This window comes from Leucobacter sp. 7(1), from assembly GCF_900163635.1.
Taxonomy (GTDB): domain Bacteria; phylum Actinomycetota; class Actinomycetes; order Actinomycetales; family Microbacteriaceae; genus Leucobacter.
Genome location: NZ_FUID01000067.1, coordinates 1 through 57177, shown reverse-complemented (window position 1 = coordinate 57177; position 57177 = coordinate 1). Strand labels below are relative to the sequence as shown.

At 65.2% G+C, this 57177-nt stretch carries 52 protein-coding genes (1 of these 52 only partly in view); 34 read left to right on the top strand and 18 right to left on the bottom strand.

What is annotated here, in order from left to right:
* Positions 1-1157, bottom strand: the 5' portion of a protein-coding gene (locus tag FM113_RS13055; RefSeq protein ID WP_087015251.1) for a methyltransferase. Its footprint begins 10 nt before the window's first position; only the first 1157 of its 1167 coding nucleotides appear in the window; its start codon is at positions 1155-1157; its stop codon lies off the left edge, out of view.
* A 200-nt stretch (positions 1158-1357) separates the two neighbouring features.
* On the opposite strand from FM113_RS13055, the gene FM113_RS13050 reads away from it, so the two are divergent.
* The 12 genes from FM113_RS13050 (at position 1358) to FM113_RS12995 (ending at position 13881) form a co-directional block, all read left to right on the top strand.
* A complete protein-coding gene (locus FM113_RS13050; RefSeq protein ID WP_140393365.1) occupies positions 1358-1714 on the top strand; it encodes a hypothetical protein in 357 nt (118 codons plus the stop codon).
* 305 nt (positions 1715-2019) lie between these two features.
* Complete coding sequence (gene nrdH, locus FM113_RS13045) at positions 2020-2256, top strand: glutaredoxin-like protein NrdH (protein ID WP_087015249.1); 237 nt, start codon at positions 2020-2022, stop codon at positions 2254-2256.
* Between the two features lie 115 nt (positions 2257-2371).
* On the top strand, positions 2372-2773 hold the full coding sequence (gene nrdI / locus FM113_RS13040) for a class Ib ribonucleoside-diphosphate reductase assembly flavoprotein NrdI (protein ID WP_087015258.1): 402 nt from the start codon (positions 2372-2374) through the stop codon (positions 2771-2773).
* Positions 2773-4914, top strand: a complete 2142-nt coding sequence (gene nrdE / locus FM113_RS13035; RefSeq protein ID WP_176387226.1) for a class 1b ribonucleoside-diphosphate reductase subunit alpha — start codon at positions 2773-2775, stop codon at positions 4912-4914. Before nrdI ends, nrdE begins: the two co-directional genes overlap by 1 nt.
* Positions 4915-5229: 315 nt before the next feature.
* Entirely contained in the window at positions 5230-6198 is a 969-nt protein-coding gene (gene nrdF, locus FM113_RS13030; RefSeq protein ID WP_087015248.1) for a class 1b ribonucleoside-diphosphate reductase subunit beta, read from the top strand.
* A gap of 274 nt (positions 6199-6472) precedes the next feature.
* The gene (locus FM113_RS13025) at positions 6473-7972 is read left to right on the top strand and encodes a sugar ABC transporter ATP-binding protein (protein WP_087015247.1); all 1500 of its coding nucleotides are present in this window, start codon (positions 6473-6475) and stop codon (positions 7970-7972) included.
* A complete protein-coding gene (locus FM113_RS13020; protein ID WP_087015246.1) occupies positions 7969-9006 on the top strand; it encodes an ABC transporter permease in 1038 nt (345 codons plus the stop codon). Before FM113_RS13025 ends, FM113_RS13020 begins: the two co-directional genes overlap by 4 nt.
* 62 nt (positions 9007-9068) lie before the next feature.
* On the top strand, positions 9069-10199 hold the full coding sequence (locus tag FM113_RS13015) for a sugar ABC transporter substrate-binding protein (protein ID WP_087015245.1): 1131 nt from the start codon (positions 9069-9071) through the stop codon (positions 10197-10199).
* A gap of 69 nt (positions 10200-10268) precedes the next feature.
* Complete coding sequence (locus FM113_RS13010) at positions 10269-11258, top strand: phosphotriesterase (protein WP_087015244.1); 990 nt, start codon at positions 10269-10271, stop codon at positions 11256-11258.
* Complete coding sequence (locus FM113_RS13005; protein WP_087015243.1) at positions 11255-12070, top strand: IclR family transcriptional regulator; 816 nt, start codon at positions 11255-11257, stop codon at positions 12068-12070. Before FM113_RS13010 ends, FM113_RS13005 begins: the two co-directional genes overlap by 4 nt.
* Entirely contained in the window at positions 12060-12956 is an 897-nt protein-coding gene (locus tag FM113_RS13000) for an acetamidase/formamidase family protein (protein WP_087015242.1), read from the top strand. Before FM113_RS13005 ends, FM113_RS13000 begins: the two co-directional genes overlap by 11 nt.
* Before the next feature lies 1 nt (position 12957).
* Entirely contained in the window at positions 12958-13881 is a 924-nt protein-coding gene (locus tag FM113_RS12995; protein WP_087015241.1) for a phosphotriesterase, read from the top strand.
* A gap of 122 nt (positions 13882-14003) precedes the next feature.
* Here the strand turns inward: FM113_RS12995 and glpK are convergent, their stop codons facing one another.
* The 3 genes from glpK to FM113_RS12980 form a co-directional block, all read right to left on the bottom strand.
* A complete protein-coding gene (gene glpK / locus FM113_RS12990; RefSeq protein ID WP_087015240.1) occupies positions 14004-15518 on the bottom strand; it encodes a glycerol kinase GlpK in 1515 nt (504 codons plus the stop codon).
* 45 nt (positions 15519-15563) lie between these two features.
* Positions 15564-16319, bottom strand: coding sequence for an MIP/aquaporin family protein (locus FM113_RS12985; RefSeq protein WP_087015239.1), 756 nt, complete (start codon positions 16317-16319; stop codon positions 15564-15566).
* Positions 16320-16496: 177 nt separating this feature from the next.
* Entirely contained in the window at positions 16497-18206 is a 1710-nt protein-coding gene (locus FM113_RS12980; protein ID WP_087015238.1) for a glycerol-3-phosphate dehydrogenase/oxidase, read from the bottom strand.
* A gap of 139 nt (positions 18207-18345) precedes the next feature.
* On the opposite strand from FM113_RS12980, the gene FM113_RS12975 reads away from it, so the two are divergent.
* On the top strand, positions 18346-19284 hold the full coding sequence (locus FM113_RS12975) for a sugar-binding transcriptional regulator (protein ID WP_254909006.1): 939 nt from the start codon (positions 18346-18348) through the stop codon (positions 19282-19284).
* A gap of 44 nt (positions 19285-19328) precedes the next feature.
* On the top strand, positions 19329-21047 hold the full coding sequence (locus FM113_RS12970) for an AMP-binding protein (protein WP_087015255.1): 1719 nt from the start codon (positions 19329-19331) through the stop codon (positions 21045-21047).
* Between the two features lie 22 nt (positions 21048-21069).
* Here FM113_RS12970 and FM113_RS12965 read toward each other — a convergent pair whose 3' ends face one another.
* On the bottom strand, positions 21070-21798 hold the full coding sequence (locus FM113_RS12965) for a Pr6Pr family membrane protein (RefSeq protein WP_254909005.1): 729 nt from the start codon (positions 21796-21798) through the stop codon (positions 21070-21072).
* 156 nt (positions 21799-21954) lie between these two features.
* Between FM113_RS12965 and FM113_RS12960 the strand changes: the two genes are divergently transcribed.
* Positions 21955-22617 carry a TetR/AcrR family transcriptional regulator gene (locus FM113_RS12960; protein WP_087015236.1) on the top strand — a complete coding sequence of 221 codons (663 nt, stop codon included), beginning with the start codon at positions 21955-21957 and terminating at the stop codon, positions 22615-22617.
* 77 nt (positions 22618-22694) lie between these two features.
* Here the strand turns inward: FM113_RS12960 and FM113_RS12955 are convergent, their stop codons facing one another.
* Positions 22695-23060, bottom strand: coding sequence for a zf-TFIIB domain-containing protein (locus FM113_RS12955; RefSeq protein ID WP_087015235.1), 366 nt, complete (start codon positions 23058-23060; stop codon positions 22695-22697).
* 130 nt (positions 23061-23190) lie between these two features.
* The gene (locus FM113_RS12950) at positions 23191-24825 is read right to left on the bottom strand and encodes a thiamine pyrophosphate-dependent enzyme (protein ID WP_087015234.1); all 1635 of its coding nucleotides are present in this window, start codon (positions 24823-24825) and stop codon (positions 23191-23193) included.
* 168 nt (positions 24826-24993) lie between these two features.
* Between FM113_RS12950 and FM113_RS12945 the strand changes: the two genes are divergently transcribed.
* Entirely contained in the window at positions 24994-26154 is a 1161-nt protein-coding gene (locus FM113_RS12945; protein ID WP_176387225.1) for a helix-turn-helix domain-containing protein, read from the top strand.
* Between the two features lie 58 nt (positions 26155-26212).
* On the opposite strand, the gene FM113_RS12940 is transcribed toward FM113_RS12945, so the two are convergent.
* The gene (locus FM113_RS12940; RefSeq protein ID WP_176387224.1) at positions 26213-27163 is read right to left on the bottom strand and encodes a C-terminal binding protein; all 951 of its coding nucleotides are present in this window, start codon (positions 27161-27163) and stop codon (positions 26213-26215) included.
* Positions 27164-27389: 226 nt separating this feature from the next.
* Here FM113_RS12940 and FM113_RS12935 point away from each other — a divergent pair, with 226 nt between their 5' ends.
* The 3 genes from FM113_RS12935 to FM113_RS12925 all read left to right on the top strand — a co-directional run bounded on the left by FM113_RS12935 (position 27390) and on the right by FM113_RS12925 (position 31844).
* Entirely contained in the window at positions 27390-28727 is a 1338-nt protein-coding gene (locus tag FM113_RS12935; protein ID WP_087015231.1) for an MFS transporter, read from the top strand.
* A 117-nt stretch (positions 28728-28844) separates the two neighbouring features.
* Complete coding sequence (locus tag FM113_RS12930) at positions 28845-30494, top strand: amidohydrolase (protein ID WP_087015230.1); 1650 nt, start codon at positions 28845-28847, stop codon at positions 30492-30494.
* A gap of 72 nt (positions 30495-30566) precedes the next feature.
* Positions 30567-31844: a M20 family metallo-hydrolase gene (locus FM113_RS12925; protein WP_087015229.1), complete on the top strand. Its 1278-nt coding sequence runs from the start codon at positions 30567-30569 to the stop codon at positions 31842-31844.
* On the opposite strand, the gene FM113_RS12920 is transcribed toward FM113_RS12925, so the two are convergent.
* Positions 31834-33132: a D-alanyl-D-alanine carboxypeptidase family protein gene (locus FM113_RS12920; RefSeq protein ID WP_087015228.1), complete on the bottom strand. Its 1299-nt coding sequence runs from the start codon at positions 33130-33132 to the stop codon at positions 31834-31836. The two genes, FM113_RS12925 and FM113_RS12920, sit on opposite strands and share 11 nt — an antisense overlap.
* Positions 33133-33370: 238 nt before the next feature.
* Between FM113_RS12920 and FM113_RS12915 the strand changes: the two genes are divergently transcribed.
* Positions 33371-34543, top strand: a complete 1173-nt coding sequence (locus FM113_RS12915) for an acetyl-CoA C-acyltransferase (protein ID WP_254909004.1) — start codon at positions 33371-33373, stop codon at positions 34541-34543.
* A gap of 50 nt (positions 34544-34593) precedes the next feature.
* Here the strand turns inward: FM113_RS12915 and FM113_RS12910 are convergent, their stop codons facing one another.
* A complete protein-coding gene (locus tag FM113_RS12910) occupies positions 34594-35733 on the bottom strand; it encodes an NADP-dependent malic enzyme (protein WP_254909007.1) in 1140 nt (379 codons plus the stop codon).
* 438 nt (positions 35734-36171) lie between these two features.
* A complete protein-coding gene (locus FM113_RS12905; RefSeq protein ID WP_254909003.1) occupies positions 36172-37470 on the bottom strand; it encodes an MFS transporter in 1299 nt (432 codons plus the stop codon).
* A 114-nt stretch (positions 37471-37584) separates the two neighbouring features.
* Between FM113_RS12905 and FM113_RS12900 the strand changes: the two genes are divergently transcribed.
* From FM113_RS12900 to FM113_RS12880, 5 genes are read left to right on the top strand one after another with little or no spacing between them, the layout of a single operon-like run.
* Positions 37585-38352, top strand: coding sequence for a 3-oxoacid CoA-transferase subunit A (locus FM113_RS12900; protein WP_087015226.1), 768 nt, complete (start codon positions 37585-37587; stop codon positions 38350-38352).
* The gene (locus FM113_RS12895; protein WP_087015225.1) at positions 38349-39005 is read left to right on the top strand and encodes a 3-oxoacid CoA-transferase subunit B; all 657 of its coding nucleotides are present in this window, start codon (positions 38349-38351) and stop codon (positions 39003-39005) included. The genes FM113_RS12900 and FM113_RS12895 overlap by 4 nt, the downstream gene beginning before the upstream one ends.
* On the top strand, positions 39002-40171 hold the full coding sequence (locus FM113_RS12890; RefSeq protein ID WP_087015224.1) for a thiolase family protein: 1170 nt from the start codon (positions 39002-39004) through the stop codon (positions 40169-40171). Before FM113_RS12895 ends, FM113_RS12890 begins: the two co-directional genes overlap by 4 nt.
* A gap of 36 nt (positions 40172-40207) precedes the next feature.
* Complete coding sequence (locus FM113_RS12885; protein ID WP_087015223.1) at positions 40208-40999, top strand: IclR family transcriptional regulator C-terminal domain-containing protein; 792 nt, start codon at positions 40208-40210, stop codon at positions 40997-40999.
* Positions 40996-42120, top strand: a complete 1125-nt coding sequence (locus FM113_RS12880) for an FUSC family protein (RefSeq protein WP_254909002.1) — start codon at positions 40996-40998, stop codon at positions 42118-42120. The genes FM113_RS12885 and FM113_RS12880 overlap by 4 nt, the downstream gene beginning before the upstream one ends.
* Before the next feature lie 30 nt (positions 42121-42150).
* Here FM113_RS12880 and FM113_RS12875 read toward each other — a convergent pair whose 3' ends face one another.
* Positions 42151-42738 (bottom strand): PadR family transcriptional regulator, encoded by a 588-nt coding sequence (locus FM113_RS12875; protein WP_087015222.1) that lies wholly within the window; start codon positions 42736-42738, stop codon positions 42151-42153.
* A 137-nt stretch (positions 42739-42875) separates the two neighbouring features.
* Between FM113_RS12875 and FM113_RS12870 the strand changes: the two genes are divergently transcribed.
* The gene (locus tag FM113_RS12870; protein ID WP_087015221.1) at positions 42876-44075 is read left to right on the top strand and encodes an aromatic ring-hydroxylating dioxygenase subunit alpha; all 1200 of its coding nucleotides are present in this window, start codon (positions 42876-42878) and stop codon (positions 44073-44075) included.
* Complete coding sequence (locus FM113_RS12865; protein WP_087015220.1) at positions 44065-45102, top strand: PDR/VanB family oxidoreductase; 1038 nt, start codon at positions 44065-44067, stop codon at positions 45100-45102. The genes FM113_RS12870 and FM113_RS12865 overlap by 11 nt, the downstream gene beginning before the upstream one ends.
* Before the next feature lie 174 nt (positions 45103-45276).
* Here FM113_RS12865 and FM113_RS12860 read toward each other — a convergent pair whose 3' ends face one another.
* From FM113_RS12860 to FM113_RS12840, 5 genes are all read right to left on the bottom strand, one after another.
* Positions 45277-46854: a long-chain fatty acid--CoA ligase gene (locus FM113_RS12860; RefSeq protein WP_087015219.1), complete on the bottom strand. Its 1578-nt coding sequence runs from the start codon at positions 46852-46854 to the stop codon at positions 45277-45279.
* A 75-nt stretch (positions 46855-46929) separates the two neighbouring features.
* The gene (locus tag FM113_RS12855; RefSeq protein ID WP_087015218.1) at positions 46930-47382 is read right to left on the bottom strand and encodes a MaoC family dehydratase; all 453 of its coding nucleotides are present in this window, start codon (positions 47380-47382) and stop codon (positions 46930-46932) included.
* Positions 47383-47390: 8 nt separating this feature from the next.
* A complete protein-coding gene (locus tag FM113_RS12850; protein ID WP_087015217.1) occupies positions 47391-48614 on the bottom strand; it encodes an acyl-CoA dehydrogenase family protein in 1224 nt (407 codons plus the stop codon).
* Positions 48611-49504, bottom strand: coding sequence for an amidohydrolase family protein (locus FM113_RS12845; RefSeq protein ID WP_087015216.1), 894 nt, complete (start codon positions 49502-49504; stop codon positions 48611-48613). The genes FM113_RS12850 and FM113_RS12845 overlap by 4 nt, the downstream gene beginning before the upstream one ends.
* Before the next feature lie 17 nt (positions 49505-49521).
* A complete protein-coding gene (locus FM113_RS12840; RefSeq protein WP_087015215.1) occupies positions 49522-50448 on the bottom strand; it encodes an SDR family NAD(P)-dependent oxidoreductase in 927 nt (308 codons plus the stop codon).
* A gap of 90 nt (positions 50449-50538) precedes the next feature.
* On the opposite strand from FM113_RS12840, the gene FM113_RS12835 reads away from it, so the two are divergent.
* The 6 genes from FM113_RS12835 to FM113_RS12810 all read left to right on the top strand — a co-directional run bounded on the left by FM113_RS12835 (position 50539) and on the right by FM113_RS12810 (position 55615).
* Complete coding sequence (locus tag FM113_RS12835) at positions 50539-51009, top strand: MarR family winged helix-turn-helix transcriptional regulator (RefSeq protein ID WP_087015214.1); 471 nt, start codon at positions 50539-50541, stop codon at positions 51007-51009.
* 200 nt (positions 51010-51209) lie between these two features.
* Positions 51210-52196 carry an ABC transporter substrate-binding protein gene (locus tag FM113_RS12830; RefSeq protein ID WP_087015213.1) on the top strand — a complete coding sequence of 329 codons (987 nt, stop codon included), beginning with the start codon at positions 51210-51212 and terminating at the stop codon, positions 52194-52196.
* 105 nt (positions 52197-52301) lie between these two features.
* Positions 52302-53126, top strand: a complete 825-nt coding sequence (locus FM113_RS12825) for an ABC transporter permease (RefSeq protein ID WP_087015212.1) — start codon at positions 52302-52304, stop codon at positions 53124-53126.
* Positions 53123-53947 carry an ABC transporter permease gene (locus FM113_RS12820; protein WP_087015211.1) on the top strand — a complete coding sequence of 275 codons (825 nt, stop codon included), beginning with the start codon at positions 53123-53125 and terminating at the stop codon, positions 53945-53947. Before FM113_RS12825 ends, FM113_RS12820 begins: the two co-directional genes overlap by 4 nt.
* Positions 53940-54740 (top strand): ABC transporter ATP-binding protein, encoded by an 801-nt coding sequence (locus FM113_RS12815; RefSeq protein WP_087015210.1) that lies wholly within the window; start codon positions 53940-53942, stop codon positions 54738-54740. The genes FM113_RS12820 and FM113_RS12815 overlap by 8 nt, the downstream gene beginning before the upstream one ends.
* 14 nt (positions 54741-54754) lie before the next feature.
* The gene (locus FM113_RS12810) at positions 54755-55615 is read left to right on the top strand and encodes a PaaX family transcriptional regulator C-terminal domain-containing protein (protein WP_087015209.1); all 861 of its coding nucleotides are present in this window, start codon (positions 54755-54757) and stop codon (positions 55613-55615) included.
* Between the two features lie 37 nt (positions 55616-55652).
* Here the strand turns inward: FM113_RS12810 and FM113_RS12805 are convergent, their stop codons facing one another.
* The gene (locus FM113_RS12805; protein ID WP_087015208.1) at positions 55653-56483 is read right to left on the bottom strand and encodes an aldo/keto reductase; all 831 of its coding nucleotides are present in this window, start codon (positions 56481-56483) and stop codon (positions 55653-55655) included.
* An 87-nt stretch (positions 56484-56570) separates the two neighbouring features.
* Between FM113_RS12805 and FM113_RS12800 the strand changes: the two genes are divergently transcribed.
* Entirely contained in the window at positions 56571-57110 is a 540-nt protein-coding gene (locus FM113_RS12800) for an HPP family protein (RefSeq protein WP_176387223.1), read from the top strand.
* Positions 57111-57177: the final 67 nt, after the last annotated feature.

Here is a 57177-nt window from a genome sequence, read left to right as displayed (position 1 = left end):
GAGCGCGGGGCAAGCCGCCACAGCAGGGTGCGCTCGCGTGACCGGGCCGCATGGAGCGGGTCGCTCGTGTCGCTCGCCCGTGAGTGGCGCGGCGCGGTTTCGTGAGTGCCGACGACCTCGAGGCCGGCCTCCGCGATGCGGCTCAAGAACTCCTCGCGGCTGCGCAGACCGAGGATCTCGGCGAGATCGGACAGGATCAGCCAGCCCTCGCCGCCCGGGGTGAGGCGATTGGCGAGCCCGTCGAGGAAGCGGTGCAGCACCTCGGACGCCGGATCGTAGATCCCCAGCTCCAAGTCAGAGGTGGGGGTACCGGGCAACCAGGGCGGGTTGCACACGACGACGTCGGCGCGCAGCTTCGGATCCGTCGGCCAGAGATCGGCCTCAACGACGGAGACGAGTTCCGCGACGCCGAGCTTGCGCATGTTCTCGGCTGCGCAGTGCACCGCGCGCGGGTTGATGTCGGTCGCGAGCACCGCGCGGGCCCCGCGGCGGCCGATCAGAGCGGCGAGCACCCCGGTTCCCGTGCCGATGTCGAACACGACCGGGTGCGGGGCCGAGTCCGGGAAGGGGGCCTCCATGACGAGGTCCAGGTACTCGTCGCGCGTCGGTGTGAAGACGCCGTAGGCCGGGGTGATCCGCGCCCCGAGTGCCTCGACATGGATTCCCGTGCGGTGCCACTGGTAGGCACCGATCACGCCGATGAGCTCGGAGAGTGACACGAGGGTGGTGCCGGGGGAGTCGCCGGTGAGCGCCGGTCCGTAGGCGTGGGCGCACGCGTCGCGGACATCGGGTGCGCGGCGCAGCCGGATCGTGTAATCGCTCTCGAGTGCGATGACGATCTTGCCGAGGAGCTCGGCGCGGGCCGCGCGCTCGGCGCGGTGGGTGTGGAAGAGTGCTCCCAGTTCGGTGTCGCGGGCCGAGGCCGTGCGGGACTCGCGCTTCTGGAGGCGGCGATCCATCGCCTTGAGCAGGTGCTTCGCGTTCTCGAAATCGCCACGCCAGAGCAGTACGGTGTCGGGCTGTGCCAGTCGCAGGGCGGTGTTCGCGCCCGTTGCGTCGTCGATGACGATAACGCGAGCGGGGGCGGGGGTGCCGTTCTCCGAGTGCCAGCGTGCGGTCTGGCGCACGCCGTCTTCGGCCCAACGAACCTGTGCCATGTGGTGCTCCCCTGATCGACGGTGCGGCGGGCGGCCGCGGAACGCCGGATCGGTCGACCCTGTGCCGCGGGGCACCAGGAGGTGATTTCCGTACGCGGCTCCGAAAGTACCACAGGCATGGAAATGGAATGCGGGTGGCTCGGCACGGGGGCTGCGCCGGTGCCGCTGAGAATGTCTGACGTCCCCGGTACCCTCGCCGCATGAACCCGTTTCGATTGGCCACGCGCCGCCGTCCGCCATCGCGGGCGGGGCCGGTGGCCCCTGCGCGCGGTGCCAGCGCGGTGCCCGTGCCCTGGCAGGTGACGCTGCGCTCGCCCAGCGGAGTCATCGAGGTTGAGTATCGCGGGGTCGCCCCCGCGAAGCACGTGCGGTTCGCACTGGCGGGCCAAGGCTTGCTCGGGTTGTCGCTGCCACAGACTGTGGTGCCGGGAGAGCGGGTGCGGGTCACGCTCCGCGGGAGCCATGCCGAGGCCACAACCTGTGCCGCGGACGCGATGCTCGTACTGCGGTGGTTTGAGTCCGACGGCACCGAATTGCTCTGGCCGATCGCGCTCTGAGAGTGCAGCGAACTTCAAAATTGTCAAGCGGAAACGGGTGAAAAATGTGGCTCGTGGGTGCGGGCGAGGCGACACGCCGAGCCGGGGGTGTGGATCAATTCTCTTTCTCCCCACCCGGCCTGTGGATAACCCTCCCGGAGGGGCGGAACCGCGCCGAAAGTTGTCCCCAAGCGGCGATCAAATCGGTGGAAAGTCCGTGGAAAACTACATTGGTGTAACTACATCATGTTGTGGTTGAGGAAGGTGTGGTTCACTAGATGTAGTGCCTCGGCGTGAGGTGCGAGGTTGTGAGAGAAGGGCGTGACATGGCCATCACGGTATACACCAAGCCGTCGTGCGTGCAGTGCACCGCGACGTACCGGGCGCTCGACAGCAAGGGCATTGAGTACAACGTGCTCGACCTGTCGCAGGACGAAGCCGCACTGGAAACAGTGAAGGAGCTCGGCTACCTGCAGGCACCCGTGGTGGTGACCGACGAGGATCACTGGTCGGGCTTCCGTCCCGACAAGATCTCGGAGCTTGCTGGCCGTCTCGCCGAATAGCGACGCAGTGGAAACGCCCACGGCCGCCGTCGACTGAGGTTGCGAGCGTCGGGGCGTTTTCTCAAGGGTCGAGCATTTCGTGGTGAACGGATTTGTGGTGAACGGAGGGGATCCCGTGGTGGATCTGGTCTATTTCTCGAGCATCTCGGGCAACACAGCCCGATTTGTGGAGAAACTCGGCCGCCCGGCCCTGCGGATCCCGCTCTACTCGCGAGATGAGCCGCTCCTGGTCACTGAACCATTTGTGCTGCTGGTCCCCACATATGGTGGTGGCCCCGATACCAAGGCGGTCCCGAAGCAGGTCATCCGGTTCCTCAATGACGAGCGCAACCGGAAACACCTGCGCGGGGTGATGTCCGCCGGCAACACCAACTTTGGTGATGCATACGGCCTGGCAGGCAAGCTGATCGCGAAGAAATGCCACGTGCCGTTTCTCTACCGATTCGAACTTTTTGGAACCCCGGACGACGTGAGCGCCGTCCACGATGGATTGGAACAGTTTTGGAAGCAGCAGTGATGGAGCCCGGGCTCGAGTCCTCGAAGATCAGCGAGATGGATTATCACTCGCTGAACGCGATGCTCAACCTGTACGACGCGGACGGCAAGATCCAGTTTGAAAAGGATCGTGAAGCTGCCCGCCAGTACTTCCTGCAGCATGTCAACCAGAACATGGTGTTCTTCCATAACTTTGAAGAGCGTGTCCGGTACCTGATCGACAACGACTACTACGAGAAGGAACTTCTCGATCAGTACTCGGTGAAGTTCGTCGAGCAGCTCACGGACGAGGCCTACGCGCTGAAGTTCCGCTTCCCGGCATTCCTGGGCGCGTTCAAGTTCTTCACGTCCTACGCACTGAAGACGTTCGATGGCAAGCGCTACCTGGAGCGCTTCGAGGACCGTGTGGTCATGGTTTCTCTGGGGCTCGCCCGCGGCGACGAGGAGCTGGCTCGTGGCTTCATGCAGGAAATGATCTCGGGCCGGTTCCAGCCGGCCACACCGACCTTCCTCAACCTCGGCAAGGCGCAGCGCGGCGAGCTCGTCTCCTGCTTCCTGCTCCGCGTTGAGGACAACATGGAGTCGATCTCGCGCGGGATCAACTCGTCGCTGCAGCTGTCCAAGCGCGGCGGCGGCGTGGCGCTCTCGCTCTCGAACATCCGCGAGGCGGGTGCCCCGATCAAGAAGATCGAGAACCAGTCATCGGGCATCATCCCCGTGATGAAGCTGCTTGAAGACAGCTTCAGCTACGCGAACCAGCTCGGCGCACGTCAGGGCGCGGGTGCGGTGTACCTCTCGGCACACCACCCCGACATCATGAAGTTCCTCGACACCAAGCGGGAGAACGCGGACGAGAAGATCCGCATCAAGACGCTCTCGCTCGGTGTGGTTGTGCCGGACATCACGTTTGAACTCGCGAAGAAGAACGAGGATATGTACCTCTTCTCGCCGTACGACGTGGAGCGCGTCTACGGAGTGCCCTTCGGTGACATCTCGGTGACCGAGAAATACGCGGAGATGGTTGCGGACGCGCGCATCAAGAAGACGAAGATCAGCGCGCGCCACTTCTTCCAGACTGTTGCAGAGCTGCAGTTCGAGTCGGGCTACCCCTACATCGTGTTCGAGGACACGGTGAACCGGGAGAACCCGATCAAGGGCCGGATCAACATGTCGAACCTGTGCTCCGAGATCCTCCAGGTCAACACCCCGACCACGTACAACGAGGATCTCAGCTACGACAACATCGGCAAGGATATTTCCTGCAACCTGGGCTCGATGAACATCGCGATGGCGATGGACGGCGGCGACCTGGGCGGCACCGTGGATCTCGCGATCCGCTCGCTCACCGCGGTGAGCGACATGAGCGCGATCACCTCGGTGCGCTCGATCGAGGACGGCAACGCCCAGTCCCACGCGATCGGCCTCGGCCAGATGAACCTGCACGGCTACCTCGCTCGCGAGCACGTGCACTACGGCTCCGAAGAGGGCATCGACTTCACGAACATCTACTTCTACACGGTCCTGTTCCACGCGCTCCAGGCGTCGAATAAGATCGCGATCGAGCGGAAGTCCGTGTTTGGAGGCTTCGAGGACTCGAAGTACGCAACGGGTGAGTTCTTCGACAAGTACACCGATGGTGTGTGGTTGCCCGAGACCGAGCGTGTGCGTGAGATGTTTGCGAACTCCGGCATCGAGATCCCGACGCAGGACGACTGGCGCGAGCTGAAGGCCAGCGTCATGGAGCACGGCATCTACAACCAGAACCTGCAGGCCGTGCCGCCAACAGGCTCGATCTCCTACATCAACAACTCGACGAGCTCGATTCACCCGATCGCGTCGAAGGTGGAGATCCGCAAGGAAGGCAAGCTCGGCCGCGTCTACTATCCGGCGCCGTTTATGACAAACGACAACCTCGAGTACTACACCGACGCGTACGAGATTGGCCCGGAGAAGATCATCGACACGTACGCCGCGGCAACGCAGCACGTGGATCAGGGGCTGTCGCTGACGCTGTTCTTCAAGGACACCGCCACCACCCGCGACATCAACAAGGCGCAGATCTACGCATGGCGCAAGGGGATCAAGACGATCTACTACATTCGCCTGCGTCAGCTGGCACTGGAGGGCACCGATATGACCGAGTGCGTCTCCTGCATGCTGTAAGCGGTTGAACTCAGTCAGGCCGAGCGGTAATCCGCTCGGCCTGACGTGTATGCAGAACCGGTTCCTCGGGTCGAAAAATACACGATGTAGTGGTTGGTGGCCGCGCGTGACACAACATGTAGATCGCAAAGATGGGTGTGGCGGGTAGTTCCTGCCCGCCCAAGAAGGTAGAATCTGGGGAGTGCTTAGTGCTCCTCTCGCACATCAAAAGAGTGGGGCCGGGGGCACTTCCCGGTGTGCGCTGCTTCTGTGGTGCGGGGCGATTGCGTCTCCGACCAGGAAGTGCACCCACAGAAAACAAGACAGAGGGAGCCGATGAACTTCAAGCTGGGACACCCGGTGCAGGCGATCAACTGGAACCGGATCGAGGACGAGAAAGACCTCGAAGTCTGGAACCGCCTGGTGAACAACTTCTGGCTGCCGGAGAAGGTGCCGCTGTCCAACGACGTCCAGTCGTGGGCGACGCTCACCCCGGAAGAGCAGCTCCTCACCATGCGCGTGTTCACGGGCCTCACCCTGCTCGACACAATCCAGGGCACGGTTGGCGCGGTGTCGCTGATTCCCGACGCGATCACCCCGCACGAGGAAGCCGTCTACACGAACATTGCGTTCATGGAGTCGGTGCACGCGAAGAGCTACTCCTCGATCTTCTCGACGCTGGCCTCCACGCAGGAGATCGATGACGCGTTCCGGTGGTCGACCGAGAACCAGGCGCTGCAGAAGAAGGCGCAGATCATCGTCGATTACTACGAGGGCGACGATCCACTGAAGCGGAAGGTCGCCTCGACGCTGCTCGAGTCGTTCCTGTTCTACTCGGGCTTCTACCTCCCGATCTACTGGTCCTCGAAGGCGAAGCTGACGAACACGGCGGACCTGATCCGCCTCATCATCCGCGACGAGGCCGTGCACGGCTACTACATCGGGTACAAGTACCAGCAGAGCGTGCAGAAGGAGACGCCGGAGCGTCAGGAAGAGCTCAAGGAGTACACGTTCTCGCTCATGTACGAGCTGTACGAGAACGAGGTGAAGTACACGCAGGATCTCTATGATCCCGTGGGTCTGACCGAGGATGTCAAGAAGTTCCTGCACTACAACGCGAACAAGGCGCTGATGAACCTCGGCTACGAACCGATGTTCCCGAAGGAAATGACCGACGTGAACCCGGCGATCCTGTCGTCGCTCTCGCCGAACGCGGATGAGAACCACGACTTCTTCTCGGGCTCCGGCTCCTCCTACGTCATCGGCAAGGCCGAGGCCACCGAGGACGAGGACTGGGACTTCTAGTCGCTGCCGCGGCACCCTCTTAGCTGCGCCAAGAACACCCCTGATCCGCGAAAATTCGCAGATCAGGGGTGTTTTGGCGTTCATGGCTCGCACTGCCTGAGTGGCGCAAAAGTGATATCTGGGTGCGGGCGTGCGCGGGGCGGCGCGCCCGAGCCAGCTTCTTTCGACGTTACCAAGGCGTGATTTTCTCCCGCTTGACGCGAAGCGGCGCGGGTCATAAAGTCATGCCTAGTTAACGTATAGAGAAACCCACTTACGCTATAAGGAAGTAGCTATGGAGAACATTCTCGAAGTCTCCGGACTGAGTAAGTCGTTCGGGCGACAGCAGATCCTGCGCAAGATCGATTTCGCAGTTGCTCCGGGAACGTGCGTCTCGTTCATCGGAGAGAACGGGGCTGGGAAGTCTACGCTCGGGAAATGCCTGGTGGGAGTACACCAGCCGGAGGCCGGAGAGATGCGGTTCAAAGGCCACGCGGTGCAGCCTGGGTCGCCGAGGGCGGCGATGCAGCTCGGGATCGGTCTACTGCCGCAAGAGCTTGCCTATGTGCCAGCGATGACGGCGTACGAGAACATCGTGCTCGGGGCATGGCCCGCCCGCGCAGGATTCACGTCGCCGGCGCGGATGAAGCGCTGGGTCAATGCAGAACTTGACCGCTTAGGCCTGCAACTTGATACCGCGCAGTACATGTCCGATCTGAGCCTTGCGGACCGTCAGCTCGTAGAGATAGCGAAGGCGCTTGTGCGGCGCGCGGATTTGTTGGTACTCGACGAACCGACAGCGGCGCTCAGCTCGAAGGAGAGTAACGACCTTATCGAGTTGCTCCTGCGACTGAAAGCCGATGGGCTCTCCGCGATCTATATCTCGCACCGTATGGACGAGGTCAGTCGGTTTTCTGACGTCGTGAACGTTTTACGGAACGGGGAAATCGTGCTGAGCGCCGCGCCGCGCGACACGACCGACAGCGAACTCATCACGGCCATGCTCGGGCAGGAACCTGGCACGTTGAAATCTACGAACACAGCACCCAACACTACCGTCGTGTGTCGGGCAGATCGTCTGAACTCCACCACGGTACCGCCGCTACGCGATGTCTCCTTTGACGTACGGCAGGGTGAAGTGCTCGGTATATTTGGGGTGCGCGGCTCAGGCCAGGACGTCGTTGGCGAGGCGTTCGGCGGACTCCGTCCTGAGGTAAGTGGAAAGATCTGTATCGCCGAGGCAGAGTATGCGCCGTTCGCGACTCCCTATTCGTCGCAGGATGCCGGCGTATCGTATGTCCCTGCCGAGCGGAAACGAAACGGTCTCGTGCTCGGGATGTCGATCCGGGCAAATATTGCGCTCCCCATTGCACGCCGCGTGGCTCAGCTCTTCGGCGTGATTAACGCACAGGCCGAACGCGAAATCGCGCGTCAGTACACCTCTGAGCTCGACGTTCGATACGCATCGATGTCGCAGTCCGTTGGCGAGTTGAGCGGTGGCAATCAGCAGAAAGTGCTGCTTGGTGGCAGACTCGCCCAGCGCCCCCGAGTGCTCGTGTTGCACGAGCCTTCGCGGGGAGTCGATATCGGGGCCCGACTACAAATCCATGAACATCTCCGCGAACTCGCCCAGAACGGAACCGCGTGTCTCCTGATCACGAGCGACGTCGAAGAGGTCGTCGCAGTGAGTGACCGCATCCTCGTGATGCGCGATGGGGAGATCGCCGCGGAACTGTGCGGAAACGAGCGGAGCCAACAGAACACGATCGCCTTCGCGACAGGAGCAGAACAGTGACCACCACCAACCCCTCGGCAGCGCAGCCGATGACTTCGTCGGCTGCCGCCGCAGCTGGCACCGCTCCGGCTGTGCGTGCGGGCAGCGCTTTCACCGTCTGGCTCCGCAACTCAGCGACCATGGTAACGCTCGCCTTTTTCATCATCGCGCTGAGCGTTTACTTCGGGATTAGTACGCCGGGTTTCTTCACCATCGATAACGGCCTGGTCATTCTTTCTAGCGTCGCGGTCATTGGGATCGTATCGCTTGGCCAGACTGGCGCGATCATTACTGGCGGGTTCGACCTGTCGATCAGCGGCATGATCCCCCTGGGGGCGATTGTGTTCGCAACCGCCCTGAACTCAGGAAGTGGCTTCGCGCTCGGGCTGCTATGGGTGCTGCTGGCAGGGTTGGTGGTTGGCGTACTCAACGGGCTTCTCATCACGCGACTGCGCATCAACCCCCTGATCACCACGCTGGGCACGATGTCGATCTCCATCGGTGTTGCGCAGCTGATCGCTGGCGGGATCACGGTGCCGTTCGCGGATCCGGTCGTAAACATTCTTGCGGCGCGCAGTGTGGCAGGGATCTCGAACGGCGTCTGGATTCTGTTGGTCCTCGCTGTCCTGTTCGCCCTGATGCTCCGCTTCACGACGTTTGGCCGCTCACTGTATGCGATCGGGGGCAACTCCGAGGCGAGTTGGCTCGCGGGAATCCGCGTCGAGCGCTCAGTCACGCTGGTGTACGTCATCTCAGGCATGCTCTCGGCGTTCGCCGGTGCGCTGCTCGCAAGCCAGTTGCTCGCGGGAACCACAAATCTTGGCGCGACCGCGGCCCTCACCGCAGTCACCGCGGTGGTTCTTGGTGGAGGCTCACTATCGGGCGGCTCGGGCAGCGTAATCGGCACAATTCTCGGTGTCTTGATTCTCGGAATCTTCCAGAATGGGCTCACGATTACTCAGGTCGATCCCTTCTGGCAGCAGATTGCAACGGGCACGGTGCTGCTTGTTGCGGTCGGTGTGAGCCAGATCCGGCAACGACGCAAGCGCTCGTAGCTTTTTCCCATCGGTCGTCGCAACGACGCGCGACCATTACCCACAACACAAAGGAAACGCGTATGTTTACGAAGAAGAGACTGGCAGCCGGTGCGATGCTCGGAGTAGCGGTGCTGGCACTTGTGGGCTGCGCCTCTGCGGCTCCCGAAGCCGGCGGTGCAGCTGGTGGTGAATTTGGCGATGTGTCGGTCGCGTACGGCAGCCCCGGAGAGGCTGCGGAGTTCGAAGTCACGATTAGCGACGGTGTCGAGGAGGTCGCGAAGGAAGTCGGCGTCGGTTTCAAGCTGTACAACAACAAAGACGATGGTGAGATTGCGCTCACCAATGCCCAGCTGATGGTGCAGGGGGCACCCGACGTGATCGTAGAGTATTCGCTCACGTCAGGTGTCAATCAGGCACTCGGAAACACTTTCACCGCGAGCGGGATCCCGTGTATAGCGGTCAACGTCGAGACGCCTGGGTGCTCATTGATCAACCTCAGCAACAGAAAGGCTGGCGAAGACGCGGCAAAAATCATGGCCGCTGAAGCGCTCTCACGCGGCTGGACGGCCGCTGATACGTCCGTGCTCGCCGTGCAGTGCGCCACGTGTGGTACCGAGGTCAACGATTCGCCGCGCTACTTCTATACCCAGGCCGCGGCAGATATGGGACTTGAGCAGGTGAAACCGGAAGAGATCAACGAGAAGACAACTGTTCTCGGGGCGAATCTGAACCAGGTTGATGGCGGCACAGCACGCGACACTGCCTACGACTCAGTCAAGGCTGCGCTGCAGGCGATCCCGAAGGACCGCCACCTGATGGTGTTTAGCCCGAATGACGATCTGACCCTCGGCGCCTGGCGCGCGCTCGACGAGGCGGGTCGCAACGACAACACGCTGATCGGAGGCAATAATGGCTCATCCGAGGGACTTGACCAACTGCGGAGCAACCCGTCATGGGTCGTCGAAGGCACCATGTTCCTTCCCCAGTGGGGTCAGTATGTGATTGCGATGGCCGTTGCCGTGGCGAACGGTGCGACGCCGCCCGATCTCACGCCGCTGCCGCAGTACGCAATGGATAAGAAGACTGTCGAAGAGTATTACCCGGGTGACGCGACGGTGGCGGTGAAACTCCCGCCGCTCGAGCCGGAGGCCGAGTATCTTGCAGAATCCGGGGTCCTGCAGAAGTTGGGCTTTGTAGAAGGGCTGGACTAACCGTTCGGGGTGGCTGATTCGCTCCGTGGATCGGCCACCCACACCGTTGTTGTACATAAGGAACGCTACATGACTGCATCCCGTACCGTCACCACGATGCGCGGCCCCATCGATGCCGAGGGCCTGGGTTTCACGCTGATGCACGAGCACCTTTTCGTGCGATCACTGGAAACGGCGCAGAACTACTCAACCACCTGGGACAGCGATGACGTGAGAGTCGCGGACGCAGTCCGCCAACTCGAAGCCGTGCGTGCGGACGGTGTATCAGCGATTGTCGATCTCACCGTCCTAGGTATTGGGCGCGATATTCGACTCATGGATCGCGTGGCGCAAGAGGTTGGACTACACATCATCGCAGCGACCGGTGCGTACGTGCTTGATCGCTTGCCGTATCACTTCCGGTTTCACCCGCCGACCCGCAACGGTGACTTGGCTGCAGGGCTTGCGGAATGGTTCGTGCGAGACATAGAAGAAGGGATCGCCGGCACACGAATTCGAGCTGGAGTGATTAAGTGCGCGACTGACACTGCCGGGATGACTGAGGACGTAGTTGCGAGTGTTCGGGCAGCTGCGATCACCGCAAACCACACGGGTGCGCTCATCATGACCCACGCCGACGCAGCGCTGCGCAACGGCCACGATCAGCAACGGATCTTTGTGCAGGAGGGTGTCGACCTTAGCCGAGTGGTCATCGGCCACGTCGGCGATTCAACTGATCTGAACTACCACCGTTCTTTGATGGACTCCGGGATGACGATCGGCCTCGACCGCTTTGGCCTCGGACTGTCGACCAGCGAACGAGTTGCTGCCATCGTTACGCTGTGTCGTGAAGGGTATTCAGACCGAATGGTGCTGTCTCATGATGCGGCGTGCCACTCGGAATGGATTGACACTGCCACTCCAGGGCTCGAGAACTGGAACTTTCAGTACGTGCCCCGCGTGGTCGTGCCGCTACTCCACGAGAAAGGCGTCGCCGAATCCGACGTGCAGAATCTCGTGGTCAACAACCCACAACGATTGCTGGGCATGGCCCGGACGAGTGAGGAGCGAGAGCGATGAGCGAAACCGCGAAGGGAAACATTCTTTCGTCAGCCACACGGGTGCTGTCGGGGCTGGAGATCATTTGTCGGGCGGACTCCCCAGTCTCGCTCGCGCAGCTTGCCACGGAGTTGGACTGTTCGCAGGTGAGTGCGTATCGCATCGCCCAGACCCTGATCGCGACCGGGTATGTGCATGCAGCCGGAAATGGCAAGGGTGGCTACGAGCCGGGGTGGCGGATCGTTGAACTCGCCTCACCGATGCTCGCGAGGAACCAGCTGCGTTCATTCGCACAACCGATCCTGCGTGAGCTTGCGGTTCGATATGACGAATCGATTACCTTGGCGATTCCTGACGGGAGCAGCGTATTGTTCGTCGATCGGGTCAGCGGTCCGCGCACGATCGAGTTCTTCTGTGATGTGGGCCGGCGGCTGCCGTTGCACATCGGTGCCGCTTCGCGGGCCGTTCTCGCGCACTATCCGGATGAGCTATTTGAACAGTACGTGGCTGGCCCACTGTCACGGATGACCCAGGAAACCAACGTGACTGAGGCGCGACTGCGGCAGGACCGTGACGCGATCCTTGAACGCGGCTACGCCGTGAGCAGGGAAGACGTGGAGGTGGGAATTACCGGCGTCGCTGCAGTGATCAAGAACCGGTCGGGCGACGTACTCGGTGCTGCTGCGATCGCGAACATCAGTGCCCGTTGGGATCAGACAGAAATCGAGACGCGTGGTGCAGTGATGGTCGAAGCGTGCGCGCAAATCGGTGAACGGGCTGCTCTCGTAACGCAGCGACTCACCCTGGACGGAGCGTCGACCGATGACAACTGAGTGCGCTGAACTTTTCTACGAGCTGGAACCGGATCTCCCGATGAGCCGATGGGTTGAGGACGGTGCGAGCGCGCGCCTACGCATGCTCGATGCGTCGGGCGGACAGTTTGTTGAAGGCTTCGATTATGAGGGCGTTGACCGGTCACAGCTCTTCCCCGTTACCGGACCGATCGGGCTGGTGGGAGCGCGGGCGGGCGACACGATCGCCATCCACGTGCGAGAACTTCTCGCAGACCCACTCGGGCACACATGGACCCGTCGGGGCCTGGGATTTGCGGCACCGACCGACTTTCGGGTGCGGGCGCTTTCCACAGCTGACCCGGTCATCAACTGGGCCACTGGCCGCGCAATTCCAGTGGTACCGAGACCGCATCTCGGGACCCTGGGTGTGCTTCCGGGGGAGTCGTTTGAGCCCCGGTCACTGGGTATCCACGGGGGCAATATTGATACGGTGCATTTGGGGGCGGGAGCAACGCTGTGGGTGATCGCACAGGTCGATGGTGGAGGTGTCTTCGCCGGCGACACACACGCAGCGATCGGCGATGCGGAGATCTGCGGCACGGGGATTGAAGCAGCAGCCGTTTGCACCCTCAATCTCTCGGTGGAACGTGATTGGGAGCCTCTGCTCCCGACGCTCTATGCCGACGGCAAGTACCGCTTGATCGCAGATGGAGACTCGACAGATGAGGCGCTGGAACGTGGAGTACGCGCCTGCACCGAACTCTTCGCACGCGCGTCAGGCATGTCGGTGGGAGACGCCTATCTCGCGATCGGACTACTCCTTGAAGTTGAGCTGTGCCAGGTCGTGAATCCCCGGCGGAGCGTGAGCGTTTCGCTCGGGTCCGGTGCCGATTTGGTACTAGGTCCGCGGTGGCGGGAGTGGTAAATTGAACCAGTTGCGCACGGTGCTCGGCGACATGACGCTCGCGCCAGACGCGCGGATCCTGCCGCATGAGCACCTGCTCTGCGACTTTTCACCCGTTACCGGGCAGCTCGATCACATCCTGAACGAATGGGAACTCGCGCGAGATGAGCTCGCGACCGTCAACGCCGCGGGCGTCGGAGCGCTCATCGAGGTGACCCCGCCGGATCTCGGACGAGACCCTGCGGGCCTGGTCCGTGTCGCGGGCGCGACAGGGATCGGCGTGGTGATGGCGACGGGCTGGTACCGGGAGTCGTTCTATCCGGCTGAGATTGATCAGCGCTCGGTCGGTGACCTAGCGGCCGAGATGGTTAGGGAACTCACGGAGGGAGTGCCTCTCAGTGATGGCAGCATGGTACGAGCTGGCGTGATCGGTGAGCTTGGCACCGAACACCGCTATATCACCGCCCGCGAGGAGCGTGTGTTCCGAGCTGCAGCGCGAGCTGCGAGCGAAACAGGCGCTCCGCTCACAACGCACACCGGTGTATATCCGAGCGGCACCGCACAGCTGGAGGTGCTGTTTGACGCTGGACTTGCAGCGGAACAAATCATTATCGGTCACGCGGATATGCACCTTGATCAGGAATATCATCTGCGTCTGTTGCGTGCCGGAGTGATGATCCAGTTCGACACGACGGGGCGTACACACCTCAATTCCGACGTGCGGCGCGCAGATCACCTTGTCGCTTTGATTCGGGACGGCTGGCTCGAACAGCTCATGATCTCGAGTGATCGATGTTTCAAGAGCGACTTGCTCGCATTCGGGGGAGTGGGGTACGAACACTCAGTGGTGGCCTTTGCCCAGCTCCTCACGGAGCGGGGCGTATCCGCAGAGGAGCTTTGGGTATTGACCGCGGCCAACCCGAGACGCGTGTTCGCCTGGGCATAGCGGTGGGGAGCTCCACGCTCGGACGCGTACGTCGTAACTGCAGGAGACAGAGCACACGCCAGAAACACTGAGGGGGCACCGCGTGCTCAGCACGCGATGCCCCCTCAGTGATCTGCGAAGACTTAGTTCACGTCTTCGTCAACCCAGTTGCTCGACTTCTCGACAGCCTTGCGCCAGTTGCGGAGCAGACGCTGCCGCTCGGCGTCGTCCATCGACGGCTCCCAGCGGCGATCTTCCTGCCAGTTCGCGGAGAGATCGTCGAGGCCCGACCAGAACCCGACCGCGAGGCCGGCGGCGTAGGCCGCCCCGAGCGCGGTGGTCTCGGCGACGACCGGGCGCACCACGGGCACGCCGAGCACGTCGGCCTGGAACTGCATGAGCGCGTTGTTCGCGACCATGCCGCCATCGACCTTGAGCTCCGTGAGGTCTACGCCAGCGTCCGCGTTGACCGCGTCGAGCACGTCGCGCGTCTGGTACGCGACTGCCTCGAGTGCGGCGCGAGCGATGTGGCCCTTGTTCGCGTAGCGGGTGAGGCCGAGGATCGCGCCGCGGGCGTCGGGGCGCCAGTACGGGGCGAACAGCCCGGAGAACGCGGGCACAATGTAGACGCCACCGTTGTCGGGGACGCTGTCGGCGAGCTCCTCGACCTCGGGTGCGCTGCTGATGATCCCCAGCTGATCCCGCAGCCACTGGATGAGGGAGCCTGTCACGGCGATCGAGCCCTCAAGGGCGTAGTGTGCGGGGCCGTCGCCGAGCTTGTAGCCAACGGTGGTGAGCAGCCCGTTCTTCGAGTGGACGATGTCCTCGCCCGTATTGAAGATCAGGAAGCAGCCGGTGCCGTAGGTGTTCTTCGACTCGCCCGCGGTGAACGCAGCCTGCCCGAAGGTCGCGGCCTGCTGGTCGCCGAGGATGCCCGAGATTGGGGTTTCGCGCAGCAGCGAGGAATCCTCGGCAACGCCGTAGACCTCGGAGGAGGACTTGATCTCGGGGAGCATGGAACGCGGCACCCCGAAGGCCTCAAGAATGTCGTCGCGCCACTGAAGCGTCTTGAGATCCATGAACATTGTGCGGGATGCGTTGGTGACGTCGGTGACGTGTACGCCACCATCGGCACCGCCGGTGAGGTTCCACAGCACCCAGGCGTCGGTGGTGCCGAAAATCAGATCCCCCGCCTCGGCAGCCGCGCGGGCCCCGTCGACGTTCTCGAGGATCCAGGCAACCTTGGTGCCCGAGAAGTAGGTCGCGAGCGGTAGCCCGACGATCTCCTTGAACCGGTCCGTGCCGCCGTCGGCCGCGAGGCGGTCCACGATGTCCTGCGTGCGCGTGTCCTGCCACACGATCGCGTTGTAGACCGGCTTGCCCGTCTTGCGGTTCCACACCACGGTGGTCTCGCGCTGGTTCGTGATGCCGATCGCGGCGATGTCGTGCCGGGTGAGGTCGGCGCGGCCGAGGGCGATGCCGATGACCTCCTGCACGTTGCCCCAGATCTCGGTGGCGTTGTGTTCGACCCAGCCTGCCTGCGGCATGATCTGCTCATGCTCCTTCTGGCCGACGGAGATGATGGTGCCACTGCGGTCGAAGATGATCGCGCGGCTGGAGGTCGTGCCCTGGTCGATGGCGATGACGTACTGAGACATTGTCTTCCCTTCTTACCGGTAAATTCGTGTGCGGTGCGCGCGAGACTACGCGATGAAGCCGAGCAGTGCGGGAGCCGCGAGGGCTGCGATCGCGCCGCCGACGAGCGGGCCGACAACGGGCACCCAGGCGTACGACCAGTCACTCGAACCCTTGCCCTTGATCGGGAGGATCGCGTGCGCGATGCGCGGGCCGAGGTCACGGGCCGGGTTGATCGCGTAGCCGGTCGGGCCACCGAGGGAGGCGCCGATGCCGACAACGACGAGCGCGACGGGCAGGGCCGAGAGCGCGCCCAGGCCGCCGGGGACGCCGATGTTGATGTCGCCGTAGTCAGCGAACGCGAATACTGCAAAGACGAGCACAAAGGTCGCGATGACCTCGGTCATGAAGTTCGTGCCGTAGGAACGGATCTGCGGCCCGGTAGCGAAGACGCCGAGCTTCGTGGTGGCCTCCGGCTCCTCGTCGAAGTGCTGGCGGTAGGCGACCCAGCACAGGATCGCGCCGACGATTGCACCGAGCAGTTCAGCCGCGGTGGCGAGCAGGAACTGGGCCACGGTGATCTTGCCGGCGATCAGGAGGCCGAAGCCGACGGCAGGGTTCAGGATCGCGCCGGAGTAGGCGGAGGCGAGCACACCGATGAACACCGCGAGGCCCCAGCCCCAGTTGATCATCAGGAAGCCGCCGCCGTTGCCCTTTGTCTTCGTGAGAATGACGTTGGCGACGACGCCGCAGCCGAGGAGTACGAGCAGGCCCGTACCGACGGCCTCGGAGAGGAAGTACAGCCCGAGGTTGATGTCTTGCATGTCTTCGTTGACCTTTCGGTTTCGCCCGTCGCGCAGGTGCTGCGGGCGGAGCGGAGGGAGGGGCGGGCCCGAAGCATGGTCGTCCGGGCCCGATACTGCGGTACTGCAATTTCGGTGGTGCTATTCAGTTGTTGAGATCTGTGGAAAATCTGCGGCGGATCGGCTGACCCGGGTGCGCTAGTCGTTCAAGAGCGCGGCACCGGTGGTGACATCGATGCGGTGTGCAACACGTAGCAGCTCGCTCATGCGCTCAACCTCTTCGGTGACCCGAGACTCGTCCCACTCGAGCGCCGGCGCGATCGCGTCGGCTGCAGCGCGCAGCCGCTCCGGGGTGAGGCCGCCGATGAACGCGAGTGAGGTGCGGCGCAGCAGGAGGTCGTCGAGGTGCACAACCTGTTCGGTCTGGGCAAGGTGAGCAAGCTCCGCGGAGGTGTAGCCGGGGAGCGCGTCGAGGGAGGTTGCCGTCTCCGGTTCAGCGCGCAGGATTTCCTCGGCGCGTGTGCCGTAGCGGGACAGGAGCTGGGCAACCCGGTCTGAGCTGCGTCCGTCGGCGTGCGAGGTGAGCCACTTTGTGCGCTCGGCGTCGCTGCGTGGGAAGCCCGCGCCGCCACCGATGGACAGCGTCTCGGTGCTGCGCGTGCGGCTCGATCCGAGCACCGCGAGGGTGTCGTTGGTGAGGTGTTCTGCGAGGGCGCGGAACGTGGTCCACTTGCCACCGACGAGGCTGAGCAGTGGGACGCCCTGGACCTCGGACTCGACGATCCGGTAGTCGCGGGACACGAAGCCCGGCGTGGTGTCATCGTGCCGGGGGAGCGGACGGATGCCGGAGAACGTGTACACGATCTGCGAGCGGTCGACGGCAATCTTCGGGAACACATGCGAGATCAGGTCGAAGAAGTAGTCGACCTCGTCGCTTGTGCACACGGGGGCTTCGCGGGGGTCGGCGTCGATGTCGGTCGTGCCGACGAGGACGCGATCCTTGAGCGGGTAGATCAGCACGATTCGGCCGTCGGAGTGCTCGAAGAAGATCTCGCGGCCGGCGGTCGCGGCGAGCAGCTCGGGGTTGTCGAGCACGATGTGGGAGCCCTTGGTGCCGCCCATGTACTCGGTGGGAGTGCCGAGGGCCTCGTTCGTGAGGTCAGTCCAAGGCCCGCTGGTGTTGAGCACCACGCGCGCCGTAAAGGTGAACTCGTCGCCGGTTGCCGCATCGCGCAGGCGGACTCCGCCGTCGGTGAAGCCCACGGCAGGGAGGTAGTTCGCGGCCCGGGCCCGGCCGCCGCCGGCGACCTCACCGTCGTGCATCACGTCGAGCGCGAGCCGCTCGGGATCGTGCATCGACGCATCGTAGTAGGTCGCCGTGTAGGACAGCTCGGGGTTGATGTGCGGCAGCTCGGCGAGTGAGCGCTTGCGCCCCAGGAAGCGGTGACGCGGTACCTGGCCGCCGTCGCGCGAGAACGTGTCGTACATCGTCAGGCCCATCTTGATGAGCGCGGCCCCGCGCTCGCGCGGCTTGCCGCGGCCGTGGGTGACGAGGAGGCGGAAGGGGGCCGAGAGGATCCCCGAGAACGTCGAGAAGATCGGGATCGTGGTCTCGAGCGGCTTCACGTAGTGCGGCGCGGAGCGAAGCAGGCGGTTGCGCTCGGTCACCGATTCCTTGACGAGCCGGAACTCACCGTTCTCGAGGTAGCGGATTCCGCCGTGAATCATGTGGCTCGACGCGGAAGATGCGCCGGAAACGAAGTCGCCCTGCTCAACGAGGGCCACGTCGACACCCTGGAGCGCGAGATCACGGAACGTAGCGATGCCGTTGATGCCACCCCCAATGACGAGCACGTCCGCCTGCGGGCGGTCGCGGAGCTGTTGGACGGAGCTGCGGATGCGTGACATGAGCCATTCTCGGTTTCGGGAATCTGAGGAGCACCCTCAGCATCCCTGGGAGTGCACCACAGTGCAAGCTCCGTGCACAAACGTGCAGAAAACGCCCGGGTGAGTGAGAATAGTGAGCGGGAGGTTGGGAATGGGTGCGATGAAACCGGAACACACGCTGCGTGCGGCGCAGCTGTATTACCAACACCACGTCACGATGGAGGGCATTGCCCGGGAGCTCCGGGTGTCACGGTCTACGGTGTCTCGCCTGCTCGCGTCCGCCCGGGAGACCGGGCTTGTGCAAATCTCGGTACGCTCGCCCCGCGAGATGGGCAGCAAACTTGAGAAGCGGATCGCGGAACAGTACGGAATCCGGGTCCACGTCGTGCCGATCCCGCCGGGTGCTTCGAGTTCCGAACGTCTCGAGCGGACCGCGCGTGCGGCCGCGCATCGACTTGCCTCCGCGGTGATCGATCACTCTAAGATCGGCGTGGCTTGGGGGACGACAATGAGCGCGGTGGCGCGCCATCTTCCGGTGAAGACCGTGCACGGCACAAGCGTGGTGCAGATGAATGGGGCCGCAAACGTGCAGAGCATGGGCGTGTCCTACACGGCCAAGCTACTGGGCGATTTCCACCGTGCGTTCTCCTCCGCCGTGTATGAGTTCCCGGTTCCGGCGATCTTTGACGACCCCGCGACGCGGGACGCGCTGTGGCGGGAGAGCTCGGTACGCGGCGTGCTCGGGCTCCAAGCATCGGTCGATATTTTTGCGTTTGGTCTGGGCTCACGCCTGGGGGAGCCGCGTTCGCATGTGTATTCAGGGAACTACTTCAACCAGCGGGATCTTGGCGAACTCCGCGCCGCGGACGTCGTGGGGGACTGCGCGACGGTGTTCTACCGCGCCGACGGCAGCACCGACGAGCTCCCGCTGAACGCGCGCACAAGTGGGCCCTCCTTCGAGACTGTGCGTCGGATCCCCCACCGCCTGTGCGTGGTGACGGGGGCGGCGAAGCAGCAGAGCCTGCGCGGCGCCCTCCAGAGTGGGATCATCACCGAGCTCGTGGTGGATGAAGAACTTGCGCGGCTCGTCAGCGAGTAAGTGCTGAGCCGGACGGGCCAGCAGCGAAGGCTAGCATGTGGGGTATGCACCTGAACGAATCCCGTGCCTGGAACCGGTTCTACGCGCCCGGCACACCCATCGATATTGAGCCCGTCACCGGCTCGCTCGTCGACCTGCTTGACGAGCGCTGCGAGCAATGGGCGGATCGCGACGCGATCAGCTTCTTTGGCCGCACCCTCACATATCGAGAGCTGGGCGACCGGGTGGCACGGGTTGCGCAGGGCCTCGCAGACCTGGGCGTCGGTGCCGGGGACCGCGTCGCGCTCATCATGCCCAACGCGCCTCAGCACGTTGTCGTGTTCTACGCGGTGCTCCGCCTCGGTGCTGTCGTTGTTGAGCACAACCCGCTGTACACGCAGAGCGAGCTTGAGACCCAGTTCCGTGACCACGGTGCGACGGTCGTCGTGGCCTGGAGCAACGTTGTCGATACCGTGCAGGCGCTCCCCGCGGACCTCGGCATCTCGACAGTTGTTTCTGTCGACGTGACGCGAGCAATGCCCTTCGCCACCCGCGTCGCCCTGCGGCTCCCGATCCAGAAGGCGCGAGAGTCTCGTGCGAAGCTCTGGTCGAAGACCACGGGCACGGTGCCGTTTGCGCAGCTGGAGCGGTCGCGACCGCTCCCCGGCGTGCACCCGCGGCCCGTGCGCGATGACGTCGCCTGCCTGCAGTACACCTCGGGCACGACGGGCACCCCGAAGGGGGCGATGATCTCGCACGGGAACCTCTGGGCAAACGCCCGTCAGGGCGCTGCGTGGATGCCTGATTTCACGCGGGGAGAGGGCAGCATCTATGGGTTGCTCCCCATGTTCCACTCCTTCGGAGTGTTGCTCTCGGTGATCTACTCCGTCGAAACCGGCTCGCGCGCGGTCCTGTTCCCCACCTTCGACCCTGAGCTTGTTTCGCAGGCCGCGAAGCGCTTCCCACCGACGTTTGTGCCCGCGGTGCCGCCGATGTTTGACCGGCTGGCGCGGGTAGCGCGAGACGGCAAACTCGACCTCAGTGGGGTCGTCTATGCGATCTCTGGCGCGATGACCCTGACTCCCGCGGTTGTGCAGCGCTGGGAGGCGCTCGCCGGAAGCATGCTGAACGAGGGCTATGGGCTGACCGAAACGAGCCCGGTTGCGCTTGCCAACCCCTTCTCGGATGCGCGGCGGATCGGTGCGATCGGGATTCCGTTCCCCTCCACCGACATTCGGGTCGTTGATCCTGAGAACCCCACGCAGCAGGTGGAGCTGGGCGAGGTTGGTGAACTGCTGATCGCCGGCCCGCAGGTGTTCCAGGGGTATTGGAACCGGCCAGAGGAATCCGCGGCCGCCATGGTCGACGAGCGCTGGCTGCGCACTGGGGACCTGGTGGTGCAGGACGAAGACGGTTTTGTGACCGTTGTGGATCGCAAGAAGGAACTGATCATCACTGGCGGCTTCAATGTGTCGCCGAGCGAGGTCGAGCGCGTCGTCAACAGTGTTGCCGGTGTCGCCGAGTCCGCGGTCGTCGGGGTGCCGCGTGGCGGCGGGGCCGAGGTTGTGACTGCCACGGTGATTATGGAACCTGGCGTGGAGTTCGATGAGGAGGCTGCCCGCGCCGCCGCTCGGGACCAGCTTGCCGAGTTCAAGCGCCCGAGTACCTACCTTGTGTGGGAAGAGTTGCCGAAGTCCCTGATCGGCAAGGTGTTGCGACGCAAAGTGCGGGACACGCTACTGGCCGATCGGCACGCAGTGCGCGCGCTTCCCGACGACGAGTAGCGAGCGGGGCTGCTCGCCCGGGCTACCGCCCCCGGAAGGCCCGGGCAAGCAGCCGATCCAGCACCACATAAAGGTAGCCGAATGCGACAAGCGCGACGGTGAGGCCCGCGATCCAGAGGGCTACCCCCGAGACCCCGTGCGTGGCGACGTCCAGGAACGGATACGGGTAGGTCTGGCCGGCGGAAAACTCGCCACCGAGACCGCCGTACACGATTGCGTACGCGAGGTAGGCATAAGGAATCAGTGCCCACAGCGGTGGATCGATCCAGCGCAGTTGCCCCTTCGGCACGAACAACAGCCAGTCGAGGATCAGCAGGACCGGCGTGATGATGTGGATCAGGTTGTCCGTCAGCGAGAACGGGACATAGTCGCCCTCCTGCTGGAAGGTCGCGGGCACGAGCACGATGAGGTACACGAGCATTGTCACGGTGATCGCCATCATCACCGCCCCGCTCCAGCGGGCTGATGGTGTGGAGGCGCCCCGGGGGCCCGCGGTGCCGAGGTCGCGGAGCGTCCGCACGATCAGCAGTGCCACCCACACGAGGCAGAGCAGGTTGCTGAGCACGGTGTAGTACCGGAGTGCGCCCCAGCTGGGCTCAGTGGTGAACGCCCCGGTGATGCGCACAATGCCGGTAAGGATCACCGCGAGCGTGATGATCCGAAAGCCGAGGGCGAGGAGCCGTGCGTTCAGCGCACCGCTCGCGAGCAGTCTGGTGGAGGCGGCTGGGGCTGGGGGCGCGTCTGTGCTCACCAGGACATTCCATCACGGCTCGCCCGCTTTGGGGTGATGGCGTCCCCGCGCGGCGCATGCCAACACCCCCGCCGCGAACGGCCACCCGATACACTGGATCGAAGTGCGCCGGCCCTCATTCCCGGCGCAACGTGCAGACTGATGGAGGTGGCGCAGATGACACGGGCCCGCCTGGACCAGCGCACGATCGTGGACGCCGTACTCGAGTTGGCGCGGCAGGAACCGCAAGCGCGGATCACATTTAAGCGACTGGGTGAGGCGCTCAGCGTCGACGCCACCGCGATGTACCGCCATTTCCGCAACAAGGACGAATTGACCCGCGCTGCCCTCGACAGGCTCGCGGCACTCGCGACCGAGGCGGCTCGGGCCACCGACGGCGACTGGCGCGCTCGACTTGAAGCGTTTGTGCGTCGCATGGCCGCGCTCAGCCTTGAGCACCCCGCGATCGGGGCGGAGTGGGCGATGGTCGATCCGGTGGGCCCCGGCGATGTTGCCTCGGACGAGTTCTTGCTCGAGATGTTGACAATCGCGGGCCTGTCCGGGGACGAACTGATTCGCGCCTATGCCGCGGTGTCGGGCTTCACGCTCGCGCAGAGCGCGGCGCTTGCGCAGGAAGCGCTGCTGCGCACAGACACCGCGCGAGACGGCACGATCCCGTGGATCAGTACCTTCGGTGCGGTGGATCTGAGCGGCTTCCCGCATGTCCGTGCGCATCGCGAGGCGCTCCTCACAATCGACGGGCTCACGGTCTACCAGGCCGGCATTGCGGCAATCCTCGATTCGATCGCGCGCACCGCGGACGCGGGCGTCGCCCGGTAGCAGGGGCCCTGCCCGGCACCCGGAGCGGTGCTGATGCGACAGCGGCCCCAGCGCGATGCGCTGAGGCCGGATTCGGGTTACTCGAAGATGTCGCCGAGAAAGTCGAAGGGGCTCTTCTTTTTGCGGTATCGGGGGTCGCCGTAGCGCGCATCGCCAGAGCGGCCATCGCGGTGGCGGTCATCATAGCCGCGTTGACCGTGACGGGGATCCGCGTAGGGCTGCTGCGGTGGCACCGGGGGCAGGTACTGCTGCTGGGGAGCGGCCTGCGGCGGCACCTGCTGCTGCGGCGGCGCGAACGCCTCGGCCTCGGCCTGGGCGCGTTCCAGCATCTTGTCGAGCTCGCCGCGGTCGAGCCAAATACCGCGGCACTGGGGGCAGTAATCGATCTCGATTCCCTGCCGCTCGCTCATGAGCAGGGTGGTTCCGTCACTGGGGCAGTTCATGTTACTCAGCGTAGAGCGCGGGGGCTCGTGGATGCGCCTGTGGGGACGGACTGGGGGTGCCTTCACAGCAAACGGCTCGGGCCGAGCGGAAGTTCCGCCCGGCCCGAGCCGTGTTGCCTCGTTGTCGTGTTTACAGCCCGGCACCGCTGGGGGAGGGCGTCGACGGATCGATCACGAGGTGCAGCAGCGCGGGGCCGTCGTGCGCGAGCAGCTCGGCGACAGTCTCCGCGATGCCGTCGTTCGATTCGAGGCGTGCGCCACGGCCGCCGAATGACTCCATCCACGCGGCGAAGTCGGGGTTCGCCATCCCGGTGCCGGAGGGGCGGCCCGGGTACCACCGCTCCTGGTGCTCGACGATGGTGGCGTACTTGCCGTTGTCGACGACAACGAACAGGGCTCGGCCGCCCTGGGCAACAAGCGTTGCCACCTCCTGGCCGTTCATGAGGAAGTCGCCGTCGCCGCAGACCGCGACCGCGTGGCGCTCCGGGAACACGAGCGCGGCGGCGACGGCGGCCGGCACGGCCATGCCCATCGCGCCGTTGCGGGATCCGACGAGGCTGTTGGGCACGTTGTGCGTCAGCTGGCGGTGACCCCAGATTGTCGCATTGCCAGCGCCGTAGGTGAGCACGCGCTCGTCGCCGAGCTGCTGTTCGAGCTCCGCGAACACGAGTTCCAGGTCCACGCCGGTCGTGACCGGGGCGTGCTCGGTGACCGCCGTGAAGCGTTCCTGGCTTGCGCGGAGCGCGGTCACGCGTTCGCCGGTGCGTTCGCCGCGGACGTCTCCGAGCTCCGCGAGCTCGGAGACGAAGCCGGCGGGGGTCGCCGTGATGAGCTGATCGACGCGGCCCGCGTGTTGCAGCAGCTGTGCGTCAGTGCTGATCAGCACTGTCTCAGTGTCGAGGCCAACGGTATAGCCCTCGCTCATCACGTCGCTGCGCACCGCACCGACGCCGATGAAGAGATCTGCCTCGCGCAGCGCGTCAACGATGCTGTCACGGCGGCCATAGCCCGGCCAGCCGATGTACGCGGCGTGGGTGTTCGGCACCGCGTCGTAGTTGCGCCAGTCGGCCGCGACCGGGATGTGGTTGGCGAGTGCCCAGTCCGCGAGCTCGCGTCCGGTCTCGCCCACGAAGCTGTCGCCGCCCACGAGCAGGAACGGCCGCTCGGCCGCGGCGATTCGGTCACGCAGCGCGGCGAGGTCGGTACGGCTCGGAGCCGGTGCGGCGATCGCGCGCGGGGCGGGTGCCGCCGCATCGGTGAGTTCGCGCAGCAGGTCCTCGGGGAGCCCGACGATCACGGGGCCGGGGCGACCGGACGCCGCCACGTGCATGGCCTCCGCGACGATTGCGCCGGCCTGATCCGCGTTCTCGATCGTGAGCACGCGCTTGGCAGTGGAGCCGAACCAGCTGTCGATGCTGAACTCCTGGAAGGACTCGCGACGGCGGTCCGCGATGGGGACGAGTCCGATGAAGCACACGAGCGGGGTGGCGTCCTGGTACGCGCAGTGCGCGGCGATGAAGAAGTTCGCGGCACCGGGGCCGCGGGTCACCATGGCGACCCCCGGGCGACCTGTCAGCCGCCCCTCGGCGAGTGCCATGAAGCCGACCCCGCCCTCCTGGCGGCAGACGACGTTCGTGATGGGGGAGTCGTGCAGCCCGTCGAGCACGTCGAGGAAGCTCTCGCCGGGCACCGAGTAGACGCGTTCGACGCCGTGGCTCGCGAGCGTCTCAACAATGAGGTGGCCGGCGGAGCGCGAGTAAGTCATCGTGGATTCCTCTCAAACGGGTGACGACCGTGCGCGGGCACAGGGGCACCCGGGGGTCCACTCCAGCTTGCCAGGTACATCTGCACAGTGCGCGGGGCATCCGACACCGAATCGGGTTAGTCTTTTGGGTATGTGCACATTCTGTGCCGGATCGGGGTGGTGACGGCAATGCCGGAAAATGGGACGTCGCCGCTGTCGAGTCGGCCATTCGCGGCCGATCAGGACCGCTGGCTCACGCTGCTGGACCTGCTCGATCTGGATCGTCTGGCGCGCGATTTTCTCGTGCGGCTCGAGGAGGTCGACGAGTACGCGGAGCGGCGCGTTTCGGGCGAGGAGCTTGCCGCAGCCGCGCGGGCGTCGTTTGCGGGCCTGATCGAGCGGATGCGCGTGGCCGACAGCACCAAAGCGCAGGCCGCTGCATTTGCGGTGGGCACCTCGCGCGCTCGCGCTGGGATCTCGCGTGCCGCGCTGATGACCGCGATCCGGCTCGACTATGTCGTGCTCTGGAACGCGCTCGTTGCGGTCGCCTCCGAGGACGACGCTCAGCTCCTGCTGCGTCACGCGGACTACGTGTGGCAGGTTGTCGACGAGTACGCGGGACACGCCCAGGACGGCTACCTGGCGGAGCGGGAGCTCCAGACCGACGAGCGGCAACTCTTGGAGCGCGCGCTCGTCTCCGAACTCGTAGATACCGAGGAGCGACCGCCGAGTGCGCGCACCGCGGAAATCGCTGTGGCGCTGGGGGTCCCCGCCCGCGCACACTGGGTGGTCCTCGCGGCGGAGGGCACCGAAGCGGTGGCGCTGCGGCAGACGCTCGCCGGAGATCCGAGAATGCGAGAGTCGCTGCTCTCCTCGTACCGGGGCGCGACGCTGTTGCTCCTCGTGACCGCAACTGCGTGGCACACGCGACCCGCGTTGCAGGCGCTGCGTGGCAGCGAGGTGGGCGCGGTCGTGACTGTTGAGGGGATCGATGAGGTCTGGGCGGGGGCCCGTCTCGCGTCCGAGCTCGCCGCGCTCCCCGCCCGCAATGGCGGCCGGCGCGGCTTTACTGACTGGCCGCGGCTCGTCCGCTCGCAGCTCACCGGCACCCACTTCGAACTTGTGCTCGACTTCGAGGCGAAGCTCGCGGAGTGCAGCTCGGCTGAACGGGAGGCGATCGAGGAATCGGTGCGCGCGTACCTGGAGACTGGCAGCGTGCAGGCCGCGGCGTCGCAGATGTTCTGCCACCGCAACACGATCACCAACCGGCTCCGCCGCTTCACGGAGCTGACGGGCATCGACGTGACGGTGCCCACCGAGGCGGCCAGCGTCGTCCTCGCCTGGGCGTAGTCGGGGATCGCGTGGGGGCCGCGGGCGCGTGTCCGCCCGCGGCCCCCACGCGATCGCGCTAGTTGACCAGCGTGTGCGGCTGCTCGCCGGCGAGCACTCGCGTCACGTTCTCGGCGGGCACCATGAAGTACTCGCGGAGCGTCGCGTCGCTGCGGAAGGCCGAGTGCGGCGTGACCTGCACGCGCGGGTGCGCCACAAACGGGTCGCCTGCGGGTGCAGGCTCTACGTCGAGCACGTCGAGGAACGCAGAGCGCACCTGGCCGTTGTCGAGCGCGGCGAGCAGCGCGGGGCTGTCGATCAGCTCACCGCGGGCCACGTTGATCACGACCGCACCCTGCGGCAGCTTCGCGAGGTTCTCCGCGTCGAGGAAACCGCGGGTCTCCTCGGTGAGCAGCGCGTGCAGGCTGAGCACGTTGGACTGCGCGAGCAGCTCGTCGGTGCTGTGTACGCGCTCGATCCCGTCCTCCCAGGCGTCTTCGGGAACAAACGGGTCGTAGGCGACGACGCGGTCGAAGAAGGGCAGTGCGCGCTCGGCAACCTTGCGGGCGATCCGGCCGAAGCTGAGCAGCCCGAGCGTCAGCTCGCTCACGCGCGGCGGCAGCGGCAGCGCGGAATAGTCCCACTCGCCCCCCTCGACCTGCTCGACGGACGCGCGGATCTCGCGGAGCAAGCCGAGCATGCCTGCGACGGCGTGCGTGGCAACTTCCTCGCTTGCCACGCTGGGCATGTTGCACACATCGATGCCAAGCTCGCGGGCAACGGCGACATCGATCTTGTTGAATCCGACGGAGGTCGTGGCGATCACTTTGAGCTGCGGAAGCGCGCGGAGAGTCGTCGCATCGAGTTCAATAAAGCTGGCAACGATGCCCTCGCAGTCTGGCGTCTTCGCCAGCAGTTCCGCCGGATCCAGCGTGTCGAGCAGGGTGACTTCGTGTCCCTGAGCTTCCAGATAGGCGATGGCCTCGTTCGGGTCGAGCGCCCCGCGATCGGTGATGGTGATCTGTGCCATTGCGGCTCCTCCTGCATTGAATCCGATGGCGAAAAGACTCGCCTCACGAAGCTTCGCACACCCCTCGATGTGCAAGTGCATACCGTTCGAGGCTGGGTCCACGTCACTTGCCTAGTGACCTGAGCGGGGCCGAAATGGCATTGTCATTGGAGCGAGCGCGACATGACCTATCGGCCCGGTCGCTCGAAGAAGAGCGGGCCACTCAACGAAAGAGGACGGAACTCGAATGAGCTCGACGTCAAACATCACGCAGGCGGAGCGGGAAACCGCGACCGTCAACGTGATTTCCCCCCGCGATGCGCGGCGCGCATCCTTTGGTGCCCTGGTCGGCAATGTGCTGGAGTGGTACGACTACTTCCTGTTCAACACCGCCGCAGCGCTCGTGTTCAACGTGCAGTACTTCGTCAGTGACAACGCCGCCGCCGCGTCGATGGCCGCGTTCGCGACGCTCGCCGTTGGCTTCCTGGTTCGCCCGCTTGGCGGCCTATTCTTCGGCTGGCTCGGCGACCGGATCGGCCGCAAGGCGGTCCTGATGATCACCGTTGTCGGCATTGGCGTCGCGACGGGCCTCATCGGCATCCTGCCGAACTACGTCACGATCGGCGTCTGGGCGCCGATCATCCTTGTGTTCCTGCGCCTCCTGCAGGGCCTGTTTATCGGTGGCGAATGGTCGGGTGCCATGACGCTCGCGGTAGAGAACGCGCCGCTGAAGATGCGTGCTCGCATGGCAGCGCTGCCGCAGCTGGGCTCTCCGATCGCCACGATCATGTCCTCGGGCGGGTTCTTCTTGCTCGCACTGTTCCTGAGCGCCGACAACTTCGACGCGTGGGGCTGGCGGATCCCGTTCTTGCTCGCGATCCCGTTGCTGCTCGTGGCGGTCTGGCTGCGCGCCAAGATGCACGAGTCACCCGTGTTCACGGAGATGAAGGAGAGCGGCGAGAACGAGAAGGCCCCGCTGAAGGTCGTCTTCGTGCAGGCGTGGCGCCAGCTGCTTGTCGGCATCGCCGCAGTCCTGCTCGGTACTGCCGGCTTCTACATCGTCACCACGTTTGTCATGAACTACGGCACGCGCGTGCTCGGCATCGAGCGTGACATGATCCTGATGGCCACCCTCATCGGTGCCGTGTTCCAGTTGCTCTCGGTGCTCCACGCTGGCCACCTGGGTCAGAAGTACGGGGCAACGCGCGTCATCATCGGTGCGGGCATCCTCACCACGATTGCCGCGTTCCCCTGCTTCATGCTGATCCAGACCACCCACCCCGTGCTCGTCACCATCGGCATCGTGATCTCGGTGTCACTGCTGACGTACTCGTTCGCGGCCGCCGGCTCCGTGCTGACGGGCTTGTTCCCCGCATCGGTGCGTCTCTCCGGCGTGGCCGTAGCCTTCAACGGTGCCAACGTGCTCGCCGGCCTGACGCCGCTGATCGCGACCGCGCTCGTGACTGCCTCGGGCGACTCGTGGGTGCCCGCGGCCATCATGCTCGTGATCTTCTCCCTGCTCAGCACCTTCGGTGCGATTCTCGCTCCGAAGCTCAGCCAGCAGTACGAGGGCTTCAAGCACTAGCGCAGAGCGTGCCGCGCGGGGGAAGCCGCGCGGCACGCCTCACCCTCGGGTGCGGTGGGACGGGGATGCACCCACCGCCGCACCCATTCGTGTTCACTCCTGGGAAAGGACGCCACCATGCAGCTCGACCTGATTGTGCGGGCCCGTGAGATCCTCACGCTTGATCCCGCCCGCCCCATCGCAACGGCGCTCGGCGTCATCGGCGAGCGCATTGTCGGCTTCGATGAGGAGATCGCGGGGGTGTCCGCGCTGCGCGAGCTTGACTTCGGCGCGGCCACGGTCACCCCGGGTCTGATTGACGCGCACTGCCACACGGCCTGGTGGGGCCTCGGTCTCGCGGCGATTGATCTGAGCCAGGCGCGCGGGCTCGACGAGCTCTACGCGATGGTCGCGGCCGAGGCGGCGCGACTGGACGCTGCGGGAGATCCGCGCGCCTGGCTGCACGGCACCGGGTTCAATCAATCGCACCACGGCGGTGCGTTCCCTGACATCGCGCGGCTCGACGAGCTGACCGGAGAGCGGCCGCTGTACCTGCGCCATACCTCGGGGCACGCGTCGATCACGAACACCGCGACGCTGCGTCTCGTGGGAGCCCTGGAAACCGGTTTTGAGAACCCCACGGGCGGGGTCGTTGTCCGCGACGCCGCTGGGGATCCGACCGGCCTTGTCGAAGAAGCCGCGCAGGGTCTGGTGCAGGCACTGCTCTTGCCGTATGCGACTGACGCGCTTGTCGCCGCCCTCGACGCCGCCACACAGCGGTACGCGGCCGAAGGGATCACAAGCTTCACGGAGGCAGGTGTCGGCGGTGGTTGGATCGGACACAGCCCCGTTGAGGTCGCTGCGTATCAGGCGGCGGCCGAACAGGGACGGCTGCACGCCCGCGCCCAGCTGATGCCGGCGCTCGACGCCCTGCGACCGCTGTCCGGCCACGCGGGTGACTTTCACGGCACCGCCGCGGGGGCCGGCCTTGACCTTGGGATCCGCGCCGGTTTTGGCGACGACCGGGTGCGCTTCGGCCACGTCAAGGTCTTTTTGGACGGGTCGCTCCTCGGTGCCACGGCAGCAGTCACCGAGGACTACTGTGGCCACGAGCACAACACCGGCTACCTCCTTGACGAGCCCGCCGTGTACCGCGAGCGCGCGCTCGCTGCCTATCGAGCTGGCTGGCCGCTCGCGCTGCACGCCATTGGCGACGCCGCCATTGACCTCGCGCTCGATCTGATTTCTGAGGCGCAGGAGCGCTACGGGGTGCTCGACGTGCCCTGCCGCATCGAGCACTTCGGCATCGCGCGCCCCGATCAGCTCACCCGGGCCGGGGCGCTTGGGATCGCGGTCACCCCGCAGGCCGGCTTCATCGGTCCCATCGGGGATCAGATGGCGGATCGCGTCGGGCCGGAGCGTGCCTCCTGGCTGTACCGTGGCCGCTCGGTGATTGATGCGGGGATCCTGCTCACCGGATCCTCAGATCTTCCCGTCGCTGACAACAACCTGCGCCGTGGCATGCAGTCCGCGGTGGATCGGCTGACCGATTCCGGTGCCGTGCTTGGCCCGGAGGAAGCGATCACACCCGAAGAAGCGCTGCGCACCCACACGGTGTGGGCGGCGCAGGCAACAGGACAGCTCGCGAGCCGCGGCACCCTGGAGCGCGGCAAGCTCGCCGATCTGACAGTGTTCTCCGACTCGCCGCTGACTGCGCCGAGCATCGCCGGGCTCGACATCGTCGCCACACTCCTCGGTGGCACACTGAGCTACGACAGCCGCGGGTAGCCGTTCGGGTCGCGGCCCGGCCCGCAGTCCACCGCATCGGACACCTCAGTTTTCCCCACGAAAGGATTCACCATGACCGACCCCCTTGGAGCTCCGAACGACGACGCGTTCCTCGCGGATTGGGCCACCCACTCCGCGTTTGGGGCAGTTGCCGGCACACACGGCGTCGACCGCCAGGCCGCCAGCGCGGCCGATGGCGAGCAACGGAAGTGGTTCGCCAAGCTGCTGGAATCCCGTGGCTTCACCGTGCATCACGACGAGATCGGCAACCAGTTCGGGCTGCTGGAACTCGTCCCCGGTGCGCCCTACGTGCTGACCGGCTCGCACATGGACTCGCAGCCAACGGCGGGCCGCTTTGACGGTGCCTACGGGGTTATGGCGTCGGCGTACGCCTGCTTCCGGACTGCCGAGGAACTGCGCGCCAACCCCGCGAGGGCTCAGCACAACCTCGCTGTAGTCAACTGGTTCAACGAGGAGGGCTCGCGCTTCAAGCCCTCGATGATGGGCAGCTCGGTATTCACCGGCAAGCTTGCGCTCGAGTCCGCGCTTGCCACGCCGGATCCGCGCGGCACGACCGTCGCCGAGGCGCTGGGCGCGATCGACGAGCTGGGTGCCGGACCCGTGTTCGGTGCGGGCACCGACCGCAGCGTCGCTTCCTACGCGGAGATCCACGTCCAGCAGGGACGCAGCATGGAAGAGGACGGCGTGACGATCGGCCTCGTGAACGCCACCTGGGCGGCCCACAAGTTCGAGTTCCGGGTGCACGGCGCCCAGGCTCACAGCGGTGCCGCCCTTATGGCGGATCGCAAGGACGCGCTGCTCGGGGCCGCGCGGCTCGTTGTCGCTGCGCGCGAACTCGTGGACAAGTTCGACGAGGGCCTGCTGCACACCGCGTGCGGCGAGCTGAACGTGTACCCGAACTCCCCGGTTGTGGTCGCGAGCGAGGTTGAGCTGCTGCTCGACCTGCGCTCGCCGTCGGCCGAGGTGATCGCCGCCGCACACGCCTCGCTTATGGAGACCGTGGCCCGCGTGGAGCGCGAGGACCGCGTGACGATCGAGGTGATTGCCGAGCACGCCTGGGATCAGAACCCCTACCCGGAGGCCGGCGTGGAGCTCGCACGCGAGGTCGCGGAGGGGCTCGGGCTCAGCTCGGCCCGTGTGATGACCGTCGCGGGGCACGACTCGACAAATATGAAGGACGAGGTGCCCACGGTCATGCTGTTCGTGCCGAGCGTCGACGGGGTCTCACACAACCTCGACGAATACACGCGCGATGCGGACTTGCTCGCGGGCATCGCACACCTGACGGGCGTCGTGACGCGCCTTGCAGGCGGCGCGCTTACGGCGTAGGCGGTTCGGCCCAGCCGAACACGAGGGCGGGATGGGTGACGCGCCACCACAGATCCGGTTCCCGGATCGTGGTGGCGGTCACCACCGGCACTTCGATGTCGCCCGTGGGAGCGGTGAGCCGGATCGTTCCCGCGGGCTGTCCCTCGGGACCCTCCGTGATGGGCGTGAGCTCCACCGTGCGCGCGGCCTGTTCGCCCGGGAAGAGTACGGTGCTCGCGCTGCCGTTGGCAACGAGCTCGATCGTGTGGCCGTCGACGGTGACCGCCGTGCCGACAAGATCCTGGGGGAGGACAAGCGGGAGGGGTTGCGCCGCACCGTCCATCCCGGTGAGGAGGGCGCTCGTGTGCCGGGCCCGCTCGCTGCCCGAGTCCCGGCCGAGGACCGCCGCGATCTTCACCGCGGGACGGCCCGAAGCGCTCGATTCTTGCGCGGCGACGAGGTTATAGCCCGCCACGCTTGAGCGGCCGGTCTTGAGGCCGATGGTGCCGGGGAGCTGGGTGAGTAGTGGGTTGGTGTTCTTCACCGTGCCGATGTCCCAGGGGAGTTCGGCGCTGGGCATTCGGGTGAACTCGGCCAGGGTGGGGTTCGCGAGCGCGAACCGGCCGATCCGAACCACGTCCGCGGCGCTCGCAACGTTCGCCTCGTCCATGCCTGTCGGTTCGGCGAGCGATAGCGTGGCAAGGCCGTGACGCTCAGCCCACTCGGACACGGCTGCCGCAAACGCCGCGTCGTCCCCGATCGTCATCGCCGCGTAAGCTGCGGCGAAGTCGTTCGCGGAGGGCAAGAGCGCGAGTGTGAGCATCTGTCGCGTGGTGACCTCGGTGCCGACCGGGATCGGGAACGCGATCCCGTCATCCGCGAGATACGCCTGCTGCCGGGCGGCGTCGGCCGCCGTCCAGACGTGCGCGGGCCCGTCTTCACCCTGTGCGAGCGGGGCCCGCTCCAGGCCAATCAGCACGGTGACGAGCTTCGAGATGCTCGCGATCGGTCGCGGCGACTCGTCGGTGCTCCACACGGCCTCGCCGTCTTGCCAGCCCACCGCGGCCGGGCCGGTCTGGGCCGCTACGAGGTCCGCGACGGTTGACGTGGCAAGTTCAGCGCTCGCGGTGGCGGCCTCGTCCCACTCGGCGGTGTCGGTCGCGGCGGTGCGGGGGGCAGGAAGCGGTGTGAGCGCGCACGCGGCGGTGTAGCCGCCTGCGCCGAGGAGGATCGCACCGGCAACGCTGCCCGCAATCCAGGGGCCGTGTCGCCGCGATGGCGCGGTCGGGGCAGAAGCGTCGCGGTGCATTGTTTCAGCCTAATCGGCGGCGGTGTGTTGGACCTGACGGGGGCCATGCTGAACGGATAGTGCGCGCCGCCATGCACAGCGCTTGGCGAGAGAACTGTGCCAGATGCCGCTCGGCTGTGCGCGTGGAGCCTGTCAGGATTGCCGTAACACAGTTGCGCCGTCTCGAGCGGCGCGCCTGCCGCGCTCAGCGTGCACCCACAGTGTGCCGCGCGGATCCGGATTCCCGAGGAGGCTCACCTTGACCGCATTGATCGCTGGCTACGCCCGCACTCCGTTCACCCGCTTCACCGGCCAGCTTGCCGCGCAGCCCGCGACCGTGCTCGGCGCCCACGCCGCGCGCGCGGCCCTGGAGCGTGCCGGGGTCAGCCCCGAGCAGGTGGACTCGGTTGTCGTGGGACAGGTGCTCCAGGCCGGGGCCGGGCAGAACCCGGCGCGACAGACTGCGGTCGGCGCGGGGATCCCGCTCACCACCCCCGCAATCACGCTGAACGCTGTGTGCCTCTCCGGGGCCGAAGCCGTGACCCACGCGGTCCGGTTGATCGCTGCAGGCGAGGCCGAGATTGTGCTCGCCGTGGGGCAGGAGTCGATGTCTCTCGCACCGCACGTGATGCCCCTGCGCGCCGGCACGAAGTACGGTACGGCCCAGCTCGTCGACACTGTTGAGCGTGACGGTCTCTCTGACGCATTCGACCAGGTCGCGATGGGTGCGCTGACCGAGACCGGCAATGGCGTGCTCGGTCTCGGCCGCGAGGCGCAAGACGCGTTCGCCGCGGCTTCGCACCAGCGCGCCGCAGCCTCCGCAGAGTTCCTCGCGGAGGAGATCGCTCCCTTCACGGTGACGTCCCGCCGTGGCGACACCGTCGTGAGCTCGGACGACGGCGTGCGCGCCGACACCACCGCCGAGGGTCTTGCGAAGCTGCGGCCGTCCTTCGCCGCCGACGGCACCATCACCGCGGGCAACGCCTCGCAGATCACCGACGGCGCGGCCGCGCTTGTGCTCGTGAGCGCCGCCGCGGCCGAGCGCCTCGGCCTGCAGCCCATCGCCCAGGTCGAGGCGACCGCCTTTGTCGCGGGCCCGGACACCCACCTGCACTCGCAGCCCGCCCGCGCGATCGCCGCGGCCCTCGCGAAGACCGAGGGAATCGCCGCCGCGGACCTCGCCGCCGTCGAGATCAACGAGGCCTTCGCTTCGGTCGGCCTGCAGTCGACGCACGAGCTCGAGCTGGATCCCGCGATCGTCAACCCGCACGGCGGCGCGATTGCCCTCGGTCACCCGATCGGGGCCTCCGGTGCGCGCATCGTGGGCACGCTGGCCCGTCAGCTCGCGGCGGCCGGATCCGGCACCGTTGGCGCGGCAGGGATCTGCGGCGGTGGCGGCCAGGGTTCGGCCCTGGTGCTCCGCGCACTCTAGTTTTTCCAGCTGGGGGCCGGGCCGGGGTGGGGCCGGCCCCCTCTTTCGCGCTAGCCTTCCCGCGACGCGGCCATCACCGCGGCGGCGACCGCGGGAGCCACGCGCGGGTCGAGCGCACTCGGCACGATGTGATCCGGTGCCAGATCCGGCGCAGCCAGCTCAGCGATCGCGTGTGCGGCCGCGAGCTTCATCGCGAGCGTGATCCGGCGCGCATCCGCGTCAAGCGCACCCCGGAAGATCCCGGGGAACGCGAGCACGTTGTTGATCTGATTCGGGTAATCGCTCCGCCCCGTCGCGACGACGGTCGCGTGGCGACGAGCCACGTCGGGGGCGATCTCCGGGTCGGGGTTCGAGAGCGCGAAAATGATGGCGTCGGAGGTCATATGTGCGGCGTGCGCTTCAGGAAGTGACGACGAGGACACCCCGACGAACACGTCCGCGCCCGCGAGGGCCTCGGCGGTGCCGCCCGCGACGGACCGCGGGTTGGTGCGGAGGGCGAGGTCGTGTTTCACGCCACTGAGATCTTCCCGTCCGGTGTGCAGAGTGCCGCGGGAATCGAGGATCACGATGTCCGGAACCTGCAGCGCAAGCAGCATCTCAGCCACCGCGACGCCCGCGGCCCCCGCTCCGGAAATCACCACGCGAAGTTCCGTGAGTTCCTTCGCCACCACCCGGGTCGCGCCGAGCAGAGCCGCTGCGACAACGACGGCGGTCCCGTGCTGGTCGTCGTGCATGACGGGCATGTCGAGCGCCTCGATCAGGCGACGCTCCAGCTCAAAGCAGCGTGGGGCAGACACATCCTCGAGATTGACGGCCCCGAAGCTCGGGGCGATGCGCACAAGCGTCTCGACGATCTCGTCAGTGTCCGTGGTGTCGAGCACGATCGGGATCGAGTTCAGCCCCGCGAATGTCTTGAAGAGCGCGGACTTTCCCTCCATCACGGGAAGGGACGCGCTCGCGCCAATGTCACCGAGACCCAAAACAGCTGTGCCGTCGGATACAACGGCGACGAGGCGGGAGGCCCACGTGTGGGTGTCGGCGAGTGCCGGATCGGCGGCAATGCCGCGGCTCACCTGGGCAACGCCCGGCGTGTACACGATCGACAGGTCGCGGCTCGTGTGGATCGGACGCGTCACGTCGATCGCGAGTTTGCCGCCCGCGTGCGCGGCGAAGATCTCTTCATCGGTGATCGGCTGTGCGCCGGCGGATTGTTGGGCAGCAGTGGTCGGCTGGGCGGCTGCGGCTGCGGCCGGGATTGGGGTCTGGGACACGGTCAGTCTCACTCTCAGTTGGGGCCCCGGGCCACGTTGCTCGGTAGGTGCGCGGCTCGACCTGCGACGGTGCAGCGCGAGGGGCGGGGCGTGGAATGGCCGTGACGGCACATAGCGGCGAACGGCCGCCGGATCCGGCGCACAATTCCCTGGCTCTGAGAAGTTCGCAGCGGGGGTCGTGCTGGGCGCCGGAGGCGGGTTGGTCACGGGACCGCACCCGGGCTTCGGTGCACTCAGAATTCCCGCTATTCTGCGGAGCCTGCCCCCAGGAAGTCAAGCTTTTCCGGATCAGTAGCTGAGAATGCCCGCATCGGTATGGTTGGTGACCAGGGGTTTTCCTGTGGTTAGCGCGCGGGCTTAGTCGCGGGGTCGGCGCTCGAACACCATCCGCCCGCGTCCCAGCTGTAGCCCGAGCAGCACTTGCACGAGCACCGCTCCGACCGCGAACCAGAGCGGGGCACCCCAGCCGCCCGAGAGGGAGCGCAGCCAGCCGAACGCGAGAGGCCCCGCCGCGGCAATGAGATAGCCCACGGACTGCGCCATGCCGGAGAGCGCACTCGCGGTCTCTTGTTCCCGGGCACGCACCGCCATGAAGAGGAGCGACATGCTCAGCAGCGCACCCGAGCAGAAACCGCTGAGCAGGATCCAGTGCAGCGCTGGCCCGTCGGCAAGCACGATCCCGACAAACGCGGCCCCCCACACGGCAGGGAGGATCGCGGGCATCCAGCGGCGCATCCGGCCCCGGTAGATCAGGGGGAGCGCGAGCGATCCCACGATGCCGACGACCTGCATGAACATGACATCGAGTCCGGCGGCGATGTCGGAGCTCCCGGCGTCGGTCCGGATCGGCGCGAGCCAGGTTGCGGAGGTGTAGAACATCATGGACTGCATGCCCATGAAGCCGGCGATTGACCAGGCAACCGGGTCACCCCAGACCCGGTTCCCGATTCCGGGGACCCGGTTTCGCGGTGCCGTGGTGGGGATGTCCGTCGTGCCAGTGGTGGGGTTCGGGTGCGGCCCCGAGGCGGTCGCACTGACGGTGATTCGCCCGGTGTGCGGCGAGCCGCCGCGCCAACGATTGGCCACGAGCCACGCGACGAGTGCACACGGGATCACCACACCGGTCGCGAGCAGCGCGCCGCGCCAGCCGAGTGGATCGCCCGCGATCACCAGCTGCGACACCGGCACGACGAGGCCGGCCGACACGGCACCAAACGTCCCGAGGATGCCCGTATAGAGTCCCATCACCAGGGGAATCCGGGAGGGGAAGTCACGTCGAATCACGGCGGGGATCAGGACGTTCCCAATCGCGAGCGCCGCCCCGATGAACGCGGTCCCGAGCCAGAGGTGAGCAGGACTCCCGGGGAGGGAGCGCCAGACGGTGCCGACGGCGAGAGCCACGAGCGACCACGTTACGACGCGGGAGATCCCGAACCGCATGCTCAGTCCGTGGGCCAAAGGAGAAACAGCGGCCCACGCGAGCAGCGGCACCGATGCGAGCCCGCCGAGGGTCGCGGCGGCGACGCCCTGGTCGGCGGCGATCTGCTCGATCAGGGGCCCGAGGCCGGTGATCGTCATGCGCAGATTGATCGCGACGAGGCAGATGGCGAGGAGCAGTGGCCCCCAGAGGCGTTCGGGCTGTCGAGGGGTGTGCACGATTCGGACCTTACCGGAGATTTGGGCGTGGCGGGGGGCGGCAATCCATGCTAGATTTCGATCAACGAATATGCTTTCGCTTAGCGAAATAGCGGATGAGGTGAAGGAGCCCAAATGATCGATAAGACCGTGCAGTCTCCGGGGGAGGCCGTCGCCGGAATTCCCGACGGAGCCACCGTGATGATCGGGGGCTTCGGTCGCGCGGGACAGCCCGTCGAGCTCATCAATGCGTTGATCGAGCAGGGCGCGAGCGATCTCACAATTGTGAACAACAACGCGGGTAACGGTGACGTGGGCCTCGCGGCTCTGCTCGCGAAGCGTCGCGTCCGCAAGATCATCTGCTCCTTTCCGCGGCAGAGCGACTCATGGGTGTTCGACGGTCTCTACCGCGAAGGTGCCATTGAGCTCGAACTCGTGCCACAGGGCAACCTTGCCGAACGGATCCGAGCCGCCGGTGCCGGCATCGGCGCGTTCTTCACGCCGACCGGGGTGGGGACCGAGCTTGCAGCGGGCAAGGAAACCCGGGAGATTGACGGGCGAGTGTACGCTCTGGAGTACCCGATCAGGGCTGACTTCGCGTTGATCAGCGCCCGTGCGGCCGACCGCTGGGGCAACCTCGTGTACCGGGAGACCGCTCGCAACTTCGGGCCGATCATGGCAACGGCCGCATCGACCACGATCGTGCAGGTCGACGAGATCGTGGAGCTGGGAGCTCTCGACCCCGAAGCGGTAGTGACACCAGGCATCTTTGTCGACCGTGCGGTTGCGGTCGGGGAACGGCGGTGGTTGCGGGACGGCGCGTTTGTCGGAGGCGTCGACCTCGAGGGGAACGCACTTGCGGGCGCGGCAGGAATGAACCACACGGAAGCGGGCGCACGATGAGCGGGATCAGTAGACAGGAACTCGCGGCACGCATCGCCGCCGACATCCCGGAGGGCGCGATCGTGAATCTCGGGATCGGAGCACCGACGCTCGTCGCCAACTACCTGCTTCCCGAGCAGGAAGTGGTCCTGCACACCGAGAACGGCATGCTCGGCATGGGTCCCGCGCCAACGGCCAATCGCGTGGACCCGGATCTGATCAACGCCGGTAAGCAGGCCGTGACCGCGGTCACCGGGGCCGCGTATTTCCATCACGCCGATTCTTTCGCGATGATGCGAGGCGGGCACCTTGACGTGTGCGTGCTGGGTGCCTTCCAGGTCGCGGAAAACGGTGACCTCGCAAACTGGTCGACCGGGGCACCGGGCGCGATCCCAGCCGTTGGCGGCGCGATGGATCTCGCCATCGGTGCGCGCGACGTCTACGTAATGACAGACCTCCTGACCAAGCAAGGGGAATCGAAGCTCGTGGCCGCGTGTAGCTACCCACTCACGGGCGCCGGATGCGTGTCCCGCGTCTACACAGACCGCGCGGTGTTTGACGTAGTCCCGGGCGGATTCGCCGTGCGGGAACTGCTCGGCACGAGCACACTCGCAGAACTCCGCGAGCTCACCGGACTTGATCTGCAGGACGCGACCGAGGGGAACCAGAATTGACTGCCACCTATATCTATGACGCCGTGCGTACCCCGTTCGGGCGGGCCGGCGGGGCGCTCGCCGGCGTCCGGCCTGACGATCTCGCCGCAACGGTGATGCGGGGTATCGTGGAGCGCTCGGCGCTTGATCCAGCGCGGATCGGCGACGTCATCTTCGGCGATGCCAACCAGGCCGGGGAGGACAACCGCAACGTGGCGCGGTTCGGGGCCTTGCTTGCGGGATTCCCCACGAGCGTGACCGGGGTAACCGTCAATCGACTCTGTGCCTCTTCCGTGGAAGCGGTGATCCAGGGTGCGCGTGCCATCGAATCCGGCGACGCCGAGGTGATTCTCGCGGGGGGCGTTGAATCGATGAGCCGTGCCCCGTATGTTGTCGAGAAATCGGGCAAACCGTGGCCAGCGGTGGGCAATCAGACTCTGTGGAACACGGCGATCGGATGGCGCATGGTCAATCCCGCGCTTGCCACGCACTGGACAATCTCGAACGGGCAGGCCGCGGAGCAGACGGCCCGTGAGTGGGGGATCACGCGCGACGCGCAGGACGCGTTTACGGTCCGCTCGCACCAGCGTGCCGCGGACGCGTGGGCGGCCGGCCACTACGACGCCGAGATCGTCCAGGTGCCCGGCGCGGAGCTCGCGCGCGACGAGGGGATTCGCGAGGGGTCCTCGGTCGCGAAGCTTGCTGCGTTGAAACCACTCTTCGCTGTCGACGGCACAGTGACCGCGGCAAATTCTTCAGGTATCAATGACGGGGCCTCGGCTGTGCTGCTCGCCGGAGAGGGCGTGCTCGAGGGGGTGCCGCTCGCCCGGGTTGCGGGCCGCGCAGCGCACGGCGTGGACCCCGACGCGTTCCCGACCGCCCCGATTGAGGCCGCGAACCGGGCGCTCGCGCGAGCCGGAAAGACCTGGGCCGATGTTGATCTCGTGGAACTCAATGAGGCGTTCGCGTCCCAGGCTCTGGCGTGTCTCGCCGGCTGGCCCGATCTGGATCCCGCGAAGCTCAACGTGCACGGCGGGGCGCTCGCGATCGGGCACCCGCTCGGGGCCTCGGGTGGGCGGATTATTGGCCATGCCGCGCACGAACTCAGGCGCCGCGGCGGCGGGGTCGCGGTGGTGGCGATCTGCATCGGTGTCGGGCAGGGTCTCGCGCTTGTCCTGGAGGCATGACCGAGTTTCGCGCCGCCACGGGGATAAGGTAAGTGCGTGACGGACAGCGAAACCACGAACAACGGAGCGCCTGCGGGGGACTTTGTGCAGTCGCTCGCGCGCGGGATCGCGGTGATCCGCGCGTTCGACGCGGAACACGCGGAGCTGACGCTGAGCGAGGTCGCGCGCCGTGCGGAGATCCCCGCGGCCGCGGCCCGGCGCTTTCTTCGCACCCTCGAATCGCTCGGCTATGTCCGCTCCACCGGCCGGACGTTCGCGCTCACGCCCCGTGTGCTCGAGCTCGGCTTCAGCTACCTCTCGGCGCTGTCACTCCCCGAGGTCATGCAGCCCCACCTCGAACGGCTCTCCCGTGCCCTCGACGAATCCGTGTCCGCGGCCGTGCTCGCTGACGCCGAGATCGTGTACGTCGCCCGTGTCCCCACGCGCCGGATCATGACTGTCGGGATCACCATCGGGACGCGGTTCCCCGCGTACGCGACGAGTATGGGCCGGGTGCTGCTCGCTGCCTTACCCGTGGCCGAGCGAGTGGATGCGCTTGACGCGCAGGATCTCCGGCCGCTCACCGCACACACGCTTGTCACGGCGGCGGACCTTGCCGAGGAGCTGACGCGCGTGCGCGAGCAAGGCTGGGCGATCGTGGACGGTGAGCTCGAGGCTGGACTGCGTTCCGCGGCGGTGCCGATTCGTGGCCGAGACGGGCAGGTCGTAGCCGCCATGAACGTCTCCACGAGCGCGAGTCGAGAGACGCTCGGGCGGTTGCGGGATCATCACCTGCCCCTCGCGTTGGAGGCGGCCGCCGCGATCGAGGCGGATCTGCGCCTCCTGTGAACCCACCGCAAACGGGCGGCGGCGGATCCGGCGCTGCGGGCGACCCCCACCCGTGGCGCGTGATCCTGCACCAAATTCTGCGCGCGGGCGGGAACGCCGTCCGCAGTCTGTTCGCCCTTCCGGCGGGGCCGGGGCCGCGGTATTGGATTGCTGCCCGCGCCGCACTGTCGATCGGGATCCCCCTGCTCGTGTGCACCCTGCTGGGGCGCCCCGATCTCGGTTTACAGGCCGGGGCCGGGGCCTTTGTTGCGCTCTTCGCCGCGAGCGCGGGGGCCGCGGAGCGAGCAAAGCTCCTGCCTATCGTCGGAGGTGTTCTGCTCGGGTGCGCCGGCTTGGGAGTGGCGCTGGTCCCCTCCCACCTCGCGTATTCCTTCGGGCTTGTCGGTGCCGCGATCGCGGTGAGTGCGTTCGCGATCGGGGTGCGGCTCGGCCCGCCCGGTCCCGTGTTCTTCGTGCTCGTCTATGGGCTCGCAGGCACGATCACCGCGGTCCGTGACGGAGAGCGGATCACAGATCCGGCGGTATTTCTTGCCGCGATGTGCGGCGGGCTCCTATTCTCATATGTGGTGGCGCTCGCCCCGCTGCTTCGCTCCGCGGAGCGCGCTCGCTCTGTGCGGCCGCTGCGGGAGCTGCTCCCCGGCCCGTGGTTCGGGACTCCCGAACGTGAGCTGCTGCTTCGGATCGCGATCGTGGCGGTCCTGGGCACCGCGTTGAGCCTGCTCTGGCTCGACCCGAGCCGCGCCTACTGGACGGTGGCCGCGGGAGTCGCGGTGGTGGGCCTGACCCCGGGGCGCAGCCACTCGCTCGGTCGCGGCCTGCACCGCACGGTCGGCACGCTGCTCGGGGCGCTGCTGTATCTGGTGATCGCCCCGCTCGGCGAGCACCCGCTCACTCTGGTCCTTCTGATCATGGCGCTCCAGTTCTCGATCGAGCTCGTCGTCGTACGCAACTACGCGCTCGCGCTCGTGTTCATCACGCCACTCGTGCTGTTCATTTCGAGCGCCGCGGCGGGCGGCACCGACCACTGGGCGACGGCTGGCGAGCGGGTGCTCGATACCGCCGTCGGTTCGGCCCTTGCGGTGCTCACCGTCGCGGTGCATCGCCCAACGCGGGGGAGCTGAGTGCCGGCCGATCTGACGCGGCAGTAGGTACTACTCGGGCGGGAATGTACTGAGGAGGTCGAGGCCGCGCTCGGCCCACGCGACCTCCGCCTCGGCGCGCGCGATCTTGCCTTCGTAGGCGAAGCGCTTGAACGCTGCGACGCGATCCCAGTCGGCCTCCGGTGTGACACGGAGGCGCCGCGCGAGCGTAGCGCTCGTCCGTTCCTCGATCTCACGAATTTGCCGTTGCGCGGCACCGCGCGCGGCCGTGTAGAACGCGATGTGCTCGATGAGTCGAGCTCGCGCAGATTCCTCGCTGCCCCACTCGAAATAGGCCGCGAGTAGGTGAGGCTGGTCTCGCTCGGCAACATAGCTGAGGGGTGTTGACTGCCACTCGCGGAGCGCGGCCGCACCGTGCTCGGTGAGTGCGTACTGTGTTTTGGTTGCCTGCTTCGTGCCCCACGGAACTTCGGTCGCAGCGAGGAGCCCCTCCGCTTGCAACCTGCGCAGCTCGGGGTATATCTGGGAGTCCGGCGCATGCCATACGTGCCCAACCGAGCTGCGGAAGTGCTTCACCGCGTCGTAGCCGGTGAGCGGGCCGCCCGAAATGAGGGCGAGAAGAGCGGCACGCAGACTCATGGGGACCTCCGGGCAGTCGCGGTGTTGTCTGGGCAAGGCTATCTGCTCCGTGTAATGTGTGCCATAGAACTAACTATGTTTATAGTTAGTTTGGTCCTGCACAGGGGACCGCGACCACGGACACAAGGGAGTGCACAATGCTGGATCACGACACCTCGAGCTCTGCCTCGAACATCACCTCGACCGCGAAGCTACTGACCTACCCGCTCAACGCCTGGTACGTTGCCGCGTGGGATCACGAGATCACCGCGAAGGGGATTCTTGCGCGCACCGTCGCCGGCCGCCCACTCGCGCTCTACCGCACTCAGCATGGGGTGCCTGTCGCGCTCGCCGACGCGTGCTGGCACCGCCTCGCCCCGCTGTCACAGGGGAAACTCGTCGGCAATGACGAAGTTCAGTGTCCCTACCACGGTATCCGCTACAACTCCGCGGGCCGATGTACCTCCATGCCCGCGCAGGAGACACTGAACCCCTCCGCAGTGGTCCCCTCGTTTCCAATTGTTGAGCGGTATCGCTATCTCTGGGTCTGGCTGGGAGACCCTACGCTCGCTGATCCAGCAGCGATTCCCGACATGCACCAGCTCAATTCAGAGGAGTGGGCCGGCGACGGCGAAACGATCTATGCACCGTGCAATTACCAGCTCGTGCTCGACAACCTTATGGACCTCACTCATGAAGAGTTCGTGCACTCTTCTTCTATTGGTCAGGAAGAGCTGAGCGAATCTGAGTTCCATGTCTCCCACGACGGCAACACCGTAACCGTTACCCGGTGGATGCTGGGTATCGATGCGCCCCCATTCTGGCGGAAGAACATGCGCGACAAGTTCCCAGACTTCGAGGGCAAGGTCGACCGGTGGCAGATCATCCACTACACGTTCCCCTCCACGATCTGCATCGATGTGGGCGTTGCTGAAGCGGGAACTGGTGCGCGCAAGGGGGACCGATCGCGAGGCGTGAACGGCTACGTCATGAACACGATCACCCCGGAGGGGGATCGCAGTTGTCACTACTTTTGGGCCTTCATGCGAAACTACCGGCTCGAAAGCCAACTCATCACCACGCAGTTGCGCAACGGGGTGCACAGTGTGTTCGGGGAGGACGAGGCCATGCTGAAGGCCCAGCAGGACGCGATCGACGCCAACCCAGACTACGAGTTCTACAATCTCAACATCGATGCTGGGGGCATGTGGGTACGCCGTATGCTGGAGCGAGCCCTCGACGCAGAGGGGCGCGGTGCAGCAGCGCCCTTGCTTCGCGACGCCGTGGAGAAGAGCTACCGGCTGACGTCCTCCTCGGCTCGTGAAGTCGCAGCTGCGGGGGCGTCACATGGTCGATAAGCAGCTGGCGTGGCAGACAGCTCGTGTGCTCGCGTGCACCGAAGTGGCGGACGGTATTCGGCGCATTGACCTCGCACCGGATCACCCGGTCCCCGCAAAGCCCGGCACACACGTTGACGTCGGGGTGCATCTCCCCGATGGTCGCACCGACACGCGGTCCTACTCAGTGGTCGGAGCGAGTAAGACGGGGGACCGCATTGCAATCAGCATCTACCGCACTCCCACTTCGCGGGGTGGTTCCGAGTTTATGCACGGGGTGCAGCCGGGGGACGAACTCAAGGTCACGGCACCCGTGCAGGATTTCCCGCTCCGGATCGGTGCCCCCGCATATGTGCTCGTCGCAGGCGGCGTGGGAATCACCGCGATCCGGGGGATGGCTTCTGTCCTCAAACGACTCGGTGCGAGCTATGAACTGCACTACGTCGGCACCTCTGTGGCACGGATGGCGTACCGAGAAGAGCTGCGTGCCGTCCACGGAGATCGCCTCGTGGAACACATCACCGAGGAACACGGACGCATGAGCGTCGCAGAACTGATTGTTGGTCTGCCGGCAGCTGCGGAACTCTACATGTGCGGGCCCATTCGGCTGATGGAAGAGATCCGCCGTACCTGGGAGCGGAGCGATCGTGACATCACGGCGCTCCGCTATGAGACCTTCGGCAACTCCGGCTGGTTTGAGGCCGAACCGTTTGAAGTGGTCGTGCCGCAATACAACGTGACAGTCGAGGTACAGCCCACCGAATCCATGCTCGAAGCGCTCGAGCGGGCAGGTGTGGACATGATGTTCGACTGTCGACGCGGTGAGTGCGGACTCTGCGAAGTGCGCATCGTAGAGCTTGACGGCCAGGTCGACCACCGTGACGTGTTCTACTCGGAACGCCAAAAAGCACCGAACTCCAAGATGTGTGGCTGCGTCTCCCGTGTCATCGCGGGCACGGGGAGCCGCTCCGCCGACACGGGCACGGCCCATGCAGCGGCCGACCGCCACACGGGCCGATGCGCGCGGGTGGTGGTGGAGGTGAGCTAGGTAGGGCGTGGCGCCAAACGGTTCGTGGCGTAGCTGGTGCCGAGACTCATTCCTCGGCACCAGCTCCTCCTAAACTTCTATGGAATGCAGCGGTACTTCGAGCCGTCCTTTCGGCGTGGTCGCTTCGGTGGCTCGCCCTCAACGACACCTGTGTTGAGACACGACCGCGTGCCGCTACTGTCCAAACTGCGCGCGCAGGTCGGCTTTTCGGATCTTCCCCGAGGCCGTGCGCGGGAACTCTGAGACGACAATGACGCGCTTCGGGATTTTGTAGCGGGCCAGCTTGCCGTCGAGTTCGGTGCGGATGGCTGCCGTTGTGCCGACCGAGGGGGCTGCTTCAGCGGCGAGCGTGATGATGGCCCAGGGCACCTCACCCCACTGTTTATCGACGACACCAATCACAGCGGCACCGGTGACCCCGGGAAGGCAGTTCAGGTGCTCCTCGATCTCGGCAGGGTAGATGTTTTCCCCGCCGGAAATGATCATGTCTTTCAGGCGATCAGCGATGAACAGGTACCCGTCATCGTCGAGATAGCCGAGGTCGCCGGAACGGAACCAGCCGTCGGGCGTGAACGCCTTGGCAGTATCCTCATTGCGTCCGTGGTAGCCGAGGAAGACGTTCGGGCCGCGCACCTCGATCTCGCCGACTGTGCCTCGCGGAACGATTGCGCGTGCAACCTGACCATCGCCGCTGTCCTCTGCCTCACCGGGGGCGGTATGCGTGGAGATCCGCACCTCAGTAAAGAAGTGAGGGAGGCCAACGCTGCCCTGCTTAACCCGAGTCATTGCAGGGGCCAGGCTCGTTGCGCCTGGCGAGGTTTCGGTCATGCCGTAGCCCTGAGAAAACGATAGCCCGCGTTCTTCAAAGGCCTTGAGAATGCGACTGGGTACCGCGGAGCCACCGCAAGTGAGCTTCGAGAGTGAAGAGATATCTGTGCTCGCCCAGTGCGGGTGATCAGCGAGCAACTGATAGGTTGTCGGCACCCCGCTCAGCATGGTGACGCCCTGCTGTTCGACCAGCATCAGGGCGCGGCCCGCTTCAAAGCCACGCTCGAGCACCATCGTGCCCCCCTTCAAGATCGTGGGCAGCGCGCCCATCCCGAGCGCTGCGGCGTGGAAAAGCGGAGAGATCATGAGCGCGACATCGGTCGATACGATGTCATAGTCGATGACCGAGTTGATCGCGACCCAGGTGAGATTGCCATGGCTGAGGACCGCGCCCTTTGCCTTACCAGTCGTGCCGGACGTGTAGAGAATTGCGGCGGGATCGCTGAGTTCTACCGCGCCATCCACGTGACCTCCACGGGTCGCGTCGAGCAGCGGTGTGAGCGCGGACGCCTGCGGGTGCTCGTCCGTACCGATCTGGAATCGATGCACGACCCCAATCTGATCGATGACTGGGGTGAGGACGTCGGCGAACTCAGGGCCATGGATCACCGCGCGGGTGCCTGAGTCGCGAAGCAGGTGGTCAAACTCAGGTGGAGCGAGGCGGGTGTTCACTGGAACAAAGACGGCCCCGAGCTGCGCGCACGCGAATAAGGTGAACAGAAACTCGGGGCTGTTCTCGCCAAGAAACGCGACGGAGTCCCCCTTCCTGATTCCGTGTTGCCACAGCACGCCAGAGAGCGCGTCGGTGCGATCTGCGAGTTCACGGTACGTCAGCCGCTCGTCAGCACCAAAGATCAGGGCCACCTTGTCAGGATTCTTCTGCTTGCGGGTGGTGAGCCAGGCACCGAGTCCATGGTTATGCATAGTGTCTCTTCGTTGAGGAAAACGGGCAGAGGAAAGAGCGGAGAGGCTGGGTGCCGCGACGCACCCAGCCTCCGATTACGCGTAGAAGCGATAGATGCCGCGGGCAACGAGCGCGGGTTTCGAACCGCCCTCAACTTCAATGACTTGGTCGACGACGAACTGGTATCCGCCTGGCACCTCGGTGACTTCAGCGATGATGGCGGTCATGCGGACGCGAGCGCCCACCTTCACCGGGGTAATGAAGCGAACTTTGTCGAGTCCGTAGTTCACCTTTGTAGTGACACCCTGAAGCTCAAACAACTCTGTCCAGAAATGGGTTGCGAGCGACAACGAGAGGAAACCGTGCGCGATTGCGCCACCGAACGGGCCGTTGGCTGCGCGCTCTGGGTCGACGTGGATCCACTGGTGGTCGTCGACCGCGGCGGCAAACACATTGACACGGTCCTGGGTGATCTCCAGCCACTCGGTTGCACCGAGGTCGGTGCCGGCGAGATTTAGGGCGTCCGCGTACGCGGTAGTGGTGGTCATGTTGCTCCTCAGTAGTTGGTCGATGGAAGAAATGCTGAGACGCCGGTGAGCGCGCGGCCCACTATCAGCGAGGTGACTTCGTGTGTGCCTTCGTACGAGTACACGGCTTCGGCATCGGCGAAAAAACGAGCGCTGTCGTGGGAGAGTAAGATGCCGTTGCCGCCTGCGATCTCGCGGCCGAGCGCGACAGTTTCTCGGGCATGCAACGCCGTCCACATTTTCGCGAGCGAGGAATTCTCGTCTCGGCGAATGCCTCGGTCTTGGCGGACCGAGAGCTGGGTGACGAGGCCGAGCGACGCGGTGAGATTGCCGAGCATACGGGCGAGCTTTTCCTGGACGAGCTGAAATCCGCCGATCGAGTGGCCAAACTGCTCCCGACCCCGCGTGTAGGTGAGTGCGGCGTCGAGTGCGCCAGCTTGCAGACCCGTCGCGATCCATGCCACGTCCGATCGCATCGCGCCGAGGATCCTTGCAACATCGCGCCAGGAGTTGATCTTCTGCAGCCGCGCCGACTCGGGGACGCGCACACCGGACAGGGTGATCGTGGAGTTTTGCATCGGCCGGAGGGCGATCTTCCCTCCGATCGTGTTGAGGGTGACCCCGGCTGCCTGCCTGGGCACGAGAAACGCTTTTACCTGCTTGTCCTCGATGTCACGGGCGAACACGGCGATCACATCCGCGGACACTGCGCCACCGATCCAGCGCTTCGTGCCATCGATAACCCACTCGCCGCCGGTACGGCGTGCAGTAGTAGAGAGGCCTCCCGCGATGTCGGAGCCGTGCTCCGGTTCGGTGAGTGCGAATACCCCGGCGAGTGAGAAATCGCGGATCTTAGGGTCGAGTTGTTCGGCCTGCTCGGGCGAGCCGCCGAGGAGCACGGTTGTGCGGAAGAGCCCTGATTGCGCATTGACGAGGGTTGCGACGGATACGTCGGTGCGCGCGAGTACGTAATTTCGGAAGCCGGAATAGAGTGACGAATCTGACTCTTCAGCGGTGATCCCCGCGGGGCGCATTACATTCAATGGAGCGATTGCTTGGAGTATCGCGGGCGGCATCGTTGCGGTCTCCCACGCCTCCGCAAGGAGTGGTCGGACTTCGATATCGAGCACTCCCTGTAACTCCGTGAGTGCCGCGCGGGCCGCGGAACTCAGATGAGTTTCGGCGAAGCCAAGGGGGTCGATTCCGATTGCGGTGTCAGCGATGAGGGCCGGTTTGCTGCGTGTGTTGCTCATGATTGCCGGTCTAAGCCGAGGAGCCGAACGGCGTTGTCTTTCATGATCCCGGGTAGCGCTTCGGGTTTGAGCGCCGTCTGCTCGATGTCTCGCAACCAGCGATCCGGGGTAAGGAGCGGGAAATCGGATCCGAACAGCACTCGATTCTTCAATAGGGTGCCCGCATGGCGAATCAGCTCCGGGGGGAAGTATTTCGGACTCCAGCCGGACAGGTCGATCCACGTGTTGTGCTTGTGCGTGGCGACGGAGAGAGCCTCTTCCTGCCACGGCACCGATGGATGTGCCATCACGATCTGCAGCTCGGGGAATTCCGCGGCGACTTCGTCGAGCAGGATTGGGTTCGAAAGGCCGAGGCGGAGGCCGCGGCCTCCTGGGAGGCCCGCACCGATCCCGGTCTGACCGGTGTGGAACAGTGCGACAATGCCGGCGGCTTGTAGCTCCGCGTAGAGCGGGAAGTGCCGCTCATCGCTTGGGTTGAAGCCCTGCACCGTCGGGTGGAACTTGAATCCGCGGACGCCCGATTCTTCGATGAGCCGTCGGGCGTCATCGACAGCGACCGCCCCGCGGAGCGGATCCACTGAGCCATAGGGAATGAGGACATCGTTGTGGCGGGCCGCCCCAGCAGCGATCTCCGCGCTCGGGATCGGATCTTGCCCGAGATTTGTCCGAGCGTCGACGGTGAAGACGACGGCAGCCATATTGCGTTCACGGTAGTATTCTGCGACTGCGTCGAGTTCGGGGCGCGGTCCATCGGTGCGGAAGTACGCGCTTGCCGCTTCACTGAGATCCTGTGGGAGCGAAGAGTGAGAGTGCTCACCGATCTCAATATGCACATGCGAATCGATGGCGACTATGTTGTCGAGATCGAGCCGTGGTTCGTAGCGTGTCATATTCTGGCTCACTTGAACTACGCCTGCGGGGGCTGGAGCTCTTCAGGCAGCTGCGGGAACTGCTCGCCGACTGACTGTAGGTTCGCGCCGAAGTGAGCGAGGAACCCCGCCTCGAGCGCCGCGGCGGTCCAGCCGCCCTCGGAGTACTCACTCTGAATTGCCTCCGGGTGCGACCACAGCTGAAGGCGGTCCCCACCCACGCCAATCGCCTGACCGGTGATCTCAGCGGCGGCGCCAGAGCCCAGGTACGCAATGAGCGGGGCAACATCGGCCGCGGTGCCGAAGCCCAGGCCGTGGCGGAAGAAAGCTGGCATGGGTGCCCCCTTTGCTTCTGCCTCAACTGCGGAGTGGAAGTAGGGGACCGTAGCGGTCATCGCCGTTGCCGCGACGGGGATGACTGCGTTCGCAGTGATGCCGGCCTTCTTGAGTTCCTGTGCCCAAGTGCGAACCATGCCGACTATGCCGGCCTTGGCGGCTGCGTAATTGGTCTGGCCGAAGTTGCCGCGTTGGCCCGTCGGGGATCCGATGCAGATGATGCGACCCCCCTCGCCCTGCTCGCGCATGCGGATTGCAGCCTCGCGAACACAGGTGAATGTGCCGCGCAAGTGCACGCCGATGACGGTGTCGAAGTCGTCGTCACTCATCTTCCAGAGAACGGTGTCGCGTAGGACCCCTGCATTGGTGACGAGAATGTCGAGGCGGCCGTAAGCGGCGACGGCGGTGTCGACGAGTTCACGTGCAGTCTCGCTGGAACCCACAGGGGCGACGACGGCGATAGCGGTACCGCCCTGCGCTTCGATGCTGGAGACGGCCTCAGCTGCAGTTGTGGCATCGACATCGTTGACGACGACTGATGCGCCCTGGCTGGCGAGTTCCTGTGCATAGGCGAGGCCGAGGCCGCGGCCCGATCCGGTGACGATTGCAACTTTGCCGGTGAGTGTCATGGGAACTCCTTTGTGTTGTTGCCCCAGTACATCGAGATTAATTGAAAATGTCAATCATTAGGTTCTTCAAGAATTGGGTACGATTGGCAGATGAAGGAAGTTGAGTCGACCAAGCCAGGCTATGATCGCGCCTGGGAACACCAGCCGCTCTCAAGGGATCTCAGCTTTCTCCTTGCGCGAGCTAATGCACTCTCGCTCGCCGCGGGAAACGCTGCTCTGCGCAACTATGGTCTTCGGGTGCGCTCCTACCCCGTACTGGCTCTCGTCTGTGACGACCTGCGGCCCACGCAGCGCGAGCTCGCGGACTTCCTCAGGCTGGATCCCAGCCAAATCGTCGCGCTGATCGACGACCTCGAGGGGCGCGGCCTTGTCGAGCGCCAGCAGGATCCGCGCGACCGGCGTTCCAAGGTGCTTGTCCCCACTCCTGAGGGGCGTCTTGTGTATGCCGCCGCCCACGCTGCCGTGCAGAGTGAGCCCGCAGGGTCGTTCGCGGAGCTCAGTGCCCATGAGCGCGACACCCTTACGGAGCTGCTGCGCAGACTGGCCTTCGGTGACGACTGAGCGGGAAGTCGTAGCGCCGCTTCAGCGAGGAATCTCGAGGTGGAGACGCGGCAATGCATCCAAATGGTTGCGCTCGTGCAGAATTCACGAATTCATGACGCTCGTGCAGAATATTTGACATAACTCGACTTGTCCCGCACGATGGGGGAGATCGATCCGCGACTGCGGGTGTCAATGATGACGCAAGAGAGGTCTGTTCAATGAAGAAGAGAATCGCGTTCCTGGGAGCTCTGGCTGCCGCAACCCTCGCGCTGGTTGGCTGCTCCGACTCGGGCGCACCGAGTGCTGAAAAGGCCCCGTCGGCCGAGACCCCCGGTGCAAGTGAGATGCGTGACGTGCGCGTTGCCGCTCTGCCCATCAGCGACTCCATCGCAGTCTGGGTGGGAATCGATGAGGGTATTTTTGAAAAGCACGGCCTGAACGTGGAGATTCAGCCCGCACAGGGAGGTGCACAGGCGATCCCCGCGCTCTTGAGCGGTGATATTCAGTTCGCCATTGGTCAGCCGTTCGGCCCTTTCCGGGCGGGCTTGCAGGACTTGGGCATCACTGTGTTTAGCAACTTCTCGAGCAGCCAACCAAGCGGTGACGACGTGAATGGTGTCGTTGCGCTGGGTGACTCCGGGATCACCCGTCCCGCGGATCTCGCAGGCAAGAAGGTTGCGGTGAACAGCCTCGGCGCTGCCGGAGACCTGACCATCATGGCGGCAGTGGATGCGGACGGTGGGGACGCGAAGAGTATCGAGTTCGTGGAAGTCGCGTTCCCTGACGCGGCCGCACAGCTCGAAGCGGGCAACATCGACGCGGCGTGGGTCCCGGATCCCTTCCAGAAGCAGATCGCTGCCGAGGGCACTCTCGTGATGCACCCATACCAGCAGGTGTTGCCCGGACTGACCGTGCTCACCAACTTCACGACCAATGAGCTCATCGAGAAGGACCCCCAGCTCGTGAAGGACTACGCGGCCGCAATGGCTGAAGCGCTCGAATTCACGAACGAGCATGACGACGTGACCCGTGCGGCGATCTCGGAACACCTGAAGATTCCTGCCGAGGTTGCGGTGGGACTCACTCTGCCGAACTACGACGCCAAACTCGACATCGATCAAATCGGCGAGCTGGCAGATCTCGCGGTGAAGTACGGCGTCCTCGACAAGCGACCGGATATCGACGCAATCTTCACGCAGTACTAGATCGAGCACATCGCAGATCGAGTGCCGCGCGCAGAGCGCGGTACGCCGGCTGCGTTGCGCCACCTTTGCGCAGCGCAGCCGCATCACACCATCTGAAAGGGAGATATGGCTCTCGTCTCAGCTACGTCGCCAGGGCCGCGCGGCGCGCGCGCTCGGCAAGCTACACGCAAAGTGGCGCTCGGCCTCGTCGGGGTTGTCGGGTTTCTCGCGACGTGGCAGCTGTTGCCCACACTCGGTTTCGTCAATCCCTCACATTTTCCGAGCGCCATCCACACCCTGTCGCGCTTGGGTGCTGAAGCGCTCGATCTGGAGTTCTGGAGGAACGTCGGGCGCACCCTCACTGCATGGGGAATCGGTCTCCTGATCTCGACGGTGCTCGCGCTGATTCTCGGCACAGCTATCGGCATGGTGCCGTTCTTGCGGCGGGCCACCCACACCATGGTCGAGTTCCTTCGTCCGATCCCCTCCGTCGCCTTGATCCCGCTCGCTGTGCTGAGCTTCGGAATGCGGTTGGAGGCGGCCCTCGTCATCATTGTCTTCGCGAGCTTTTGGCAGGTCTTTGTTCAAGTGCTGTACGGCGTCGCCGATATCGACGTGGTCGCCCGCGACACCGCGCGGAGCTTCTCTCTCACACCCACCCAGGTGCTTGGCAGTGTGATTCTGCCAACTGCGTTGCCCTACCTGATGACCGGACTCCGACTCGCCGCCTCCGTTGCACTGGTGCTCGCGGTGACGGCGGAAATGACGATCAGCAATCCAGGTCTGGGCAACCGGCTCATGCTCGACTACAGCAACGGTGATCAAGAGGGTGTCTTCGCGATTGTGATCGCCACTGGCCTCATTGGGTTGCTCGTGAATCTCATCTTCGGTGTCGTAGAGCGGCGAGCTCTCTTTTGGCACCAGTCAGTACGTGGGGAGGATCCCGCATGACGCTTTACACCAGCACCGTCGTCGTGCCGCAAAAGAAATCGCGGATCTGGGCGAAACTGAGGGAAAACGTACTCTACGCCATCGGTCTCCCGTTGCTCCTGCTCCTTGTCTGGGGCATCTGGGGGACGATTTCCCCAGGTCGATTCTTCCCGGGTCCAGGTGTGATCGCGGATGCGTTTGTGCGCACCTGGATCGGACCGGCATTCGTCGTGGACGTGCTGCCCAGTCTCGGCAGGCTGGCACTCGGCATTCTTCTCTCGGTGGTAATTGGAATCGCGGCCGGTGCCGTAATCGGCCGGGTTCGGTGGCTGCGGGACCTCTTGACACCCGTGCTCGAATTCTTCCGTGCGATCCCTCCGCCCGCACTGATCCCGATCGTGGCGGTCATGATTGGCGCAACTGACTCGATGAAGGTCGTCGTGATCGTAGCTGGATCGATTTGGCCGGTGCTGCTCAACACGATCGACGGGGTGAAATCGGTTGATTCGGTGATGCAGGAGACTTCGCGATCCTTCTCGCTGACACGGTATGAGCGGGTGCGGTACTTGATCCTTCCCGCTGCGAGCCCGCGCATCATGGCGGGGGTGCGACAGACGCTATCGATCGCGCTGATCTTGCTGGTTATCTCCGAAATGTTCTACTCATCTTCGGGGCTTGGCTACCAGATCGTGTTCTTCCAGCGGAACTATCTCATCGCAGAAATGTGGAGCGGCATCGTGCTCCTTGGACTCATTGGCGTATTACTCGCCGCAATCTTTGGTGTGGTTGAGCGCAGCGTGCTGCGCTGGTACCACGGAACTCGGGAGGTGGAGCGTGCCTGAAACGCTGCTCACAGTTGAAAATCTACGCAAGGTCTACGAATCGTCGACTGGCAGCGTGGAAGCAATCGGCGACATTAGCTTCAGTATGAAGCGGGGAGAACTGGTGTGTATTGTCGGCCCCTCGGGATGCGGCAAAACAACATTGCTCAAATGCATCTCGGGACTATTGCGTCCCACAAGCGGCACAGTAGCGATCGACGGGCAAGCTGTGACCGGGCCACCCGCGAACATGGCGCTTGTTTTTCAAGAGTACGGCCGGAGTCTCTACCCGTGGCTGACGGTGCGCGGCAACGTTGAGTTGCCGCTGAAGCACCGCATGCTCAGTGCGGCTGAACGCACGCGACTCGTCGAAGATGCCCTGGTCGCAGTAGGGCTCGAACACGCAGATACGAAGTACCCCTGGCAGCTTTCGGGTGGCATGCAGCAGCGCGTGGCGATCGCTCGCGCTGTGGCTTACCAACCCGAAGTGCTCATTATGGACGAGCCGTTCGCCGCGGTTGATGCGCAGACTCGTGCAGACCTTGAGGACCTTGTCCGCTCGCTGCATCTCGAGCGCGGAATGTCAATCCTCTTCGTGACGCACGATATCGATGAATCCGTTTACTTGGGGGAGCGTGTTGTGGTGCTCTCGAAGTCGCCAACCTGGGTGCAGGGGGACCTGGAGATCGATCTGGCTCCTGACCGGGATCAGATCACCACTCGCGCGTTGCCGCGATTCACCGAATTGCGCACCCACGTGTATGAGCAGATCCAGCGCGCGAAGCGCGGCGAGGCCGTTCGGCCGGGTGCGTGAGATATAACCAGAGTATGTCTGCAGTGGCGGAAGTCTCGGATTTTGGTGTGGAGGGTGATGCTCGACATGCCCACCCTCGGATCCTCGTGCTCTCACTTCTGGGGGAGCTTCGCCGACACGGCTATGCGGGACCGTTCCGAGCGGTGACGCTCATTCAAGTGATGGAAGGTGCAGGAGTGTCCGCGTCCGCAGCGCGGGCCGCACTCGACCGCTTTGCAGTGCGTGGCCTGTTACGGCGTGAACGAGCCGGCCGCGGGGTAACGTACGGGGTCACTGAACTCGCGAAAGAAACGCTCGATGAGGCGGCTTCACGGGTGCACGCCCAGCAGCCGTTCGCGCGACACGGGGAAGGGTGGACACTCGTGACCTTCTCCGTGCCCGAGGGGAAGCGTGGCCTGCGGCATCAGCTTCGCTCGGCGCTCACATGGGCAGGATTTGCGGCACTGCGGGACGGGCTGTGGATTGGGCCCGGGCAGCAGGATCCCGAGCTCTCACTCCACCGACTCCGGGAAGACCTGCAGGATGCTGAGGTGGTTGCATTTCACGCGCAAGATCTCAGCTGTTTCCCCATGGCAGATCGTGTAAGTGCGGCGTGGGATATCGACGCGATCCGCGCGGAGCACGAATGGTTCCTACGCCGGTGGGACTGGGGTGCGGCAGTGCAGATAGATGTGCCGCCGCTCTCGCAGCTCACTCAACTTGTCGCCGATTGGCTAACCCTCTTGCGGCGCGATCCCGGCTTGGGGCCCGAATATCTGGGGGCGGACTGGCCGGCGCAGCGTTCGGCTGAGGTGTATTGGGCACGTCGGAACGAGCTCGAAGCCAAGGCCGGTGTGGAGGCCGCAGGGCTCTTGGCTGGGTCCGCGCCGGTGTGATGTTCGCGCATACCCACGGAATCGGGAGACGTTGAGCCTAGTGCCCAAACTCCTCGGGGTCGTGGTGAAGCGGGGCACCCACGTCGAGTGCGCTGATCGCGGCCATCTCGGCCTCGCTCAGCGTGAAGTTGAAGATGTCGAGGTTCTCGCGCTGGCGCGCCGGGTTCGCCGATTTCGGTGCCGCCGCGATGCCCTGCTGCACGTGCCAACGGAGCACGACCTGTGCGGCAGTTTTCCCGTGCGCGGCCGCAGCGCCGGCGATCGCGGGATCGGCGAGGAACGCGCCCGCGCGGCCGAGCGGCGTGTACGCCGTCGTGGCGATTCCGAGTTCGTGGTGCACGCGCAACAGATCCGCACGCCCGTGCTCGGGGTCGAGCTGGATCTGGTTGACCTCCGGGAGGAATCCGGCATCCATCACCCGAGCGAGGTGAGGCTGCGTGAAGTTTGAGACGCCAAACGCGCGGATCCGGCCCTCCTCGCGGAGTGCCGCGAGGCCGCGCACCGCGTCGACGTAGCGGTCCTGATCCGGGTTGGGCCAGTGCACGAGGAGCAGGTCGAGCTGCTCGACGCCGAGCCGCTGGAGGCTCGCATCGCAGGCGGCCCGCGCGCCGTCGACGCTGTGGTGGCTTCGGTTGAACTTGGTCGTCACAAAGACCTCGTCCCGCGGGATCCCGGAGCGGCGCAGTCCCTCGCCGACGCCGCGCTCGTTGCCGTAGTTTTCGGCCGTATCGATGTGGCGGTATCCGCTGCGGAGCGCTGAATCGACGGCGTCGGCAGTCTCCGCATCGTTCATGGGCCAGGTGCCGAGCGCGAGTACCGGCATGTGGGCGCCGCCCGCGAGAGCGATGGTGGGGGAGAGAGAAGTCATGGGATCCTTCGCATTCGAGGGGAACGGGGGCCTCCCGGTAGACTACGCCGGTGCCCGGACGGGCGCTGAATGGATACGGCGGGGAGTGTGGCAGTGCGGGTGCGGGATGTGTTGTGGCCCGGTCAGCCGAGGCTGCCGTGGCGGCGGCTGCTGCCCGCGGTGATCGGTATCGCGCTGTTGGTCGGGCTGCTGGGGCTCATCGGGCGCGCTGACGATCACATCGCCCTCTTCCTCGGGTTCGCGCCGAGTTGCCTGCTCGTGTTCTTGCTCCCGGAGGCACCGGTGTCGCAGCCGACGGCCGTGATCGGCGGCTGCGTGACCTCGGCGTTTGTCGGGGTGGTGGCCGCGTACATCCTGCCGTTTACGTGGTGGACGGCCGCACTGACCGCCGCAGTAGCGACCCTTGCGATGGCGCTCTTGCGGATCATCCACCCGCCGGCCGTAGCGATGGCTGTGATCGCGCTTTCGGAGTCCGCGGACTGGTGGTTTGTGCTGCAGCCCGCTCTCCTCGCCTCCGGCGTGATCGTCGTGGCCGCGCTTGTGTGGCATCGGGTGACCGGGGTGCGCTACCCGGTGCCGGGCCTCCAGGGCACCGGCCGCGTGCAACACCACCCGCCCGAGGACTGAGTCGCCTGTCTCTTATCACACAACCAACTTGACGCTGCCGACGATACTCCTTGTGTAGATCTCGGTG

What these genes read in the sequence shown, in the direction of transcription:
- FM113_RS12865 (WP_087015220.1), top strand. Translation starts at nt 44,065, where the DNA reads ATGGTCGATAAGCAGCTGGCGTGGCAGACAGCTCGTGTGCTCGCGTGC.
- FM113_RS12835 (WP_087015214.1), top strand. Translation starts at nt 50,539, where the DNA reads ATGAAGGAAGTTGAGTCGACCAAGCCAGGCTATGATCGCGCCTGGGAA.
- FM113_RS12805 (WP_087015208.1), bottom strand. Translation starts at nt 56,483, where the DNA reads ATGACTTCTCTCTCCCCCACCATCGCTCTCGCGGGCGGCGCCCACATG.
- FM113_RS12900 (WP_087015226.1), top strand. Translation starts at nt 37,585, where the DNA reads ATGATCGATAAGACCGTGCAGTCTCCGGGGGAGGCCGTCGCCGGAATT.
- FM113_RS12975 (WP_254909006.1), top strand. Translation starts at nt 18,346, where the DNA reads ATGAAACCGGAACACACGCTGCGTGCGGCGCAGCTGTATTACCAACAC.
- FM113_RS12955 (WP_087015235.1), bottom strand. Translation starts at nt 23,060, where the DNA reads ATGAACTGCCCCAGTGACGGAACCACCCTGCTCATGAGCGAGCGGCAG.
- FM113_RS12920 (WP_087015228.1), bottom strand. Translation starts at nt 33,132, where the DNA reads ATGCACCGCGACGCTTCTGCCCCGACCGCGCCATCGCGGCGACACGGC.
- FM113_RS12845 (WP_087015216.1), bottom strand. Translation starts at nt 49,504, where the DNA reads ATGACACGCTACGAACCACGGCTCGATCTCGACAACATAGTCGCCATC.
- FM113_RS13015 (WP_087015245.1), top strand. Translation starts at nt 9,069, where the DNA reads ATGTTTACGAAGAAGAGACTGGCAGCCGGTGCGATGCTCGGAGTAGCG.
- FM113_RS12830 (WP_087015213.1), top strand. Translation starts at nt 51,210, where the DNA reads ATGAAGAAGAGAATCGCGTTCCTGGGAGCTCTGGCTGCCGCAACCCTC.
- FM113_RS12870 (WP_087015221.1), top strand. Translation starts at nt 42,876, where the DNA reads ATGCTGGATCACGACACCTCGAGCTCTGCCTCGAACATCACCTCGACC.
- FM113_RS12875 (WP_087015222.1), bottom strand. Translation starts at nt 42,738, where the DNA reads ATGAGTCTGCGTGCCGCTCTTCTCGCCCTCATTTCGGGCGGCCCGCTC.
- FM113_RS12950 (WP_087015234.1), bottom strand. Translation starts at nt 24,825, where the DNA reads ATGACTTACTCGCGCTCCGCCGGCCACCTCATTGTTGAGACGCTCGCG.
- nrdE (WP_176387226.1), top strand. Translation starts at nt 2,773, where the DNA reads ATGGAGCCCGGGCTCGAGTCCTCGAAGATCAGCGAGATGGATTATCAC.
- FM113_RS13050 (WP_140393365.1), top strand. Translation starts at nt 1,358, where the DNA reads ATGAACCCGTTTCGATTGGCCACGCGCCGCCGTCCGCCATCGCGGGCG.
- FM113_RS12895 (WP_087015225.1), top strand. Translation starts at nt 38,349, where the DNA reads ATGAGCGGGATCAGTAGACAGGAACTCGCGGCACGCATCGCCGCCGAC.
- FM113_RS13010 (WP_087015244.1), top strand. Translation starts at nt 10,269, where the DNA reads ATGACTGCATCCCGTACCGTCACCACGATGCGCGGCCCCATCGATGCC.
- FM113_RS12935 (WP_087015231.1), top strand. Translation starts at nt 27,390, where the DNA reads ATGAGCTCGACGTCAAACATCACGCAGGCGGAGCGGGAAACCGCGACC.
- FM113_RS12860 (WP_087015219.1), bottom strand. Translation starts at nt 46,854, where the DNA reads ATGCATAACCATGGACTCGGTGCCTGGCTCACCACCCGCAAGCAGAAG.
- FM113_RS12810 (WP_087015209.1), top strand. Translation starts at nt 54,755, where the DNA reads ATGTCTGCAGTGGCGGAAGTCTCGGATTTTGGTGTGGAGGGTGATGCT.
- FM113_RS12940 (WP_176387224.1), bottom strand. Translation starts at nt 27,163, where the DNA reads ATGGCACAGATCACCATCACCGATCGCGGGGCGCTCGACCCGAACGAG.
- nrdF (WP_087015248.1), top strand. Translation starts at nt 5,230, where the DNA reads ATGAACTTCAAGCTGGGACACCCGGTGCAGGCGATCAACTGGAACCGG.
- FM113_RS13025 (WP_087015247.1), top strand. Translation starts at nt 6,473, where the DNA reads ATGGAGAACATTCTCGAAGTCTCCGGACTGAGTAAGTCGTTCGGGCGA.
- FM113_RS12970 (WP_087015255.1), top strand. Translation starts at nt 19,329, where the DNA reads ATGCACCTGAACGAATCCCGTGCCTGGAACCGGTTCTACGCGCCCGGC.
- FM113_RS12945 (WP_176387225.1), top strand. Translation starts at nt 24,994, where the DNA reads ATGCCGGAAAATGGGACGTCGCCGCTGTCGAGTCGGCCATTCGCGGCC.
- FM113_RS12930 (WP_087015230.1), top strand. Translation starts at nt 28,845, where the DNA reads ATGCAGCTCGACCTGATTGTGCGGGCCCGTGAGATCCTCACGCTTGAT.
- FM113_RS12840 (WP_087015215.1), bottom strand. Translation starts at nt 50,448, where the DNA reads ATGACACTCACCGGCAAAGTTGCAATCGTCACCGGATCGGGCCGCGGC.
- nrdH (WP_087015249.1), top strand. Translation starts at nt 2,020, where the DNA reads ATGGCCATCACGGTATACACCAAGCCGTCGTGCGTGCAGTGCACCGCG.
- FM113_RS13005 (WP_087015243.1), top strand. Translation starts at nt 11,255, where the DNA reads ATGAGCGAAACCGCGAAGGGAAACATTCTTTCGTCAGCCACACGGGTG.
- FM113_RS12850 (WP_087015217.1), bottom strand. Translation starts at nt 48,614, where the DNA reads ATGAGCAACACACGCAGCAAACCGGCCCTCATCGCTGACACCGCAATC.
- FM113_RS12855 (WP_087015218.1), bottom strand. Translation starts at nt 47,382, where the DNA reads ATGACCACCACTACCGCGTACGCGGACGCCCTAAATCTCGCCGGCACC.
- FM113_RS12925 (WP_087015229.1), top strand. Translation starts at nt 30,567, where the DNA reads ATGACCGACCCCCTTGGAGCTCCGAACGACGACGCGTTCCTCGCGGAT.
- FM113_RS12985 (WP_087015239.1), bottom strand. Translation starts at nt 16,319, where the DNA reads ATGCAAGACATCAACCTCGGGCTGTACTTCCTCTCCGAGGCCGTCGGT.
- FM113_RS12980 (WP_087015238.1), bottom strand. Translation starts at nt 18,206, where the DNA reads ATGTCACGCATCCGCAGCTCCGTCCAACAGCTCCGCGACCGCCCGCAG.
- FM113_RS12820 (WP_087015211.1), top strand. Translation starts at nt 53,123, where the DNA reads ATGACGCTTTACACCAGCACCGTCGTCGTGCCGCAAAAGAAATCGCGG.
- glpK (WP_087015240.1), bottom strand. Translation starts at nt 15,518, where the DNA reads ATGTCTCAGTACGTCATCGCCATCGACCAGGGCACGACCTCCAGCCGC.
- FM113_RS12825 (WP_087015212.1), top strand. Translation starts at nt 52,302, where the DNA reads ATGGCTCTCGTCTCAGCTACGTCGCCAGGGCCGCGCGGCGCGCGCGCT.
- FM113_RS13000 (WP_087015242.1), top strand. Translation starts at nt 12,060, where the DNA reads ATGACAACTGAGTGCGCTGAACTTTTCTACGAGCTGGAACCGGATCTC.
- FM113_RS12960 (WP_087015236.1), top strand. Translation starts at nt 21,955, where the DNA reads ATGACACGGGCCCGCCTGGACCAGCGCACGATCGTGGACGCCGTACTC.